Below are 57,173 nucleotides of genomic sequence, written 5' to 3'. Positions count from 1 at the left end.
GACCCGAAAACTGCAAGAAGCGGGCATTCGTGTAAAAGCAGACTTGAGAAATGAGAAGATTGGCTTTAAAATTCGCGAACACACTTTACGACGTGTTCCCTATATGCTGGTTTGTGGCGACAAAGAGGTCGAGGCAGGAAAAGTTGCTGTCCGTACTCGTCGCGGTAAAGACCTGGGGAGCTTGGACGTCAGTGAAGTCATCAGTAAGCTGCAACAAGAGATTCGCAGCCGTAGTCTTCATCAATTGGAGGTATAAGTATTAAAGGCGGAAAACGAGTTCAACCGGCGCGTCCTAATCGCATCAACAGAGAGATTCGCGCACATGAGGTACGCCTGTCAGGCGTCGAAGGCGAACAGCTGGGCATCGTAAGTCTAAATGAAGCATTAGAAAAAGCCGAAGAAGCAGGTGTTGATTTAGTTGAAATCAGTCCGAACGCCGAGCCGCCGGTTTGCCGAATTATGGATTACGGCAAGTTCCTTTATGAGAAGAGTAAGGCCACAAAGGAACAGAAGAAAAAACAAAAAGTTATTCAGGTCAAGGAAATCAAATTCCGACCTGGTACCGATGATGGCGACTATCAGGTCAAACTACGCAACCTGATTCGCTTTCTTGAAGATGGTGACAAAGCCAAAATCACACTGCGTTTCCGTGGTCGTGAAATGGCGCACCAACAGATTGGTATCGAAGTGCTTAACCGCGTTCGTGACGATCTGAGTGAACTGGCAGTTGTCGAATCCTTCCCATCGAAGATCGAAGGCCGTCAGATGATCATGGTGCTAGCACCGAAGAAGAAACAGTAAGGCATTCAAGTAGCAAGACCGTACAACCTTTGTGTTGTACGGCTTTGTTCGCCTTATCTGATTCGTTTTATTAACAATGCGAAGTGGAAATAACAATGCCAAAGATTAAAACAGTACGTGGCGCCGCTAAACGCTTTAAAAAAACCGCAAGTGGTGGTTTTAAGCGTAAGCATGCTAACCTGCGTCATATTCTGACCAAAAAGTCAACTAAGCGTAAACGTCACCTGCGTCCAAAAGGTCTGGTCTCCAAAGGGGATCTGGGTCTTGTTATCGCATGTCTGCCGTACGCATAAGTAACCTTTTTTTAATTCAGAATAAGACTTTAGGAGAGAGCATATGGCTCGCGTAAAACGTGGTGTAGTTGCCCGTGCACGTCACAAGAAAATATTGAAACAAGCGAAAGGTTACTACGGTGCCCGTTCGCGTGTTTATCGTGTTGCCTTCCAGGCAGTAATCAAAGCTGGTCAATACGCTTACCGCGACCGTCGTCAACGTAAACGTCAATTCCGCCAGCTGTGGATTGCACGTATCAATGCGGCAGCTCGTCAAAACGGCTTGTCTTACAGCAAATTCATCAACGGCCTGAAAAAAGCTTCTGTTGAAATTGACCGTAAGATTCTGGCTGATATCGCAGTATTCGATAAGTTAGCGTTCAGCGCGCTGGTCGAAAAAGCGAAAGCAGCACTGGCGTAAGTCAGTTGAGAGAGGGAGCTTTGGCTCCCTCTTTTCGTCGAGCTCTACACGTTTAGTTTTTATTATTTATAAGACAAAGGTAACGCAAGTATGAACGCTGCTATTTTCCGTTTCTTTTTTTACTTTAGCGCCTGAATTCAGGGGGCTTTGCGCGTAAGAAGAGAAACGAAAAGTAGCGCTTAAGCCTCCCCATAGGGAGGCTTTTTTGTTTACAATAATCGGTTTTTACTCTTGTTTTTAGTAACATTTATCGTTTTGAGTAAAACGACATTCTTCAATCATGACCGTTGGCCACATAGGCAGAAAAAGAGGAACACAATGCCACATCTCGCAGAGCTGGTTGCCAAAGCCAGAACAGCTATAGAAGAGGCTCAGGACGTTGCCGCACTAGAAAATGTGCGTGTCGAATATCTGGGTAAAAAAGGTCACTTAACCCTTCAGATGACCTCGCTGCGCGAGTTGCCGGCTGAAGAACGCCCTGCGGCTGGTGCTGTCATTAACCAGGCTAAACAAGACGTTCAGGACGCGCTGAATGCCCGTAAGCAAATGCTGGAGTCCGCTGAGCTAAATGCGCGTCTGGCACAAGAAACCATCGATGTCTCTCTGCCGGGCCGCACCATTGAAAATGGTGGTCTGCATCCGGTGACGCGTACCATCGATCGCATCGAAACCTTTTTCGGCGAGCTGGGTTTTTCAGTCGTAACCGGGCCAGAAATCGAAGACGACTATCACAACTTTGATGCGCTGAATATTCCAGGGCATCACCCTGCGCGTGCTGACCACGACACGTTCTGGTTTGATGCAACACGTCTGCTGCGTACACAGACTTCAGGCGTTCAGATTCGTACCATGGAAAAGCAGCAACCGCCTATCCGTATCATCGCGCCGGGCCGTGTTTATCGTAACGATTACGATCAGACCCACACGCCGATGTTCCATCAGATGGAAGGGTTGATCGTCGATAAAGACATCAGCTTCACCAACCTGAAAGGCACGTTGCATGATTTCCTGCGTAATTTCTTTGAGGAAGATTTACAGGTTCGCTTCCGCCCGTCTTATTTCCCGTTTACCGAACCGTCTGCTGAAGTGGATGTGATGGGTAAAAACGGTAAATGGCTGGAAGTCCTGGGCTGCGGCATGGTGCACCCGAATGTCCTGCGTAATGTTGGTATCGACCCAGAAGTGTATTCCGGCTTCGCGTTCGGTATGGGCATGGAGCGTCTGACGATGCTGCGCTATGGCGTAACCGATCTGCGTGCATTCTTCGAAAACGATCTGCGTTTCCTCAAACAGTTTAAGTAAGGCGGGTATACATCATGAAATTCAGTGAACTCTGGTTACGCGAGTGGGTAAACCCGGCAGTTGACAGTGAAGTGTTATCTGAACAGATCACAATGGCAGGGTTGGAAGTGGATGGCGTTGAGCCTGTTGCTGGCGCATTCCACGGCGTGGTTGTTGGTGAAGTGGTTGAATGTGGGCAGCACCCGAATGCAGACAAACTGCGTGTGACGAAAGTCAATGTAGGCGGTGATCGCCTGCTGGACATCGTCTGTGGTGCGCCGAACTGCCGTCAAGGCCTGAAAGTGGCGGTGGCGACGGTGGGAGCCGTATTGCCGGGCGATTTTAAAATCAAAGCCGCCAAGCTGCGTGGCGAGCCGTCTGAAGGCATGCTGTGCTCATTTTCCGAGTTGGGCATTTCCGACGATCACGATGGCATCATCGAGCTGCCAGTAGATGCGCCGATTGGCACAGATATTCGTGAGTACCTGAAGCTGGATGACAACGCGATTGAAATCAGCGTGACGCCGAACCGTGCAGATTGCCTCGGTATCATCGGTGTGGCGCGCGATGTCGCCGTGTTGAATCAACTGGCGTTGAATGAACCGACTATTGAGCCTGTTGCCGCGACGATTCAGGATACTTTCCCGATTCAGGTCGATGCGCCACAGGCATGCCCGCGTTACTTAGGTCGTGTGGTGAAAGGCATCAACGTTAAGGCGGCAACGCCGCTGTGGATGCGTGAAAAACTGCGTCGTTGCGGTATTCGTTCTATCGATCCAGTGGTTGACGTGACTAACTACGTTCTGCTGGAACTCGGTCAACCAATGCACGCGTTCGATCTTGACCGTCTCAGCGGCGGCATTATCGTGCGTATGGCGACAGAAGGCGAAACGCTGACGTTGCTGGATGGTAATGAAGCGAAGCTGAATGCGGATACGCTGGTTATCGCTGACCAGCAGAATGCGCTGGCGATGGGCGGTATCTTTGGCGGCGAGCATTCTGGCGTCAATGAAGAGACACAAAACGTTCTGCTGGAATGCGCTTATTTCAATCCGCTGTCGATTACTGGACGCGCCCGTCGTCACGGTTTGCACACTGATGCGTCTCACCGCTACGAGCGTGGTGTCGATCCAGCGTTACAGCACAAAGCCATTGAACGCGCGACTCGTCTGCTGATCGATATCTGTGGTGGTGAAGCGGGTCCGGTGGTTGATGTGACTAGCGAGGCAGACTTGCCGACGCGCGCAACGATTACGCTGCGCCGTGAAAAGCTGGATCGTCTGATTGGCCATGTGATTGCGGATGAGCAGGTGAGCGATATCCTGCAACGTCTGGGCTGTAACGTCGCGAAAACCGATGCAGGTTGGCAGGCGACGGCTCCGAGTTGGCGCTTCGACATGGAAATTGAAGAGGATCTGGTTGAAGAAGTCGCGCGTATTTACGGCTATAACAACATTCCGAATATTCCGACTCAAGCTCCGTTGATTATGACCTCGCATCGCGAAGCGTCACTGTCATTGAAGCGTGTGAAGACATTATTAGTCGATCACGGGTATCAAGAAGCAATTACTTACAGTTTTGTTGACCCGAAAATTCAGGGGTTAATCCACCCTAATGAAGCGTCGCTGAGCCTGCCGAGCCCGATTTCCGCAGAGATGTCGGTGATGCGTTTATCGCTGTGGAGTGGCTTGCTGAGTGCTGCGGTGTATAACCAAAACCGTCAACAAAGCCGCCTGCGCCTGTTTGAAAGCGGTCTCCGTTTTGTACCGGACACCAGTGCTGACCTGGGTATTCGTCAGGATCTGATGCTGGCGGGTGTGATTACCGGCACCCGTTATGAAGAGCATTGGGATCTGGCGCGTCAGGCTGTTGACTTCTATGATTTAAAAGGCGATTTGGAAGCGGTGCTGGCATTGACGGGCAAGCTGCCTGAGGTTGAGTTCAAGGCCGAAAATAATCCGGCATTGCATCCAGGACAAAGTGCTGCTATTTATCTGTGCGGAGAACGCATTGGATTTATTGGCGTTATTCACCCAGAATTGGAACGCAAGTTGGATCTTAACGGGCGCACCGTGGTGTTCGAATTGTTGTGGGATAAGGTCGCAGACCGCGTATTGCCTGAAGCGAGCGAGATTTCCCGCTTCCCGGCGAACCGTCGCGATATCGCCGTTGTGGTTGCTGAAAATGTCCCTGCGGGCGATATTTTGGCCGAGTGTAAGAAAGTTGGCGCAAATCAGTTAGTTGGCGTAAACTTATTCGACGTGTACCGAGGGAAGGGCGTAGCTGAAGGTTATAAGAGTCTGGCTATCAGTCTGACCCTGCAAGATACCACGCGTACACTGGCAGAAGAGGAAATTGCCGCTACCGTTGCAGAATGCGTAGCGGCATTAAAACAGCGATTCCAAGCATCCTTGAGGGATTGAACCTATGGCGCTTACTAAAGCTGAAATGTCAGAATACCTGTTTGAGAAGCTCGGGCTGAGCAAACGGGATGCCAAAGAGCTAGTCGAGCTGTTTTTTGAAGAAGTTCGTCGCGCTTTGGAAAATGGCGAGCAGGTCAAGTTGTCAGGTTTTGGCAATTTTGATTTGCGAGACAAGAACCAACGTCCGGGACGTAACCCAAAAACTGGCGAAGATATTCCAATTACGGCGCGCCGTGTGGTCACGTTCCGTCCGGGGCAAAAGCTAAAAAGCAGGGTAGAGAACGCCTCTCCCAAAGAGTAACAGTGTCACCCAAAAAGGCCGCGCAAGCGGCCTTTTCCTATCTTATTCGTCTTCACATGATCTATTTCAACGTCGCGTCGGTATCCGCTGGTGCCGTATGCTGTGAGGCTAAACGCGTTGCCCGCCCGGTTGACACTTTTGGTGCGGTCTCTTTTTTCGGATAGTCCGGCACTGGCCGATGATCGTCAATTAAATGGCGTATTGCCAAAATCGGGTGACGTAACAACATCCGTGGCCCCGACCAGCGCATAATCGCTTTTATCGCCTCACGTCTGGCGGGTTGATAGCAGTGAATGGGGCAATGCTTACACGCGGGTTTATCTTCACCGAACTGGCAGCGTTCCAGACGCTTGATGGCGTAATTGAATAAGTCTTTATACTGCGTGTTATCGTCGGTTTCAGGATGATGCTTTTCATACAGCTCGATCATCAATCCGACGGTACGGATCTCCCGCTGTCGGTATTTTCCCAAGGGTTTTCTCGCCATGTGCGTCATGTCCTGATGAAATCACAATAGATGTATTTTAAATGCAATTTATTGCAAGGGAAACCTCTGAAGTCACATCTATGTGGCAAAGCAGAGAGAAAAAGGCGAGGAGAACCCTCGCCGAGGGAGATAGCAATCAGGCCTGACCGAACTGCGCCTGATGTAATCTGGCATAGATACCACTTTGATCCAGCAGTACCTGATGGCTGCCTTGCTCAATGATGCTGCCGTTATCCACCACCACAATGCGTCCGGCATTCTGTATGGTTGCCAGTCTGTGGGCGATGATCAACGTGGTACGTCCTGCGGAAAGCTCGCTGAGCGACTGCTGTATCGCCTGCTCCGTCGCGGTATCCAGTGCGGACGTTGCTTCGTCCAGAATCAAGATCGGCGGGTTTTTCAGGAAGATTCGCGCGATCGATAAACGCTGCTTTTGACCACCCGATAGCTTAACGCCGCGCTCGCCGACCACAGTATCCAGTCCGTCAGGCAGATTTTCGATCAGCTCATCTAACCGTGCACGGCGTGCGGCTTCCATGATTTCTTCATCGCTGGCATCAAGCTTGCCGTAAGCGATATTTTCCCGAATGGTGCCGCCGAACAGGAAGACATCTTGTTGTACGATGCCGATTTGACTGCGTAGTGACGCCTGCGTCATCTGGCGGATATCCATGCCGTCAATGGTGATGGCTCCGCTGGTCAAATCGTAGAAGCGTGGAAGGAGGGAACAAAGTGTAGTTTTGCCCGCACCGGATGGGCCGACAAACGCCACGGTTTCCCCTGCGCGAATCGACAGGTCGATATTACGCAGAATCGGACGATCGGCAGAATAACCAAAGCTCACCTGATTAAAGCGGATATCGCCTTTCAGCGGCCCTGCATCGTGCGCATCGGGGGCGTCGGCAATCTCAGGAACGGTGTCGATCAGTTGAGTAAAGCGTTTGAATCCCGCAATCCCTTTGGGATAGCTCTCCAGCACCGAGGTAATTTTGGCGACCGGTCTGAAGAAAACCTCAATCAGCAACAGGAAGCCGATAAAACCGCCGTAGCTGAGTTCGCCCTGAATGACATACCAAATACCGGCCAGCATCACGATAAGCTGTATCAGGCGTGTGCTGAGGTAGCTGAGCGTCATGCTGGCGGTCATGATGCGATAGGCCTGCAACTTGGTACGACGGTAGTTTTCGTTGTCGTGGGAGAACAGTTTCTTCTCATGATCTTCATTGGCAAAGGCCTTAACGACGCGAATACCACCCACGCTCTCTTCAATTCGGGCGTTGAAGTTGCCAACCTGACCGAATAGCTGACGCCAGGTCTCTGTCATGCGCGCGCCGTAACGGCTGACGAGATACGTCATGAACGGCACGATAATAATCGTCAGCAGCGCCAGATTCAGGTGAACCGTCGCCATCAGGATGAACGCACCAATAAACGTCATGATCGCGAGGAAGAGGTCTTCCGGGCCGTGGTGGGCAATTTCCCCGACTTCTTCCAGATCTTTGGTGACGTGGGTGATGATATGGCCGGTCTTCATATTGTCGTAGTAACGGAACGGCAAATTTTGCAGATGCTCAAATGCCTGCCGCCGCATATCGGTTTCAATACCCACGCCCAACGCATGTCCCCAATAGTTGACGATGGCCATCAGCGCGGTATTCAGCAGGTACACCGCCAATAGCGCCACTGACGCCAACAGGATCAGCGACCAGTCCTGAGCGGGTAATAGTTTATCGATGAACGCTTTAATCGCCATCGGAAACCCTAATTCAAGCAGGCCAGCGATAATGGCACAGCCGAAATCGAGGACGAACAACCCTTTGTAAGGGGAATAGTAGGAAAAGAAACGCCTTAACATGTGTGACTATTTTTTAGGTAACGAAATGTGGGGATGACTATAACAGGTTAGCGTGAAGAATGTGACCGCGAGCAGATTGGGGGTTTTGTTGGTCAGGAAATCCAGACGAAAACCGTGGGGACGGTTGGGGATCAACTTGTCGGCGTACGCGTCGCATACCAGCAGAGCAGTGAACCTGCCGTGACCATTGCGACGCCTTGCCAGAATGACATGGCAGGCGTGATATTGAGCCAGAGCGCAGCCAATAGAGTGGAAAGCACGGGCGTGAAATAAGAGGCGGTTGCCAGTAAAGTCAGATTGCCATGCTGAATACCAGCATTCCAGGCGGAATAGGCCAATGCGGTTGATGCGCCCATAAAGAGCAGTTGCAGCGAACTCGGCAAGGTTAATGAAATCGCACTTTCGCCACTGAAGGAATACTGCGTCCAGAGTATGAGGGCGGTGATGAGAAAAAACAGCGAGACGCCGCTTTTTCCTTGCCCATAACGCTTAGTGATATTGCAGTAGAGCGCCCAGGTCAAGGCCGCAGAAAACGCAAGACTGTAGGCCAGCGGGTTAGCAAGAACGTTGTTCCACAGCAGTTCTGGTGTCCAGTCGCTTTCTCCTTTCATAATCCACACGATGCCACCCAGCGCGAGCGCGAGACCGGGCCAGAGCAGGAAACGGCTTTTCTGCTGATTGATAAAAAGAGAAAAAAGAATGGTCAAGCTGGGCCACAAGTAGTTAATCATCCCTATTTCTATCGCCTGCATACGGCTATCTGCCAGCCCGATGGACAGCGACAGAAATATCTCGTAGCAGACAAACATCGCACCGCCTGCGAATAAATAGATTCTGGGCAGCGTTTTAATGCAGGGAAGACCATAAAAGGCCAAGAGACATAGCGTGCTGGTGGAATAAATCATCGCGGCGCCGCCGATGGGGCCGAGCGCTTCTGTCAGGCTACGGATAAGCCCGACGGATGTGCTCCATAAAACGATCGCCAGTAGGCCCGTGAGCGTGGCGCGCTGTGGCGTCATATTTATACCCGGTTATAAGGTCTGTGCAGAAAAAACCAAAAACAAACCGGACGCCGTTATCCACGTCCGGTTTGCTCATCACGATGGCTTATCGCCAGAAGTCATCAAAAACAGTAATCGGCGGGCGACGCTTGTGTTCGGTTTTGCGATACCAGTTTTCGATAATGGCCGCATCGTTAGACTCGATCTGCTTACCTTCCAGATAGTCGTCGATCTGTTCATAGGTGACACCCAGCGCGACTTCATCCGGGAGGGACGGACGGTTTTCTTCCAGATCGGCGGTGGGGGCTTTGGTATAAAGATGAGAAGGGCAGCCAAGTTCGTGCAATAGCGCTTTACCCTGACGCTTATTCAGTCGGAAAATCGGGTTGATATCGGTACCGCCATCACCGTATTTGGTGAAAAAGCCCGTTACCGCCTCTGCGGCATGATCGGTGCCGACGACAAGCCCAGCATTCATGCCTGCGATGCTGTACTGCGCTTTCATGCGTTCTCTGGCTTTCTCGTTACCTTTGACAAAATCGGAAAGCTCTACGCCAATGGCACGTAATGTGGCTTCACTGGCTTCGATAGCAGGTTTGATGTTGACGGTTAATACGCGGTCTGGTTGGATGAAGGCGATGGCATCCTGACAGTCGGCTTCATCCGCCTGCACGCCGTAAGGCAAGCGCACGGCGATGAACTGATAGCGAGAATTTCCGGTTTCGTTGCGTAATTCCGTGATAGCCATCTGGCACAGTTTGCCGGTCAGCGTAGAATCCTGACCACCGCTGATGCCCAAAACTAACGACGTAACGAACGGGTGAGCATTCAGATAATTCTTTAAAAAATCAACGCTAACACGGATTTCCTGTGCTGGGTTGATGCTGCTTTTCACTCCCAACGCAGTGATAATGTCGTTTTGTAATGACATGCCATCCTCTCCTGAACTTATTGATACTGCAAAAGAATTATTACGATACCCTGAGTGTAAAACGAATTGGCGTGAAGAAAAAGAACAAGCTGTCAGGTAGTCATTTTCCCTATAGATAACCCGTTTTCGACTATCGGCCAATATGTTACATCCCTGCGTTATGATTTGAAAAAGTGGTCGCTGCCGACTAGCCTTAGGGTGACCCATTAATAATGAGGTGATGAGATGAAGAATAACAGATTACTGGTATGTATTGCGGCAGTTGGTGCTGTCATGCTGGCGGGATGTTCGGCTTATAACAAAGCAGAAAGCTATGTCAATGAGCCTGTTGTGAAAGATGTGAAAGTGGGAATGACGAAGCAGCAGGTTCATCAACTTGCAGGTAGCGGAGTGGAAAAACGACTGGTGAATGCCAAAGGCACCTGTAGCGATTATCTGCTGAAGAACCGTGATGGTACTGCGCAGAACTATTTCGTGAGCTACAACGACACGGGGCATGTTCTCAATAAAGGCTTCCAGAGCTGTCAGGCTTACGATACTAACCCGCAGCGCTAACTAGCCCGATGGCACGGTATCGTTGTTAGAAATGCGTCATAAAAAAACGCCGACAGCATCAGCCGTCGGCGTTTTCTTTTGTACAGCAAGCGTGACTTAGCGGTGCGTCAACTCAGCGTCATCCTGTGCGTTGAAAACCGTTTTGTCCGTCTGCTTCATCAACTGGCTGGTGACGGTGCCTGCCGTCATTGATCCGCTGACGTTAAGCGCGGTACGGCCCATATCGATAAGCGGCTCAATAGAGATGAGCAGCGCGACAAGCGTCACCGGCAGCCCCATCGCGGGCAGAACGATTAATGCGGCAAAGGTGGCACCACCGCCGACACCGGCGACGCCAGCAGAACTGATGGTGACGATACCGACCAGCGTTGCGATCCAGACAGGATCCAGCGGGTTGATGCCGACTGTTGGCGCGACCATCACGGCCAGCATCGCTGGGTAGAGCCCCGCACAGCCGTTCTGACCGATTGTCGTGCCAAAAGACGCGGCAAAGCTGGCGATAGATTGCGGTACGCCAATGCGGCGCGTTTGCGCCTCAATGCTGAGTGGAATGGTCGCCGCGCTGGAACGGCTGGTAAACGCGAACGTCAGTACCGGCCACACTTTGCGATAAAAACGTGCCGGATTGATGCCTGTGAAAGACAGAATCAGCGCATGAACGCCGAACATAATCGCCAGCCCCAGATAGGAGGCGACAACGAAGCTGCCCAACTTGAGGATGTCTTGCAGGTTAGAGCTGGCGACCATTTTGGTCATCAGCGCCATAACACCATAAGGCGTTAATTTCATTACCAGACGAACAAGCTTCATCACCCAGGATTGCAGTGTATCAATGGCGGTTAAAACGCGTTCGCCTTTGACGGCGTCATCTTTCAACAGCTGTAGCGCAGCTACACCAAGGAAGGCTGCAAAGACAACGACGCTGATGATAGACGTCGGATTCGCGCCGGTCAGCTCAGCAAACGGATTTTTAGGGATGAAGGACAGGATAAGCTGAGGCACGTTAAGGTCAGCGACTTTACCTGCATAGTTGCTTTCAATTGCTGTTAATCGCGCGGTTTCCTGCGCACCTTGCACCAATCCGGTAGCCGTCAGGCCAAACAGGTTAGTTACAAATACGCCGACCAACGCAGAAATCAGCGTGGTGATCAGTAGAGTAGACAGCGTCAATACGCTGATTTTCCCTAATGACGAGGCGTTATGCAGTTTGGCAACGGAATTGAGGATGGAGATAAAGACCAGCGGCATGACGATCATCTGCAACAGCTGCACATAGCCATTACCTACGATGTTAAACCATGAGATGGACTGCTTAACGACCGGGTTGTCGCCACCATAAATCAGATGCAGTGCCAGGCCAAATAGCACCCCGACAACCAACCCCAGCAACACTTTCTTGGCCAGACTCCAGGATGGGTTACGGCTGGCATAACCTAATCCGAGCAGTAATACGACAAATAGCAGAATATTTATGAGTAGCGGAAAATTCATCCGGCTTTGCTCCCTATCAGTGAGTCGTGCCACGCTGCCTACGATCTCGCGCGGTAACGTAGATCGGTGGAGGTAGCGTGATTTTTTGCGATGAAAAATAACAAACGCGCACAGGATAGCAGGTCTTTTTCCATCATGTTACAGAGATATGTCTATACCCGTCATACTTCAAGTTGCATGTACGTTGGCTACGCTCACTCACCCGAATCACTTACCTGAGTAAGCTCATCGGGATTCCTTCTCTTGCCGCCTTCCTGCAACTCGAATTATTTAGGGTATTACGCCAGGTAACGTGGTTATTTCACGTATTGGAAGAGGTAAGTTTGCGCTGACTGTAAAAAGCGAAATGACTGCTCATAGGTGCAGCAATCCAGATTCTTTTGTGGCTGATACAGCGAAAAGCCGATACAGGCAAGACACAGAAAGCGTTCCAATTGATTGCCTTTTTGGCTGTTTAAAATCGGCAAGCGGAAACGCCAGCGACAGGGCCAGAGTAGAGGAACGCCAGAGGGTGTCAGCATATCTGCGAGAATGTGGCTCAGATAACCGACGATCATGGCATGGTAGGCATCGGTCGGAATCGGCCAGTCTGGCGGCAGACGCGTCTGAATAAAGAAAATACCGGCGGCGATAGCAAGGAGGCTGTGCGTAAACCCACGGTGACCAAAGAGGCGGGCAATTGGCGAAGAAAGCCACTTCAGGCGCTGCCCGAGGACGGATTTGGGGTGATCAATATCGGGCAGCAGCGCGGTAAGGAGTGCACCGGGAATAATGTGCCACCAGTCTCCGGTAGCCAGCGCTGGCGATAGCTCAACTTTCTTAGCCAGAATTGCGCAGGCAACAGAAAACAGCAGGTGTCCTTCCGCAGTCATGAAACTTCTCAAATAAAACTGTTATTTTATACAGTATAAAAGATTATCTCTGCCTGCGGAAGCGGTGACGGCGTAATGATTTATTTCGGCTGTTCGTTACTTACCGGTAAAACACGCAGCCAATTGTCCAGCAACTGAGGCCAGGCCGCGGCGGGAAGCCCTTTGGTGCCGCGCAGGCCGAAGCCGTGTTTCCCTTTCTCGAAGAGATGCATTTCGACGGGAATCTGTTTTTCCCGCAGCGCGCTGAACATCACCAGACTGTTATCAACCGACACTGACGGATCGTCAACGGCATGCACCAGAAACGTGGGCGGTGTCTGAGCGGTAACCTGCTTCTCTGGAGAATAACGCAGCACCTGCGCTTCCGTTGGCTGTTCGCCGATTAACTGTTTTCGAGAGCCTGCGTGTGCAATATCTGCCTGCATCGAAATAACAGGGTACATCAGCACCATGAAGTCAGGGCGTGCGCTTACGCTGTCAATGGCATCCATCGCGGGGTAAACGGACTGGGCGAACCGGGTTCCAAGGCTGGCAGCAACATGACCACCGGCGGAGAATCCCATAATACCGATGCGCTGTGGGTTAATGTGCCATTTCTCGGCGTTGGCTCTTAGGGTTCTGATGGCTCGCTGGGCATCGGCTAACGGGGCGTCAGCACCTTCTTTATGACCTTCACCGGGCATGCGATAGGTCATCACGAAAAGGGTATAGCCCTGTTGATTAAAGAACGGTGCCAGATCGCTGCCTTCCTTATCCAACACGACGCGCTGATAAGAACCACCTGGCGTAATGAGTAACGCCATACCATTGGGCTTCTCTGCCGGATAAACGGTAATTTCGGGACTGCGAATCCCGGTTGCTGCCCGATCGGGAAGAGAGGGATCTTTGCTACGCTCGACCACTTGCGGCTGTACCGTTGAAGAAGCGGCACCTGGCGCTTCGCCATGTGGCCAGACAGGAAAAACAGGTTGGGCGTAACTTAATCCATTTACAGACATCATAATGGCCCCGGCAAGCAGAGAACGAACAATCATGATAGATCACCTGACAAAGGGAAGAAGGGGGAAAATCGTTGGGCGATGGTAAAAAATAGGGTAGCCATCACATCGGAGAAAAAATGACTACCCTGAACCGCAAACTTTAATAAAGAAATAACATTCATACACGAAGAGGGTAAATCAGACACAGCAATTCCAACAGCTAAAACGCATGTAGCTAAATTACATTTAACGACACCACATGTAACAACGAAACGTAACTAACCTGCTAATCTACGACGGACATCATAATAAAGGGATGCTAAAGCTGAGTGAATCAATTAACAATAACATCCCTTTTGCCAACTAATAACGCTTATTTAAATAACAAGGCCGCTATTAGAAGCTGTATTGCACACCAACACGGTAACGAGTTTGACGCTCGTCGGTGTTTTTATCACCGACAACGTTACCGACAGCCATATAAGGTTTCCAGTTTTTATCTAACTTATAAGCCAGTTTGACATCATGTTCGATTTTCCAGTTTTCTTTGTCTGCTTGAAAACCACTCGGTCCTGCTTTGTTAGCTTTTTTGTAGTCCAGTTCGTAATCAATCTGGTAATCTTTCAGGAATTTATAACTAACAACTGCAGTCAGGTTGTAACCAGTTTCTTGAGTATAGTTGCTGGCACCTGTTTTATTCGTATTTCCGCTTTTTCTTAAATAGTAAGGACGGTAGCGGAGAGAGGTTGACAGATCGTCAGTAATATTCACTTTACCGCGCAGATAAGGGCGGTAGTTGTTGGAGTCAGAGCTTGAATCTAAAGAGAAACCTGGCTCCAGAGAAAAGGTTTTGTTGAAATTGTACACATAGCTGGCAACCACTTCGGTGCCGTTACTAACAGTTTCATTAAATGGTTTATTTGGTGTGTTATCTGAACCAGACTGCTTCCATTTAGCTTCAGCAGATAAACCGAAACCATTGGCGAAACGGTGAGACATTGAAAGACGATCTTTATGGTCGTTTTTGACGGTGTCTTGCATTTCATGACGGTAATCGATCGTTACAGCCATTGCATTCACACTAATTAATGACGTAACAGCCAGAGCTAGTAATTTAAATTTCATTGTTATATTCCCTATTGGTTAGGATATCTCTAATAAAAAACACGCATTATGCTTTTTGGGACAAGTTCTATTCTATTTATTATTAAATTACGTTCTGTGATCGAGATCGGTTTGGGTAACAAAAAGTAAAATGGGGTTTCAAATTGTGAGGGAGATCGAATTGAATATAGGAGTTGTTTTAATTTAAATGAAAAATCCCTGCCGTCGGTGCGGCAGGGATGAATTACAGCTTAAATCGGGTACGACATTACTTCATTGCGCGTTTCAGAATACGTTCTGATTGACGCTGGAAGTATTTCGCTGCGTCTTCCACAGATTTCTGACCGTAATCGATAGACTGGATGGTATCACCAAACAGAGAAACGATTTGCGGGTCGTCGAAATAAGGGGAAACGGCAACGTCATGTGGCAGAGACAGCGCCAGTTTCAACCCTGCAACGGCTGGAGCATCATCTTTAATGACGCCATCAGCAGTCAACTGAGCTACAGCGGCTTTACTCAACGGCACACCACGTTCCAGACCCAGAGCCTGAGCACCTTCTTTGCTGTTCAGCAGGAAGTTGATCAACTGAGCCGATTCTTTAGGATGCTTGGTTGACTTACCGATAGACAGCATCTGTGCTGGTTTGAAGAACAAGCCAGCATCTTTCGCACCAGGCAGCATCGGATAGTTACCCAATGCCAGTTTTGCTGGTGGTTGCAGGTTGTCAGAGTACTTGGTAATGGTGGAGTTCCACATGTAAGTACCAGACCACTCGCCGTTGATCCATGGCTTCATCTCATACATGTTGCTCTTGCCGAAAGAGGCATAGTATTTCGCATCAGGCATGACATGGCCGTCGATCAGTTTCTTATACATGCCAAAGAATTCAACCCATTGCGCATCGGTGTAGGCGAATTTTTGACTTTTTACATCAATAGCAGGGATGTTGTATTTCTGAACCATGTAAGAGTTCAGCAGTGCCAGAGAATCCTGGTGTTCCAACACGATAGGGTAGTATTGGTCGCCCAGTTTTTCTTTGAACACTTTACCGGCGTTCAGCAGCTCGTCCCACGTTTTCGGATATTCCAGACCCGCTTTTTGCCAGCTTTCGGTGTTGAAGTAGAACACGCGAGCAGTAACGGAAATTGGAATGCCGTTCAGTTTCCCTTCGACCGTGGTGCTTTGCAGCTCTTTCGGATCGAACTGTGCCAGATCCAGAGTATCTTTCACTTTGTTCAGGTCATAAAAACCAGTACCGTTTTTAGAGAAAATCGGTAGCCAGTTCCAGTTAGTCTGCATCACATCTGGCTCGGTGTTACCGGCAATCTGTGTAGTCAGACGAGACAGGTGACCATCCCATCCGGTGTATTCCGCTTTCACCGTGATGTTCGGATGCTGTTTATGGAACTCTTCAATGGCTTTGAGCGTCTGCTGGTGACGGCTGTTGCCGCCCCACCAGGACATTCTCAATTCAACATTATCAGCGGCGAAAGAAGGCATTGCCACTAATGCCAGAGATGAAACTATTAACGTGTGTAGGATCGCTTTTTTCATCGGTTACTACTCCTGTTAAAGAGAGATATTTTTTTCTGTTTTTGCATCAAAAATATGGCATTTTTCCATATCGAACTGGAAATACACCGGACGATGCAGGCCCTTCTCGATAATCAGCCGACCTTCGTCATAAGGAATGCGGCTGGTTAATTCAAAGCCATCGACTTTAATGTACATAAAGAATTCGTGACCCATGTTTTCTACGCGAACCAGCTCCCCTTGTGAGTGGCTGCCTTCAAATGGCGTATCTGACACGGAAACATAGTCTGGGCGAACACCGAAGAAGACGTCTTGTCCTACATAGCTGCGGACTTTGTCTTGCTTCCGGCTGTTTAACACCAGCGCGTTATTACCCACCACAACGCCAATCTGACCGTCTTTCTCGACCAGTTTGCACGGTTTAATGTTCATTTCTGGTGAGCCAATGAAACCAGCAACGAACATGTTGACAGGGAAGTGGTATAGGTTATCCGGCGTATCGACCTGCATGATATGACCGAGTTTCATCACGCAGATACGGTCGCCCATGGTCATTGCTTCAGTCTGATCGTGGGTAACATAGACCGTTGTTGCTGCTTTACCGCTTTTCTTCAACTGCTTATGCAGGTCAGAAATACGGATACGCATCGAAGCACGCAGTTTCGCATCCAGGTTAGACAATGGTTCGTCAAACAGGAACACATCTGGCTTTTTAACGATGGCGCGGCCTACGGCTACACGCTGTGCCTGACCACCAGACAGCTGGCGCGGCAGACGATCCATCAGTTCTTCCAACTCCAGAATTTTGGACGCTTCAGCGACCTGCGCTTCAATTTGCTCTTTAGGCAGTTTGCTCAGCTTCAGGCCAAACGCCAGATTCTCTTTTACCGTCATGTGAGGGTAGAGGGCATAGTTCTGGAACACCATGGCAATCCCACGCTCTTTTGGCGCCAGATTGTTAACAACGCGTTCACCGATGCGAACTTCACCGCCACTAATGGTTTCCAGACCGGCCAGCATACGCAGCGTGGTGGATTTCGCACAGCCAGACGGGCCGACGATAACCATGAATTCACCGTCTTTAATGGTCAGGTCGATGCCGTGAACCGCTTTGAAACCGTTGGTGTATACTTTTTCCAACTTTTTGAAAATAACTTCAGCCATGATAAATCCTCTATTAACCTTTAATTCCGCTGCTGGTCACGCCTTGTACGAAGTAACGCTGTGCCAGGAAGAAAACAATAATGGATGGCAGAATGGAGATGCTGGACATTGCCAGAATTTCATTCCACGGAGCGCCTTCAGTAACGTCGATAGACATTTTCAGCGCCAGCGCAATCGGATACTTATCCACGCTATAGACATAAATCAGCGGACCGATGAAGTCGTTCATTGACCACATGAACTGGAACAGCGCAACAGAGATGATGGCTGGTTTCAAAATCGGCACGACCACATACCACAGCACCTGGAAGGAGTTACAGCCATCAATCTGGGCAGCTTCTTCCATATCACGTGGCACACCACGCAGGAACTGGATCAGCATGAACACAAAGAACCCTTGTGTTGCAAACGCCAGCGGTAAATACAGTGGTAGATAGCTGTTCAGCATGCCCATTTCACGAAACATGAGGTACTGCGGAATCAACAGTACGGTGCTTGGCAGCAGCATGGTGGTGATCAGCGTAGCAAACCAGAAGTTCTTCCACGGAATGTCAAAGCGAGCGAAGCCATAAGCCACAATCACCGAGGAAATAACGGTCAGAACCACTTTCGGAATCACATACTGGAACGTGTTAATCATGTAGTGACCGAAATTGTATTCCGTACCGGTTTTCCAACCGTTAACGAAACCGTCCCAGGTGGCGTGTTCTGGCCACAGACCCAACGTGGTGAAGATCTCATGGTTCGGTTTGAACGATGCTGAGAACATCCACGCTAGTGGATAAAGCATCAGCAAGCCAACGAACAGCAGAACCACGTAACGGATAGCGGCACTGATTTTTTCTTTACGCAGCGTGCGGCGTACTTCTGCAGCAGCAATTTCTTGTGCTGTCGTCAGGTTTGAATGCATGTCAGCCATTTTTTCCTCCTTTATCAGCGGAGTAGAACACCCAGTATTTCGACGACTTAAAGGAGATAGACGCAAATACCGCAACAACCAGGAACAGAACCCATGCCAAGGCCGCACCGTAGCCCATATCAAAATACTTGAACGCCGTATCGTAGATATAGAGCGAGAACAGGTAGGTGTAGTGCGTTGGACCGCCGCCAGTAATGACGTAAGGTGCCGTAAACTCCTGGAATGCCTGAGTGGTCTGCATGATAAAGTTAAAGAAAATAACTGGCGTAATCAGCGGTACCGTTACTTTCAGGAACATTTGCCATTTAGATGCACCGTCGATCATAGCCGCTTCATACTGAGATTGCGGAACGTTCTGCAATGCAGCCAGGAAGATAACCATGGCGGAACCGAACTGCCATACGCGCAACAGCGTTACCGACATCAGTGCCAGCGACGGCTCGCCCAGCCAGTTGATGGCGTCAAAGCCAAACACGCCGAGGAAGCTGTTTAACAAGCCATCGATAGCGAACAGAGCACGCCACAGAACGGCGATTGCCACGCTGCTACCCAGAATAGAAGGCACATAGTAAGCAGTACGGAAGAAACCGATACCACGTAATTTGAAATTAAGTACAAACGCAATTAACAATGCGAAGATTAATTTCAATGGAATGGTCAGAAATACATAGGCAAAGGTGACGCCCATGGATTTCCAAAAGAGATCATCTTCCAGGAACATACGGTGATAGTTTTCTAGCCCCGTAAATTCAGGCGGATTGATCAAATCATACTCAGTAAAACTGAGGATAAATGACGAAACAAAGGGGAAAGCGGTAAAAACTATCAGCCCTATAATATAGGGGGAGATATAGGCTAACCCCAGCATTCTGTTTTCATTCATAATGCTTACCTATTGATTAATTGTGAACCATTAAAAAAAACATAAAATTAAGCTGTTAATAACTCTGGATAAATTAATTCCACGTCATAAACAATTCTATTTTCCCCATTAACGTGAAAATCCCCGTGAACATATCCACCTTGTGTCAGATACTGCGGGATATCGTTTAATTTGTTGCGACAAGCGGCAACGAAAGTCAGTAAAGCCAGCGGATAGGTATCATCCAGACGAACATAACGATGCTGTGCGGAGCGAACGAACAAACCACGATGGAAATGTTGTTCAAACAGAACGCCAGCCAACTGTGCGGCGTAATGTGCCCAGGATTCTGATTGTTTGTGATCGGCCAGTTCGATAACGGTTAACAAAAGTACCGGGCTGGCGATGTGCTGAATCTCTTCTTTGTTCAGCCGTGTCAGCATGGTGTTAACTAGAGCATACAGGTCCTCATCGCCGCTCAGACGATAAGCACGAACCAGCGGTAATAAATAATCACCTTCTAATGCAAACGGTTTTAATTCCGTACCCGCTTTACCATAATAGCCATCGCGTTTAAAACGGTAGCCCGTCATGTCCTGGCCGTTGTTCCACATCGGGCGCAGTGTATTGCTGGTGACATCGTAGGCGTACTGATAGTAATTTTTTAACCCTGAAATAACCCAGTTCAGCATTTCTGCATCAGGCTGCGTGCGGAGAATATCCAACATTGCCAGTGGGTTATCAATCAGCAGTGGGCGCATATCGCGGAACAGCACATTGGCTTCACGCGCGATTTCACCGAACTCTGGGCCAAACTGGCGTTGAGCACGATCGCCAAACCAGGACTGCGTCTGGTTATCGTCTTCCGGCACCGGCTGGCGCTGCTGTGGTGAACTGAACTGATACACAGGCATACCAGTTTCTGGGTTGCGGGCCAAAACGTATTGGCGATAAAGATGCTTACCCCAGGCCGCGGCGTGACTATCGCCCGTATATTCTGCGTATTTGAATGCGGCATAAATCAGGTCTGTGCCAGCATTAACAAAAGTTAACCCCTTCGTTAATGGCAGAACAGGCCACTGTGCCGGATCGACGACATCATGGCGGGCATGCAGGAAAACATTTGGATCGCGTTTTTTGCTGTAATCACCATGACGACCCAGATCCAGTGAATCCCAGTCTTCAACGTGTGCGTTCCAGAAACCCTGAAAGAAATTCAGCGTCTTTTCCGCATTAACACGGTGCAACAACGCGTAATAGGGCAGGTGGTGTTTTAATTCATGCACCTGAGCTTTGGATTCTGGCCCTTCGCCTGCCAGCGTATCCAAGTTAATAAAGCGGTGGCCGCCCCAGAAGAACAGGCCGCTATTATCATCAACGAAATGATCCAGGAAATATTCGCTTTGTGCGATAGCGTGTTGCTGGTAACTCTCATTACCTGTAACGACGCTCATGGCGCATAGCGTTCTTAGCCAATTTTGCTGGCTGGCAAAATTAGAAATAGGTGCGCTATGCCCATCTGGGAATTGCCACATCGCAGGTGCATAATTTTCCACATCAAAACCGTCAGCCAATAGTAACGTCGGCTGACTTTGGCTGCGGCCTTTATCCTGAACGCAGGCAATGTGGCTATCGAGTGCTGCAACCCATTCGTCGAGCTGCGATTTCCTGCTGGTGTATAAGCTTTCAAAAATACTCATGGAGTACCTTCTTATGGAACCGTGTGAACAGTTCCTTATAAATAGAAACACTGTTTTGATTGATTATATTGCGCTATTAACCTTGCCGTCATGCACGCAATATCGAAAGTGTGATCAAAGTCGGAACGTTGTTTTGATTTTTTTTAAGAAAGGATTTTGGCAGGAGAAAGAATCATTAAAAACGAAATAACAACTTGAAAAACAAATAAAAAGCACAACCGAAATTGTGCTTTTTATCGTAGGTTGGCGAAATGCCGCTAAGAAAGATTTCCCTTAGCGAGCCAGCCAGCCACCATCAACGGCAATCGTGTAACCATTGATGTAATCAGATGCGCTGGATGCCAGGAAGACGGATGGGCCCATCAGATCCTGTGGCAAACCCCAACGGCCAGCTGGGATACGATCCAGAATTTCTTTGCTGCGTTCTTCATCGGCGCGCAGTTGCTGGGTATTGTTGGTAGCCATATACCCCGGAGCAATTGCGTTGACGTTGATACCGTGTTTTGCCCACTCGTTCGCCATCAGACGGGTTACGCCCATAACGGCGCTTTTTGATGCGGTATAAGAAGGTACACGGATACCACCCTGGAAGGACAGCATAGAAGCGATGTTGATGATCTTACCGCCTTTACCTTGCTTGATGAACTGGCGAGCAACGGTCTGAGACATAAAGAAAACGCTCTTAATGTTCAGGTTCATTACGTCGTCCCAGTTTTTCTCACTGAAATCGATCGCATCTTCACGACGGATGATACCGGCGTTGTTAACCAGAATGTCAACGTGGCCAAATTCAGCAACGGCTTTCTCTACCAGCTCTGCATGACCAGAGACATTGCTCATGTCGGCAGTCAGGCTCAGGAAACGACGTCCCAGTGCGGTGACTTTTTCGATAGTGTCTTTCGGTTCAACGATGTTGACGCCGACGATATCACAACCTGCTTGTGCCAGACCGATAGCCATGCCTTGACCCAAACCCGTATCACAACCCGTGATCAGAGCAACTTTACCTTGCAAATCAAAAGAATTTAAAATCATATCTGTAATCTCTCTATAAGCGACAAAATACTTAGTCGTTAGCTGTTACTGTAGGGAACACCGGTAATTCCGGTCGAAAGCGATTAACGTAACTCGCTAACCTTGACGTGATCCATGTCACCGAAAACGTGATTCTCGCCAACCATGCCCCAGATAAAGGTGTAGCGTCTGGTGCCAACACCGGAATGCATCGACCAGATCGGTGCAATCACCGTCCGCTCGTTTTTTATTCGCTATGATGGGCTTCCTGCTGCTAACCCACCATGTGGAAAACTGCCGTTTCATTACTTACTGTTTCTGGTGAAAGCGCCGGGCGAAACAGATGATGTCGCGTGGCAGTGACAACGTCACCTATTCCTCAACCTGCCCGGTTCTTTCTTGTTATGCGGGATGATAGTTTGGATGGGATGTGAATTCAATAAAAATGAAATAATGTTTTATTTATTTCTTGAGGGCCGTCATGGTTTTGCTTATTTTATGTTTCTTCTGGTACTGATGTGGCTAAAATGTCGCAATCCATAATCATACCCTTGTTGTCGTGCACGGTTTGTTGACGCAATCGAAGGTATGGGCAATAAAAGCGTTAGAGGAGAGATGACGATGAGAAGATACTTTATTGATGATGAAACGCCGTGGGAAGAGCTGGGCGGTGGCATTAAACGTAAAATCATGACCTGGAGCGATGAGCTGATGATGGTTTACGTGCACTTTGATAAAGGTGCGATTGGTACGCCGCACTTCCATGAGATTCACGATCAGATTGCTTATGTTGCCGCTGGCAGCTTTGAAGTCGTGATCGAAGGTGAGAAACGTATCCTGAAAACGGGCGATGCTTATCTGGCAGTGAAAAACGAGATGCACGGTGTGGTCTCGCTGGAAGACGGCAGCGTCCTGATCGATGCTTTCTCGCCTAAGCGAGCGGATTTCCTGTAATGCTTCAAAGCGTGGTCAGCCAGTAGACTGGCCACGCTTTCGTCATATCCCACGATGTCTGCTTTTCTCTTCTTTTACTTCTACTTCTACTTCTTTATTCCTAATTCCTAGATTAAATGTTCAGTAGTCAGCTGATTCAGGGAATCCAGCTTATAGTCTGCCAGCGCCCAGCGAGCGTCATCGCGAAATTCAGCCTGTGGAATAACGATTGAACGCATGCGTGCCGCTTTGGTTGCGATCATGCCGTTCACTGAATCTTCCAGCGTCACACAGTGTGTCGGAGGAACGCCGAGTCCGTTTGCTGCATTCAAATAGACCTCAGGATGAGGCTTGCTATACGGCAGTGTCTCGGCTGACATTAGGACATCAAAGTAGTGTTCCAGATTAAACATGCGCAGCACCTGCTGCTGCATGCGGAGCGGCGAAGCGGAAGCCAGTCCAATTTTGAGATCCTGTTCACGACACAGTTGCAGCGCATGTTCGACGCCGGGCAGGAGGGGACGCTGTTCGGCTACGAGTTCAATCGCGCGATCGATAATACGGCGGACAACCTCGTCTCGGGCAGGTGTCGCCCAGGGAGAACGCTGATACCAGAGTTCGACCACCATATCGATGCGTAAACCCAAAGTATCTTTCATGGATTCTCGTAGTGAAATGTCTACGCCAAGCGAGGCGATAACCTCCAGTTCGGCCTTGTCCCACAACGGTTCTGAATCAATCAGCAGCCCATCCATATCGAAAATCGCCGCTCGTATAGAAGAATCAAAGGACATACCACTGGCTCCGTCAGCAAAGGAAAAGGAAATTTACTGATAAACTATACCCTAATAAGTCGAGTTGCAGGGTACGACTCTGGCTATGCGGGAGATAAAGTGTTGACTGCGCGTAAAGTTACAGTAGGCTACCCGTCGTACTAAAACGATATATTACCGATGTTGCGTCGCTAAGAAGGGGTTCTCATGACGTATCAACAGGCTGGCCGAATTGCCGTCGTTAAACGCATTGCCGGATGGATCCTTTTTATCCCCGCGTTGCTTTCAACCTTCGTCTCGCTGGCTAATTATCTCTACGCTTATACCCAGAAAAAACAGGGTATTGATGCTGTTCTTCTGGATTTTGTGCACCTGATGGTCGACATGGTGCGCTTTAATACGCCTTTCCTGAATATTTTTTGGTACAACTCGCCAGTACCAGATTTTACGCGTTTTTTCAGTGGGGCGACGCTGATGTTTTGGCTGATCTACATCCTGATTTTTATTGGCCTGGCTTTACAGGTTTCGGGAGCCCGGATGTCTCGTCAGGCGAAAGCTATTAAGGAAGGCATTGAAGATCAACTGATTCTTGAAAAGATGAAAGGTGATGGTGGGAACACGCGTGAGACGCTGGAATCACGTGTTATTGTTCCTGGACACACGATTTTTGTGCAATTCTTTCCGCTTTATATCCTGCCGGTGATTATCGCGGGTATTGGCTATCTGGTGTTCCGTTTATTAGGGCTGCCAGTCTGATTAACGATCTGGCGCAGCCGTTGCGCCAGACGCGGTATTTTTCTCACCTTAGATCAAGCTCCTCATATCAGCGCAACCATTTCGCCTTAGATTAAAAGCTGCCGCTCAATGAGCTGTTGCGCTTCAACAATATGTTTGCCGCCGAAAAGATTGGCGCGGTTAAGCAGATAATAAATCTGGTAAATGGGCTGGCGATCGATAAAGCCTTTATCCAACGGCCACACGCTCTGGTAACCATCATAAATCTGTGGCGGCAGGGCTGGGTAGCGCGGCAGCATCGCTAAATCACATTCTCTGTCTCCCCAATAGCAGGCCGGATCGAACAGATAAGCACCATCCTGACTATCCGCGCAATTATCTGGCCATAGGTCACCGTGCAAGAGCGACGGCTGGGGTTGATGTCCTGCCAGACGTTCCTCAACGCGGGCGATTAGCGTTTCAATATGACCAAAATGCATCCCTTTTTCTGCTGCCAGCTGTAACTGCCAGCCAATACGCTGTTCGGCAAAAAAGGTCGCCCAGCGCCGTTGCCAACTGTTTGGCTGAGGCGTTGTTGAGAGGTCGTTATCGAAATCCAGTCCAAATTGTGGCTGATCGCTCCATTGATGCAGGCGTGCTAACTGTTCACCCAGGCACCAGGCGCTGTGCGCATCCAACGGTTTGACGGGCAGATATTGCAGAAGCAGGAAGCTGTGATCGCGTGAACTACCGACACCATAGACGGCGGGTACACGCACCGTATTGCTGCGGCTCAGCAAGTGAAGTTGATCGGCTTCAGCAGTGAATTTGGCCAGCATTTCACGACTATCGCATTTTACGAAAATGTCATGCTCGCCGTAGCGGACATACCAGGCTGGATGTATTTCACCGCCGGATAATTCGTGACGCTCCTGAATATCCGCAGTACCGTGATGTTCTTCCAAAAGTCGGCTGATAGCTTGCCACATAAGGTCATCCTCCCGTTGATGTTGCCCGATACGATGCTGTTCACTGGGGTGATTTGTTCACGGTAACCTATTGAGCACAATAAAAATGGAATCTATCGCACAGTGATAACCGATAGGCCGAGATAACGAGAAACAAGTATAGTCGGAATTAAAAATAGCGGAGTTAGGACGACGCTCATCCGGTAGATAAGGCAATGAAATAGCGTATTAATGACGTAACCGACGGCTGTTTTCCGGTTACGTCATGCTAAAAAACTGAGATCGAGGGGATTACAACGCGTCGGTGACGGCCTGAGATGCCGCCTGACGACGTTGTTTAAGCTGGTGGTAAGTCAGCGCCAGCGTGAAGAACAGTGCCTGAACGATCACAATGCAAGGGCCGGTTGCGCCATCAATATAGAAACTGATCAGGGTGCCGGCAATACAGGAAATGACGGAAACCAGCGTGGCAACAAGCACCATGCGCTCAAAACGTTTACAGACCATGAAGGCAATAATGCCCGGCGCAATCAGCATCGCGATCACCAGAATAACGCCGACGGCCTGTAAGGATGCAACAATCGTCATCGCCAGCAGGCTCAGCAATCCGTAGTGCAGTAGCTTGACGGGCAGGCCGATAACGCGGGCATGATTGGGATCGAAGCAGTACAGCATAAAATCTCGGCGCTTTAACAAGATGATGGCCAGCGTCACCCCAGCGATCAGTAAGATTTGCGTCAGCTCTTGCTGAGTGATGCCCAGCACGTTACCAAACAGAATATGGTTCAGGTGCTGATCGGTATCGATGCGCGCAAACATGACGAGCCCCAGCGCAAACATGCCGGAAAAGATGATCCCCATGACCGTGTCTTCTTTAACCCGACTGTGTTCTTTTACGTATCCCGTCGCTACCGCACAAAAAATACCGGAAACGAAAGCCCCGATAACTAACGGAATCCCCAGTAAAAACGCGACAACGATGCCGGGCAGCACGGCATGGGAAATGGCATCACCCATTAGCGACCAGCCTTTCAGCACCAGATAACACGACAGCACCGCGCAGACCGTACCGGTGACGACGGCAGCGAGTAACGCACGCTGCATGAACGGGTAGGACAGGGGATCGATGAGCCAGCTAATGAGCGTCATAATGCATCTCCTGATTGATCGCGTAACCGCAGGCGGCGCGATGCCAGCAACCCATGCTTGGGTGCAAAGACAAACGCCAACAGGAAGATGACGGTTTGCAACGTGACAATCACACCGCCGGTTGCACCATCAAGGAAGAAGCTCAGGTAAGCCCCGACCGCGCTGGTGATCGCGCCCAGTGCAATAGAAATCACAACCAGACGACCAAATCGATCGGTGAGCAGGTAAGCCGTGGCACCCGGTGTAATCACCATCGCGATCACCAAAATCGCTCCGACGGTTTGCAACGCCGCGACCGTACAGGCACTCAGTAGCGTAAAGAAAAGAATTTTCAGCTTCAGCGGGGAAAGGCCAATTGAGCGGGCATGGTTCTCATCAAAGAACACGGCCAGTAGATCTTTCCACAGCAGGCAGAGAATCACGAACGTTACGCCGATGATGATTTCAACTTGCAGAATATCTTCGTCGGCAATGCCCAAAATATTGCCAAAAATGATGGATTGCACGTTAACCGATGTCGGGTTGAGCGAAATAATCAGCAGGCCTACAGCGAAAAACGTTGAGAAAATAAAGCCGATAATTGCATCTTCACGCAATCGGGTAATGTGGCGGATGAGCGTCATTGCCAGCGCAGCAAGCATGCCGGTAAAAAATGCGCCAGCCGCGTAGGGTAGACCCAGTGCATAGGCTCCTGCGACACCGGGGACGACGGAGTGGGAGAGTGCATCGCCCATCAGCGACCAACCTTTCAACATCAGGTACGCTGAAAGAAAAGCACACACACCACCGACAATCGCGCTGACCCAGATCGCCTTGACCATGTAGTTATAGCTGAATGGCTGCAACAGGATATCGATCATCAGGACTTTTTTTCCTCTGGTACAGCGCGTGATGCAGGAGGATCGCTCTTGGTCGACCCATAGAACACAGCCGGACGTTCATCGTCCGTTAATACTGTCACCGAGCGGACATCGTCATCATCATGAAGATGAGATCCCCGAGGTTGATGTGTCGCAGAACACCACCGAACGTTTTCTCCAAATTGCTTTGGGTAAAGGTACTGTGCGTCGGTCCTGCGGCTAAAACGGTGCGATTGACCAAAATAACGTTGTCGCAAAACTCAGGAACGCTACCGAGGTTATGGGTCGCCACCAGAATCAAATGCCCTTCATCGCGCAAGGTGCGAAGCAGGTCGATAATGGCGTTCTCCGTTTTAACGTCTACGCCGGTGAAAGGCTCATCCAGCAACAACACGCTGCCTTGTTGAGCCAGAGCCCGCGCCAGAAAGACACGCTTTTTCTGTCCGCCGGACAATTCACCGATCTGGCGATGTTGCAGCGACGATAGTCCGACGCGCTCCAGAGACTCCGCCACAATAGCGCGGTCCTGTTTACTGGGAATACGCAGGAAATTCATCCTCCCGTAGCGTCCCATCATGACCACGTCGGAAACCAGAACGGGGAAATTCCAGTCCACGTCTTCTGTTTGTGGAACATAAGCAATCAGATTCTGTTTCAGTGCCTGGTAGATCGGTTGCTGGTTGAGCAGTACCTGCCCTGAGGTTGGCTTGACCAACCCCATGATGCTTTTGAACAACGTCGATTTTCCACTGCCATTTACGCCAACCAAGGCGCAAATTGTACCGCCAGTCAGGGAAAAAGCGGCATGGCGAATAGCCTGATGCCCATTGCTGTAAGTAACCGAAACATCATTGACTTCTAATGACTGTACGGCTCGATCACTACTCATTGATTAAATCCTTTAGCGATGGTTTCCACCGTCACTTTCAACAGGTCGATATAGGTCGGCACGGGGCCTTTTTCTGTAGACAGCGAATCAACATACAGTACGCCGCCATATTTCGCCCCCGTTTCTTTACTGACCTGTTTTGCTGGCTTATCGGAAACGGTGCTTTCGCTGAATACGACAGGGATAGCCTTCTCACGCACGGTATCAATAACCCGACGCACCTGCTGCGGTGAACCTTGTTCGTCGGCATTGATTGGCCAGAGATAGACTTCATTGAACTGATAATCCTTTGCCAGATAGCTGAATGCCCCTTCGCTGGTGACTAGCCAGCGTTGCTGTTCTGGGATACGAGCAAGACGCTCACGCAGTGGCGTGTCGAGAGCCTTAATTTTTTCCGCATAGGCTTTGGCGTTACGGTTATATGTCTCGGCATTGGCCGGATCGGCTTGCACCAGACCTTTGCGGATATTTTCGATATAGATTAATGCATTGGAGGGCGACATCCAGGCATGTGGGTTCGGGTTGCCATTATAGGCACCTTCGCGGATCGGAAGCGGCGTGATGCCTTCCGTCACCACAACAGCTGGCACATTTTTCACGTTCTCGAAAAAGCGCGTAAACCAACGTTCGAGATTCATGCCGTTCCACAGCACTAACTGTGCGGACTGTGCTTTAACAATATCACGCGGGGTCGGTTGATAATCATGAATTTCCGCACCGGGTTTGGTAATGGACTCAACCGTCGCGGCATCGCCTGCAATATTCTGTGCGATATCCTGAATGATGGTAAAGGTCGTGATGACTTTAAGTTTTTCAGCCGCCTGAGCGGAGGTGCTGGCTAAAAGTAGTAAAGCGCATGGCAGTGCCATACGGCGGAACAGGGCTGGTAAATGAGCGTGAAAGCCAATCATGTGGATATCCTTACAAACCGTGAAAGAGTTATTTGAGAATAATTATCAATATCATTTAAGTCAAGAGGCAGAAAAGGGCGTGGAGTGAATATTGGAAGGTGTCTCATGACACAAGAAATCACTGTTTTCAGGCATGTAGCACGCGCTTGCGCGGGTAAGGAACGCATCATGCTCCTTTGATAACAGAAATGTTGCTTTAATTTAATGAATCGTACTTAAGGTTACAAAGAAAGTCTAACGGTAACGGTAGTGAACTGTCGCGCAACTATACATAGCTATACGTATGGTGAAATTTACGCCAAAAGAAGAGAAAAATCTGATGCATCCTTAAGAAAATACCGACGACTGCCGATAAACCATAAAGAATGTGGGAGATGTCTCTATTTTATACAAAAGGATTGTAGGTAATATGAGCACAAAATCAGAACGACGTTGGAAGTTGGCAAGTTTAGTTTTATTGGTTTTTCTGGTGGCATTATTAGTGCTGCTGGTTCAAAACAGTTAATTCTTAACGTGACAAAATGTTAGATTATAAATAATTTCTATTATGTAATGTATTAATGCAACATATACAGATAGCATAAAAATGACAATCGATTTTAAACATTGATATAAGCGTGATTACTGATGGTCACGCTTGTTGTTAATGGTCAATATTCTTTCATAACAGAATCACAATTATAGTTTTTTGTTATGATTGCCGATGTCTCTGTGCCAGAAATGCGATGGTTGTCGCGTATTTTTTTGCATAATAGAATCTGAAGTGTGCTTATTGTGCAGTGTCAGAGGTCGCCTGTGAATATAGGTGTCAGCGAGCGTTATCGTGTATTAATGAATCAGGGATGACATGAATTTGTGCGGCATGTCCACGACTGGCAAAAAAGGCCTTGCCATCGTTTGCATAGTGTGTAATAACCCTTCTGGGTAAAACGAGGTACAGTTCTGTATATGAATGGCATTTTCAGTAAAGAAGACTTAAATACAACCTTTAGTGTTGCATACTGCTTCTCTGCCGATCCTTATCTTAGTGCCTCAAGCAGTAACGACTTTGGTTTGTCTGTATAACGCCTTTTTGGCGGTTTAAACAATTAAAGGAAATATTTGAAATGGCAAAGATTAAAGGTCAGGTTAAGTGGTTCAACGAGTCTAAAGGCTTTGGTTTCATCACTCCTGCTGACGGCAGCAAAGATGTATTCGTACACTTCTCTGCAATTCAAGGCAACGGCTTCAAAACTCTGGCTGAAGGCCAGAACGTAGAATTCGAAATTCAGGATGGCCAGAAAGGTCCTTCTGCAGTAAACGTCACTGCGCTGTAATTTTACAGCTCTGTTGCAAAACCCGCCATGGTGCGGGTTTTTTGTTGTCTGCGTTTTATCTGAATCTGTGATGCAATGAAGACGTTATTAATGAGGAAAATGTGCCGATGAGTTATCAGTGTCCGCTATGCCAGTTACCTCTGGAGCGACACCCGCGGCAATGGACGTGTGGTAAACATAGCTTTGACTGTGCGAAAGAAGGGTACGTTAACCTGTTGCCAGTACAGTTTAAGCGTTCAAAACAGCCTGGTGATAGTGCTGAAATGATGCAGGCGCGTCGCAGCTTTCTGGAAGCGGGTCACTATCAACCGCTCCGCGACGCCGTGGCGCAGCACGTTGATCGTATTGTGGCGGATGACGCTGCGGCGCTGCTGGATATCGGCTGTGGCGAAGGGTATTACACCGCCGAACTGGCCCAGCGTCTCACATCGTGTAGAACGATGACGATATACGGGCTGGATGTTTCCAAAGCGGCGATTCAGCGCGCGGCAAAACGGTATGATAACGTTGAGTTTTGCGTCGCCTCCAGCCAGCGGTTGCCTTTTCAAGATCGCTCTCTTGATACTGTGGTAAAAATTTATGCGCCGTGTAATGACGCGGAATTGCAGCGCACCGTTAAGGTTGGCGGTTGGGTGGTGACAGTATCTCCGGGGCCACGACACCTTTATCAACTGAAAGCGGAAGTCTACGATGAGGTGTTATTACACCCGAGCAAAGATGATGTGCTCGCAGGTTTTCAGCTTATGGATCAGCAAACGCTCGCGTATCCGATGCAGTTATCTGGGAATGAAGCTGCGGCGCTATTGCAAATGACGCCCTTTGCCTGGCGAGCAACGCCAGACGTTAGCGAGCGACTGCAGGCAACTGCCGCGTTTAGTTGTGAAACGGACTTTATTATCCGCTTGCATCAGCGTGTTGACAGCGGTGCGGCAGCGTAATCGAGAAGAATAAGAACGGGCAGCACGATAGTCGGGCTGCCCGTTGATGTAAGTCTGAAGTATGATGGGTATATCAGGCGGCGTAGCCGAGGTGTTCATACAGGATATTGCAGCCGATGCCAATCAGAACCAACCCACCCATTACTTCTGCTTTTTTGCCGAGAATCGGGCCAATATAGCGGCCAATCATCATCCCGAGCGTAACCATAATCATGGTGGCACAGCCTATCACCATCGCAGTATGGAAAATGTTGACCTGAAGGAAGGCCAAGCCGACACCAATTGCCATGGCATCTAGGCTGGTGGCAACTGCGGTACAAACTAGCAGTGCCAGACTATGGTTTTTGACTTTTTCGCAGCGGCAGTCTGAAGAACCTTTGAGTCCCTCAACGATCATGCGACCACCCAGAATCAGTAACAGTGTAAAGGCAACCCAGTGATCCCATTCGAGAATATATTGGCTGGCAAAAAAACCGAGTGCCCAGCCGATGAGAGGGGTGATAGCTTCGATAACACCAAAGATGAGGCCAGTGCGAATGGCATCTCGGAAACGGGGATTATGTAGTACAGCACCTTTGCCGATTGACGCGGCGAAGGCATCCATTGACATACCAAATGCTAGGATAAGTGTTGCTGACATATTCATTGTAAAATAGCCTCGGCTGGACGATTAACCATATACACGCAGATCATCCCCAACCCGAATGACGATCTTACGTGTCTATGGTCTCGCCTGCCAAGCACGCTTGGCCGCCCGCACCACGTCTATGCTCCGATGATAGGAGATAAAACGAGTATGTTGATACGAGCATTTCTGATGAATTATTGTGAATGTTAATTAATCAGAAATCGGCTACTCCCCAATGACGGCGCAACCTTACCATATTATTTATGGTGCAAACAACACTAAAAGTTTTACGTGTTAATAATGCAATTGATAATTATTTTCATTTGATTGCCGAGATAGAATGATCGTACAAAATAACGACAAGGTTAATGGGGTTAAAATACCATCTAAAGAGAAGGTGTATAGTCGTGGTTATTTGAAATAATTAGTCAGATAAATTTACCTTATTGATTCTCAATCATAAAATTATATATTTTCTCTAAATCATCCAGCTGTGTAACCTGTATCAATAAACGGCGTCTTTCTAGTTCGATGACTAAAACACCATCCTCAGATAAATTCATATTTTTAATTCTTGTATAAGGAATGAATATATTTGCATAAAAGAAACCGGTTGATTTAAAAACCAGTTTGGGCCGGCGAATATAGGCCAGATAGCACGCCATGAAGGCCAGCGAAATCAAAAGGTAGGTGGTGATAATAGCACCGTTACTCATCACATTTTGATAAATAAGAATCCCCACTAGGCCGATGAAAATCAGCGTATCGAGCCGGTTAATCCGCTTCAGCGGGACGAGGAGCTGTGTTTTCCCTTTGAGTTTGTCCATGATGAACTCATCATAGATGGCATAAGCCAGTGCTAACGCAATCAACACAACCAGCGTGATGTCTGTCATTGTCATCCGTATTACCTTTGTCCGTCATAAAAAATGGCCGGGCGTATTGGCACCCGGCCATTGAATATTACACGCCGAGCAGGCCGATCCAGTATCCAAAGATACCAATGGCGAAGAAGCCCATAATCAGCCACAGCGCATTTACCTTGCGCCGTAACAGCCACATACAGCCAAACGTCAGGAGTAGGGGAACGAGCCCCGGCATAAGCTGATCAAGGATGGATTGAACGGTGGTTACTGTGGTTTCCCCGTTCTGGTTTGTTACCGTCGACACCACCATCGGTATGTTGACGTGAGTCCATTTATTGACCAATGCCCCCATGACGAATAAGCCGAGGATAGAAGCCGCTTCGGTCATTTTTTGCAGGAAACCGCCGCCCATATCACTGACGATATCGATCCCCTTACGGTAGCCGTAGGCGACACCATAGTAACGTACCAGCAGGCGAACCAGGTTAAACAGCACGAAGAAGAGGACGGGCCCCAGCAGGCTACCGCTCATGGCAATCCCTGCGCCTAGCGCAGCAAATACCGGACGAGCGGTACCCCAGAATATTGGGTCGCCGACGCCAGCCAGTGGCCCCATCAGCCCGACTTTCAGACCGTTTATTGCCGCATCGTCAATGGGAGCGCCGTTAGCACGTTGTTCTTCCATTGCCATCGTTACGCCGAGTATCGGAGCGGCAACAAAAGGCTGCGTATTGAAGAACTCCAAATGGCGCTTGATCGCTTGTTTACGCTCTTCCGAATTTTCAGGATAAAGACGGCGAATCACCGGTACCATGGAAAAACAGAAGCCGAGTGCCTGCATACGTTCAAAGTTCCAGGAGCCTTGAAACAGGTTGGAACGGATAAACACCGCGCGGATGTCGCTGTCAGTGAGTTTTTTGACATTCGTATTTTCGACCATTTTTCTCACTCCTGTTAATCCAGTTCGTTATCAAGACCGTTATTGCCTGAGGTGACAGACTGGCCTTGAACCTTGTTATATTTCGGGCTGAGTTGGATATACAGCACCGCCATCACAATACCGATTACGCCCAGCGCCACCAGGTTAAACTCGGTGAAGGCGGCGGTAACGAAGCCAAGATAGAAGAACGGCATCAGGTAACCCGCGCGCATCATGTTGATGACCATTGCGTAACCGACGACGACGATCATCCCACCGGCGATATTCAGGCCATTAGTGACGACGTCTGGTATAGAGTTCAGCAGTGCGTGAACGGCGTCGGTCCCAACGGAAACGGCAACGATCACCGCAGGAATCGCGATACGCATGGCCTGAAGCAGTAGGGCAGAAACGTGAATCCAACTGATAGCTGTTAGATTACCTCGCTCTGCCGCGCTGTCTGCCGCATGCTGGAACGCAACCGTGATGGTACGAACAATGATGGTTAAGACTTGCCCAGCGGCTGCGAGCGGAATTGCCAGAGCAATCCCTGCGCCGATCCCCTGACCGCCGGCGATAACCAGAATGGTTGAGATAATGGACGCCAGTGCCGCATCCGGTGCTACGGCCGCACCGATGTTCATCCAGCCTAATGCGATCATTTCCAGCGTACCGCCGATAATAATCCCGGTTTTTAAATCACCTAATACAGCACCAATCAGCGTACAGGCGACGAGTGGACGGTGGAACTGGAATTCATCAAGAATCGAACCCATCCCCGAAACACACGCGACGAGAAATATCAGCACAATTTGAAGTGTGGTAATCTCCATCGTACTTCTCCTATAAAATGTGTCTGAGTAAAAATAAATCGCCATCCCGTTGATTTTCTATTTGGACATAAATACCTATATTGAAAATCGCCAGGTCTATAAAGCTATTATTGATGGTGACAGTAGCGTTAATACCCTTCGTAGTACGATAGGGTTCAACGCGGCATTTTGTTAATCAAGTCCATCATTTTAATTCGGGAATCGGTTGATACTTTCCGAACCTCCAATTCAATACCGCGTTTATCTAATTCACGGAACGCCGCAATATCCTTCTCATCGATAGAGACAGCATTATTGACCTGCGTTTTCCCCTGTTTAAATGCCATCCCGCCAATATTGACCGAGGTGATGTTTACGCCATTTTCGATCAGCGTTAATACATCCGTTGGATTGGTGAACAGCAGCATCACGCGGTCGGCGGCATATTTCGGGTTGTCATAAACACGAACGGCTTTTGCCACATCCACGACGTGCGCGGTAACGCCCGGCGGCGCAACCTGAGTCAGCAACGTTTTACGCACGTGATCGGCGGCGACTTCATCGCTGACAACAATAATGCGTGAAACATTGGTTTCTTTCGTCCAGCGGGTGGCGACCTGACCATGGATCAGACGATCGTCGATACGTGCCAACCCAATCTTCATATGTTCGCCGGGTCCTGCCGGTGTGGGGATGGTGTTGGTTTTTGTTGGAGGGGGAGAAGAAGGGGACGCTGCTTTGGGGGCTTCTTGATGTTTTAGCGCTTTTACGCCATCTCTGCCAGCTTCCAAAGCAATAGAAACCAGATCGGAAAAGGACGGATTATCATCCCGAGCCATAAAAGTTTCCGCTAGCATGGGAATATTCACGCCGGCGATAACATCATGGTTTTCTTTGTCGGTGACGAGGCGGCTGGCGGCGTTGAATGGGCTGCCGCCCCAGGTATCAACGAGAAACAGCACGCCTTGTGATGTGTCTAACTGCGTGAGTTTTTCCTGATATTTTTCTATCAATGTTTCGGCGTTTTCTCCGGGAACGAAATCAATCCAGGCGACATTACTTTGCTCGCCAAGGATCATTTCCGCTGTCTTTAACAGCGGTCCCGCAGTGGCGCCGTGAGTGCATAACATGATTGCAATACTCACTTGCTACCTCCTCACGTTCACGATCAAAAAAGAGTCAATGTGTCAGGAAACTGGGTTAGCGTTATGGAAGTGAAAACGTTAACCGTCGCGGTATTAGTATGGCTGCAAGAAAAAATTTCACCGTGGATTCATGACATTCACTGTGTTCCTCCAGGTTGTCAGGCTAGAAATCGTGACTGACAGATTTATTTTACTTATCGAAAAAATAAATAGTGTGATGATGCTCTAATGCTGACCAGTTAAACCAAGGGCTAAAAGGGCGTGGAACGGGAAAATCTGGGCGCGTTATCAATACGAAACCGTCCGAAGAAATTCTTTGTGAAAATTGGTAACAACCTGTTAAAGTAAACGTCCCTTAAATTGCTTAGGAGCACTGGGCATCAGCCCTTCCCATGGACTGCCACCGACAAAATGTTCTCTGTTTTCCCGCTAATACTGGCGATTTTCTGTACTCAACTGGTCACTCAGGCCACATTCAGAATCTCTCTGATTCACACCAACTCTTTTTATTATTCAATACGGCTCATGCATTGATGTCGTCTGCTTGTTCATTTTCTGGAGTCTGACATGGAATTTTTGCTAGATCCTTCAATCTGGGCAGGCCTATTGACGCTGGTGGTACTTGAAATTGTTCTGGGTATCGACAATTTGGTGTTTATCGCCATTTTGGCGGATAAATTACCTCCCAAGCAGCGAGATAAAGCCCGCATTATCGGTTTAAGCCTGGCGCTGTTAATGCGTCTGGGGCTGTTGTCTTTGATTTCCTGGATGGTCACACTGACGCGTCCCCTGTTTAGCCTTGGCGATTTCAGCTTCTCGGGTCGTGACCTGATTTTGCTGTTCGGCGGTGTGTTCCTCTTGTTCAAAGCTACGATGGAGCTACATGAGCGGCTAGAGAATAAAACGCATGGTGGCAACGGCAATCGCGCCCACGCCAGTTTTTGGGCCGTGGTGGCGCAGATCGTCGTGCTGGACGCCGTGTTCTCGCTGGATGCCGTGATTACTGCGGTGGGAATGGTGGATCACCTGGGCGTCATGATGACGGCGGTAATCATTGCGATGGGCGTCATGCTGATTGCTTCTAAGCCGTTGACCCGATTCGTCAACAAACATCCAACGGTGGTGGTCCTGTGTCTCAGTTTCTTGCTGATGATTGGTTTGAGCCTGATGGCGGAAGGTCTTGGCTTCCACATTCCGAAAGGTTATCTGTACGCGGCGATTGGCTTCTCTATCCTGATTGAAATGTTTAATCAGATTGCCCGTCATAACTTTATGAAGCATCAGTCGCACCGTCCTTTGCGTGAGCGTACCGCCGAGGCCATTCTACGCCTGATGGGCTCACGGAAAAACACGGACGACGTGGATGCGGGTGAACCGCAGAAGAAACTCACAACAGAGGAATTCGCCGAAGAAGAGCGCAATATGATCAGCGGTGTGCTGACGTTAGCCTCGCGTTCGCTGCGCAGCGTGATGACGCCGCGTACTGAAATTTCCTGGGTGGATAGCGTAAGTTCTGTCGAACAGATCCGTATGCAGTTGCTGGACACGCCTCACAGCCTGTTCCCAATCTGTCGCGGCTCGCTGGATGAACTTATCGGCGTTGTTCGTGCCAAAGATCTGCTGGTGGCGTTGGAAACACAGACCGATGTGGAAAGCTTTGCGGCGGCTAACCCACCGATCGTCGTGCCGGAAACGCTGGATGTGATTAACCTGCTGCCCGTTCTGCGTCGTGCGAAAGGTAGCCTGGTCATCATTGCCAACGAATTTGGCGTGGTGCAAGGGTTGGTCACGCCGCTGGACGTGCTGGAAGCGATCGCGGGTGAATTCCCAGATGAAGACGAAACGCTGGATATCATCCCAGACGGCGAAGGCTGGCTGGTGAAAGGCGGAACGGATCTACATGCTCTGCAACAGGTTGTGGATAGCAGCGATCTGGTTGATCCGAAGGAGGAGTATGCTTCACTGGCCGGAATGCTGCTGGCAAACAGTGATGAGTTCCTGAAAGTCGGCGATACTATTGAATTGCACCGTCTGCGTTTCCATATTCTCGAAGTGTCCGAATACCGTATCGAATTGGTACGAGTGGAACGTATTGTGGATGAGGAAGACGCTGAAGACGCGTAATGAGGCCTGCGTAAGTAGTTTGTAAAATGAAGCCCCGCCAGTTTGGCGGGGCTTTTTCATAGATGGAATAAAGCAGAAGCAGGGTGATGACGTATCACGCTGCTTTCTAATTACAGAGTGTGTTAATCACACTGTACTTTGATCGCCAGTCCGCCCCGTGAGGTTTCGCGGTATTTGGCGTTCATGTCTTTCCCCGTCTCGTACATGGTTTCAATCACCTTATCCAGCGAGACGCGTGCTTCACTGGTACGGCGGGTCGCCATGCGGGCGGCATTAATCGCCTTAACGGAAGCAATGGCGTTACGCTCGATGCACGGGACCTGTACTTGACCCGCAACTGGATCGCAGGTTAAGCCCAGATTGTGTTCCATACCGATCTCGGCGGCGACGCAAACCTGTTCCGGGCTCGCGCCCATCAGCTCTGCCAATCCAGCGGCTGCCATAGAGCAGGCTACGCCAACTTCGCCCTGACAGCCCACTTCGGCACCGGAGATGGAGGCGTTCATTTTGTACAGAATGCCGACCGCGCCCGCCGCAAGGAAATAACGAATATAAATGGTCGGGCTAACCGGCTCGATGAAGTGGTCATAATAGGCGAGTACGGCTGGGACGATGCCGCATGCACCGTTCGTTGGTGCGGTGACCACACGGCCGCCAGCGGCGTTCTCTTCATTCACCGCCAGCGCGAACATATTGACCCAGTCCACTACGTTCATCGGGTCGTTGGACAGCTTATCGGAAGACACCAGCATACGACGCAGTGCAGATGCACGACGTGGCACGCGCAGCGGGCCGGGCAAGACGCCTTCGGTGTTCATGCCGCGATCGATACAGGCACGCATCGTCTGCCAGATATCGGCAAAGTAGGCGTCAATCTCCTGACGGCTGTGCAGCGCCAGCTCGTTACGCATCACCATCCCAGAAAGCGACAGGCCACTTTGTTTGCAGTGATCCAGCATCTCTTTGGCGGAATTGAACGTATAGGGAACGGATACGTCAGTGGTGGCATCTTTGCCAAAATTCTCCGCATCGACGATGAAACCGCCGCCGATGGAGTAATAGGTTTTGCTATAAATTTCTTTATTGTCGGCAAAGGCGGTGACAGTCATGCCGTTTTCGTGCAGCGGCAGATTTTCACTGCGGAAAACCATACCGCCTTCGCGCGGGAAATCTACCTCGTGCTGCCCGTTAGCCAGCAGCAGGCGTTCGCGTTGCTCAACATCGCGGATGAAACCGGGAATCGCATCAATATCCACGGTATCCGGCATGTTGCCCGCAAGACCCATGATGATGGCGATATCCGTATGGTGACCTTTACCCGTCAGCGACAGTGAGCCATACACATCGACGGCAATGCGCGTGGTTGCGGTCAGTCGATCCTGGCTGATCAATTCATCGACAAATTGCTTACCGGCTTTCATCGGTCCAACCGTATGAGAGCTAGAGGGGCCAATACCGATCTTAAACATGTCGAAAACGCTTATCACGCGAAACTCCTCAAAGACTCAGGGTCGTACCCACTCTTTATTATCTGGTCGCCAGCATCCAGTTCCTTCATCACAATCAGATAGTTATGTTGCGAATCATCTGATGATTTCGGTTCTGGCGAGACATGACTTGAATTGTAGTGGATATACACCCAAAAATTAGAATAAAACTCGTCAAATCGCGCTATTGTAGTGTGGAATATGTCGTGTGGCTTTCTTTTTCGCATGAAATAAACTTATGTCATCGCCTAATTTAACTTATCCTAAATACGACTTAAGTCATTGTAAATACTATGTCTGGATGCTTTTTGATCGCAAAGGCCGCTGAACGCGGCATTGAGCTTAGGGCCTGTCGGAAATCTGTAAGGCGAGCTGGTGGATGATAGCGGCGGTTAGTCCCCAGACAAACTGCTGCTGGTACCAGGAAAGATAAACGCGATGGCGCTGTTGCTTGCGCTCAATATCCAGCGGGTAATAGCGCGTTAGCGCGAAGGCCTCGTCCAACGGCATTTCAAACAGTTCGGCGACTTCGTCTTCATTTGGATGAAAGCGAGTCTGTGGGGCGATCAGCCCGACGACGGGTGTGACCTGAAAACCGCTTACGCTATCCAGCGGCGGTAATACGCCTAGCACCTGTACGTTTTCCGGTGGGATAGCCACTTCTTCTTGCGCTTCACGCAGCGCCGTTTCGATGATTGAACGATCTTCTTTATCAGCGGCCCCGCCGGGGAACGCCACTTGTCCAGCATGCTTACGTAGTTCGGCAGAACGTCGCGTCAATAACAACGTAGGCGTAGGGTGACAAATAATCGGCACCAGAACCGCAGCCTGACGCTGCTGGTGCACAGGCCGTAGCGATGGCGGAAGCTGTAACTGAAAGCGCATAATAAAGTCATTCAGCGCAAAAGCCGTTGGCGGCAAGGCGATCTCACTCATTGACTCAGTACCTGAATTGTCTGGGAACCATCTATACTCGTCATACTTCAAGCTGCATGTACGTTGACTACGCTACTCGCTCCACTTGCGTGGACCTCGCCCCGCTGGGGCCGCTGCAAGCAGCGTTCAAATCTGCCTCTGGCAGATTTGTCAGTCACCCGAATCACTTACTTATGTAAGCTCATCGGGATTCCCTCTCTTGCCGCCTTCACGCAACTCGAATTATTTAGGGTATAGCAGGGGAAGAATACGACCTACTTTATCAAACGTTTCCTGATATTCAGCCTGTTCCTGACTGTCGGCGACGATGCCGCCGCCCGCCCAGCAGTAGATTCTGCCGCGTTCGGTTAGTAACGTCCTGATGGTGATATTGGTATCCATAGTGCCGCACAGGCTGATATAGCCGATGCTGCCGCAGTAGGCATTGCGGCGCTGAGGCTCCAGCTCTTCAATAATCTGCATGGCGCGAATTTTGGGCGCGCCGGTAATCGATCCACCGGGGAAACAGGCGCGTAGCAGCGTGGTTGCAGGGCAATCTTCCGGTAGCTGTGCTTCAATTGTGCTGACCAGATGGTGCACTGCGGGGAAAGGTTCGACGACGAACAGTTCCGGCACACGAACGCTGCCCGGCACCGCGACACGACCGATATCGTTACGTAGGAGATCGACAATCATCAGGTTTTCTGAGCGATCTTTCTCCGAATTAGCGAGCCGCTCCGCCTGCTGTTTATCGGCATCCGAGTCTGCGAGGCGCGGTAGCGTGCCTTTAATCGGGCGCGTTTGGATGCGCTGATTTTCCAGCCAGAGAAAACGTTCCGGCGATACGCTGATGACGGTATTTTCCGGCAGGCGCAGGAAAGCGGAAAAGGGCGCTTTATTGCCTGCTGACAGTCGTAAAAATGCCTGCCATTCATCACCATCGTAAGCCGCGGAAAATCGCTGTGCCAGGTTGACCTGATAGCAGTCTCCTGCCAAAAGATAGCCCTGTATTTTGCGGAATTTTTCGCCGTACGCCTCGCGTGACATATTCGGCTGCCAACTACTGGTAAGGCTGAAATCGGCTTTTGGGGCGTTAACGGGCGGAGTCGCTAACCAGTCGAGCTTTGCCTGAAGGGAATGATGTACGATCAGCGTTAACGTCTGCCGATGGTGGTCGGCAACCAGCGCCCAGTCGTATAGACCCACCGCCATATCCGGCAGGTCGATGTCCCGTTCGGCCTGTGCGGGCAGCGTTTCAATCTGACGTCCCAGATCGTAGCCGAACAGGCCAAGTGCGCCTCCCTGAAAAGGGAAATCAGGATGTGTTTCCACGGGCAACGAGAGTGAATCAAGCTGCTCTTGCAATAAGGTAAACGGATCGCCCTCTACGGTTTTCGTGACGCTGTCACGTGTGATTTCTGTCTTGTCTCCGCGCGTGCAAAGCGTGACTCGCGGGTCAGCGACCATAATATCGAAACGGTTATGCGGATGATCGGCAAACCCGGAATGCAGCAACATCGCCCACGGTTGTTGAGAAAAAGGCGCAAAGCGCTCGAGCAGCACCGTTGGGTAGTAAGGCAGTGCGTGATAGATAACGGCGGAGCCCGTCGCTGTGGTTGAATCGCTTGCGTTAGGTACGTGAGTCGTATTGGCGGCAGTCATGTTTTTCGTGTTGTGTTCACTGTGTGGTTGTGTCGATAGCGTATCGATTTTCCTGCCCACAGCGTACCACAAAGCGGAAATGCTGGTGTATGCCGAAGCGGGCGTGCGATGATACAGGCGAATTTACCAACCAGGAAACTATCATGATTGCAGGTATGCCCGCGCTGACGCACAAGCAGCAACAAGATGCCGTAGAGCGTATTCAGGAATTAATGTCTGAGGGCATGAGCAGTGGACAGGCGATAGCACAGGTTGCGGCGGAGATCCGTCAGAATCATCAGGGTGGCAATGTCGCGGTGATGTTTGACGAAGATGATGACGCGTTTAATGACAGCGACGAAGAACACCATTTTGACGATGGAGAAGAGGAAGAAGAGCAATAACCACGCTTCCCCCTTATACCCGTCATACTTCAAGTTGCATGTGCGTTGGCTTCACTTAGTCACCCGAATCACTTACCTGAGTAAGCTCATCGGGATGAAATGAGAGACATCCTGTCTCTCACCGAAGGCCAGCCTTTGGCTGGACAAATTCGTTCCCGACAAATTTGTCCCTCGCTTGCCGCGTGATTCGGCCTTGTGTCCTCACCCCTTCGGGGTCAGCACAAGCGCTGTTCAAAACGCTAACGTTTTGTCCTGAAACTCGAATTATTTAGGGTATAAAAGTGGTGATGGCTTATACCGCCGCAATCGCTTTGATTTCGACTTTGAATTGCGGATGCATCAATTTAGCCTGCACGGTGCAGCGTACAGGCGCGCTACCCGCCACGACCCAAGCATCCCACGCGGCGTTCATCGCAGCAAAATCATCCGCATCGGCGAGAAAAATCGTCACGTCTAACAGCTTGCTCTTATCCGTTCCCGCCTGTTGTAGGATCGCATCTAACGCGCCCAGCGCGTTTTCCGTTTGCGCCTGTGCGTCGTCATCCAGATTTTCCGGTACGCTGGTGTAATAGAGCGTGTTGTTGTGGATGACGGCGTCTGACCAACGTGCTTCAGGATTAATTCGTGTGATCGCCATGAGGTGGGGTTCTCCATGTGGGGATAATTAAAATAGTGACATCAATCAATACCAGCCGCCAAGCCTAACACAGCAGGTTCCGGCACGCTTTCCTGATTTAGGGTGGTAGCGTCGGGTGACTCTTGGCATAATCAGCGCGATATTTTGCCACGGCCTGAAACGGTCAGCGGCTTACAAATTTACTCTAAATAATTCAAGTTTCAGGACAAAACGTTAGCGTTTTGAACAGCGCTTGCGCTGACCCCGAAGGGGTGAGGCCACAAGGCCGAATCACGCGGCAAGCGAGGGAATCCCGATGAGCTTACTCAGGTAAGTGATTCGGGTGACCGAGCGCAGCCAACGCACACGCAACTTGAAGTATGACGAGTAAAAGCATTCCCTTGAAAAAGAGAGCAGGCGTGACGAACGATCGTGTAATTGATGATTTTGCTAATGACGGCGTGCTGGCGAAAGCGATCACGGGCTTCAAGCCTCGTGAACCACAGCGACAGATGGCGCAGGCAGTCATGCGGGCCATCGACGATAAAACGGCGCTGGTGGTGGAAGCGGGAACTGGAACCGGTAAAACCTATGCTTACCTTGCGCCCGCCTTGCGTTCAGATAAAAAAGTCATCATTTCAACCGGTTCGAAAGCGCTACAGGATCAGCTCTATAGCCGCGATTTACCGACGATCGCGCAGGCGTTGAAGTACAAAGGCAAATTAGCGCTGCTGAAAGGTCGCTCGAACTACCTCTGTCTGGAACGGCTTGAACAGCAATCGCTGGGCGGCGGTGATTTACCCGGCGAAACGCTGAGCGAACTGGTTCGGCTGCGCGGCTGGTCGTCGGAAACGACGGAGGGCGATGTCACGACCTGTTCAGGCGTGGCAGAAGACAGCGCGATCTGGCCTTTAGTGACCAGTACCAACGATAACTGTCTGGGCAGCGACTGCCCGCATTATAAAGAGTGCTTCGTGGTGAAAGCACGGCGTAAAGCGATGGATGCCGATATCGTGGTGGTTAACCATCATCTCTATCTGGCCGATATGGTCGTGAAGGAGAGCGGTTTTGCCGAGCTGATCCCAGAAAGTGATGTCGTCATTTTCGATGAAGCCCACCAAATTCCCGATATCGCCAGCCAATATTTCGGCCAGCAGCTTTCCAGCCGCCAACTGCTGGATCTGGCGAAAGACATCATCATTGCTTACCGCACCGAAGTGCGTGACGCTTCTCAACTGCAAAAAAGTGCCGATCGCCTGACGCAAAGTACGCAGGATTTTCGGCTGGCGCTGGGCGATCCAGGGTTTCGCGGTAATCTGCGCGATGTGCTCGAACAGCCGTCGCTTCAGCGTGCGCTGGTGTTGCTGGATGATGCGCTGGAGCTGTGTTACGACGTTGCGAAACTGTCGCTTGGGCGTTCAGCGCTGCTGGATGCCGCCTTTGAGCGTGCCACGCTTTATCGCAACCGCCTAAAACGGTTGAAAGACGTGCAGCTACCGGGTTACAGCTACTGGTACGAATGTAATTCACGTCATTTTGTGTTGGCGCTGACGCCGTTGTCCGTCTCCGATCGCTTTCGTGAATTAATAAAAGAGAAGCCTGCGGCTTGGGTGTTTACCTCCGCGACCCTGTCGGTTAACGACCAACTCTTCCACTTCACCGATAGGCTGGGGCTGGATAACGCGAACACGCTCCTGTTACCCAGCCCGTTTGATTATGCCAATCAGGCGCTGCTCTGCGTCCCCCGTAATTTGCCGGAAACTAATCGTCCCGGTGCGGCAAAAAGGCTGGCGGCGATGTTGCAGCCGTTGATCGAGGCGAATCAGGGGCGCTGCTTTATGCTGTGTACCTCGCATCAGATGATGCGCGATTTGGCGGCCGAATTCCGCGCTACGCTGACGCTACCGGTGCTGTTGCAAGGAGAAACCGGCAAGGCCCAACTGTTGTCGCAGTTTGTGTCGGCGGGTAATGCCTTGCTGGTGGCGACCAGCAGCTTCTGGGAAGGCGTGGATGTGCGCGGCGATACGCTCTCCTGCGTCATTATCGATAAACTGCCGTTTACCTCGCCGGACGATCCGCTGCTCAAGGCGCGTATTGAAGACTGCCGCTTGCGCGGTGGGGAGCCTTTCGACGATGTGCAGGTTCCTGATGCGGTGATTACCCTGAAGCAAGGCGTCGGGCGACTCATCCGTGATGTCGACGATCGCGGTGTGATTGTGATTTGTGATAACCGGCTGGTGATGCGTCCGTATGGTGCCGTTTTCCTTAACAGCCTGCCGCCGACGCCGCGTACCCGCGATATTCGGCAGGCGATTAATTTCCTGACGCGTAACACATAATTCCCAATTGGCGGTTGCCGCATGGCCTGACCGATGGTGGGAAGGGCTGCGGCACGACAGGGGCTTATGCTATGATACGAGCCATTAAGATTTATTTATCCTGCCTGAGGTTGGCATGTCTACGCGAATTCTAGCGCTTGATACTGCAACGGAAGCCTGTTCCGTCGCACTCTGGAATGAAGGTGAAATTCATTCTCTGTTCGAAATTTGTCCCCGTGAACACACACAACGTATTCTGCCGATGGTTCAGCAGGTGCTGGCCGATAGCGGCCTGACGCTCAAGGATCTTGATGCGCTGGCCTTTGGTCAGGGGCCGGGAAGTTTTACCGGTGTGCGGATTGGTATAGGTATTGCCCAAGGACTGGCGTTGGGAGCGGATTTACCGCTGCTTGGTGTATCGTCATTGGCGACGATGGCGCAGGGGGCTTTCCGCTTAACGCAGGCAACGCACGTGCTGGCGGCCATTGATGCACGGATGGGAGAAGTGTACTGGGGCTGCTATCAGCGTGATGCTGACGGTAGCTGGCAGGGCGAGTCCGAGGAGGCCGTATTGAAACCTGAACAGGTGCAGGCGTTAACTGCCGCGCTGTCAGGTAAATGGGCCACGGTAGGAACCGGATGGGAAACCTATCCTGAGCTGGTGAACCATTCCTCGCTGGTGCTAGCAAAGGGCGACGTGCTGTTGCCGCAGGCGCAGGACATGTTGCCTCTGGCCTGTCAGCTATGGCTGGCAGGAAAAGCGGTCAGCGTCGAGAATGCGCAACCGCGCTACCTGCGCAATGAAGTGACTTGGAAAAAGCTGCCAGGACGCGACTAGTCAGAATGCACATTCGGCGTGAAGTATACCCGTCATAAACAGCAACTTATTCGATGCTGAGCAGTCTAACTATCAGATATCTGGTAGAGGGGGTTGTGCCATGTCCGTACAAATAAAGAGCGTACAAATAAAAAGCGTACAGATGAAGCGTGTGCATCTGAATCAGAAAAAAGCACGTCTCGGTATGGTGGTTGTGACAGCGCTGCTGCTTTCAGGCTGTGTCACGGTGCCGGATGCCATTAAAAGCATGTCGCCAACGCCGCAGGACGATTTGGTGCGTGTGATGAATGCGCCGCAGATTTATGTCGGTCAGGAATCACGCTTTGGTGGGCGGGTGGTCAGCATCCGCAATGACGCAAATAAAACGCGTCTGGAAATTGCCAGCATGCCGCTGGATAGCGGTGCGAAACCTCTGTTGGATAGGCCGTCAGAAGGGCGTTTTATTGCCTATGTGAATCGCTTTCTGGAACCTGTCGATTTTAAAGACCAATTGGTCACCGTTGTCGGACCGATTGTCGGCACCGAACAGGGCGCTATCGGGGATAAACCCTATCGTTATGTCGTGATCGATGCGCAGGGCTACAAGCGTTGGAATGTTGTGCAGCGCCTGATAACACCACCCGGCGGCTATGGCTATGGCCCGTGGGGATGGCGAGCGGGTTACGGCTATGGTTGGGGCCCAGGATGGGGATTTGACGGCGGTTGGCTCGGTCCGGCACGGATTGAGAATATCGTGACAGAATAAGAATAGGGCTATTTTACTTGTCATTTTGAACCTGGGCAGTGCTCGCACAAACGCAATTGCGTTTGAACGCCACGTGTGGTGGCCGCAGGGTGAGCGTAGCGAATAATCCTCACGTACTACGTGTACGCTCCGGTTTTTCCGCGCTGTCCGTGTCCAAACTGACTGCGCTAATAACGCCCTGTGGGGTAGGCTCTAAAATTATTTCGTTCAACGTAAAGAGATCAGGCGACGCAGGTTGCCTGATTTTTTTTTGAATAAAGAATAAATTAGTGATCGATCTCGCAACCTTAACATTGTTTATTAGCTAACTGGTAGGCTGAGTTAAAATAATGTTAATAACAATAAGCCTCTGAGGGCGACGACGATGCCACTAAAAAAATATCTCGGGAGTGACGTCTTGGAAAAAATTTGGTTATCACGCTATCCGGCGGATGTGCCGGCGGAAATCGATCCGGACCGCTATTCGTCGTTGATTGAAATGTTTGAAAATGGCGTGAGGCGTTATGCCGATCGCCCTGCGTTTATCAACATGGGTGAGGTGATGACGTTTCGTAAGCTGGAGGAGCGGAGTCGGGCATTTGCGGCCTACCTACAAAACCAGCTTAAATTGCAGAAAGGCGATCGCGTGGCGTTGATGATGCCCAATTTGCTGCAATATCCCGTGGCGCTGTTTGGCGTGTTGCGTGCGGGTATGGTGGTTGTCAACGTTAACCCACTGTATACGCCACGGGAACTGGAACACCAGCTAAAAGACAGCGGCGCCAGCACGATTGTTATCGTGTCTAACTTCGCGCATACGCTGGAAAAAGTCGTTCATAACACGGCGGTGAAGCACGTTATCCTGACTCGCATGGGTGACCAGCTATCCACAGCAAAAGGCACGCTGGTTAACTTCGTAGTAAAATACATTAAGCGGCTAGTGCCCAAGTATCATCTGCCGGATGCGATATCGTTTCGTCGTGTTTTGCAGGAAGGGCGACGCCAGCAGTATGTTCGGCCTGATATCATCAATAGCGATCTCGCCTTTCTGCAATATACCGGCGGCACGACGGGTGTAGCTAAGGGCGCCATGCTCACGCACCGCAATATGCAAGCGAATTTGGCACAGTGCCTTGCGGCCTATGGCCCAGTATTGAGGGAAGGAAATGAATGGGTGGTAACGGCATTGCCGCTGTACCATATTTTTGCGTTGACGGCTAACTGCCTGCTGTTCTTTGAGTTGGGCGGACAAAATCTGCTGATCACCAATCCCCGGGATATTCCCGCGGTAGTAAAAGAACTGAAACAGTATCCTTTTACTGCGATTACGGGCGTCAATACGCTGTTTAATGCGTTGTTAAATAATAAAGAGTTTCATGAGCTCGATTTCTCGACACTGCGATTGTCCGTTGGAGGCGGTGCGTCGGTGCAACGGGCGGTAGCGGAACGCTGGGAGAAGTTAACGGGTAAACATCTGCTTGAGGGATATGGGTTAACAGAAAGTTCCCCCTTGGTGGCCGTGAACCCTTATGATCTCAAACATTACAGCGGCAGCATCGGGCTGCCGGTGGCATCAACGGATGTCAGAATCATTGACGACAACGGTAACGATGTTGGACCGGGTGAGTCGGGTGAACTGTGGGTGCGCGGGCCACAGGTGATGTTAGGCTACTGGCAGCAGCCTGCCGCGACGGACGATGTGTTAAAAGACGGCTGGCTGGCAACGGGTGACATTGTCACTTCTGACGATGAGGGATTCCTGCGTGTCATCGATCGTAAGAAAGACATGATTCTGGTTTCTGGCTTCAACGTCTATCCGACGGAAATTGAAGATGTTATCAGCCGCCATCCTAAGGTATCTGAGTCGGCGGTGATTGGGGTGGAGAATGAGGTCTCCGGTGAGGCAGTCAAAGCCTTTGTAGTCAGGCGTGACAACTCGTTAACGAAAGAGGAACTCATTACGCACTGCCGCCGCAATCTCACGGGCTATAAAGTGCCGAAAGAGATCGAATTCCGTGACGATTTGCCGAAATCTAACGTTGGGAAAATCCTGCGTCGCGAATTACGTGACGAGAAGAAAGCGAAGAATGACGCTGCCGCCTGACGATTTTCCGCGAAAAACGACTGCCAGAGAGAGGCAGGACGCGATATGATGTTTTCACGCCGGTTTATCCGGCGTTCTTTTTTATGGCGAATAACCTATGGGCCGTCGCTCACAACGTTAAAAATGTCCGCCGGGAATTTTTACGGCGATACGGATTTGACCCAGAACCGTAAAGTAAAAACAACCAAGAGAATGACGTTTTGAATTATCAGTTGATCACTTCCGACATCGGGTTACAACAGGTTTGCTCCCAGGCGCAACGCTTTCCGCAGGTGGCATTGGACACGGAGTTCGTCAGAACCCGCACGTATTATCCGCAATTAGGGTTGATTCAATTGTATGACGGCGAACAGCTTTCACTCATCGACCCGTTAACGATTACCGATTGGGCCCCTTTTCAAGCGTTACTGCGTGATGAACAGGTCACTAAATTCCTGCATGCGGGCAGCGAAGATCTGGAAGTGTTTCTCAATGCGTTTGGAACGCTACCGACGCCTTTCATTGATACACAGATTCTGGCCGCATTTTTAGGCAAGCCGCTCTCGTATGGTTTTGCTGCGCTGGTGGCTGACTACATGGGCGTGACGCTGGATAAAAGCGAGTCGAGAACGGACTGGCTTGCTCGTCCGCTGAGCGAAAAACAGTGTGATTATGCCGCTGCCGATGTGTTCTATCTGTTGCCAATGGCCATTCGATTAGTGGCAGATACGGAAGCAGCAGGGTGGATGAACGCCGCGCTGGATGAATGTCTCCTGCTGTGTCAGCGTAAACAGGATATCCTGGCACCAGCGCTGGCCTATCGCGAATTTGGCAACGCCTGGCAACTGCGTGGCCGAAATCTAGCTTGCCTTCAGCGTCTGGCTGAGTGGCGTTTGCGTAAAGCGCGTGAGCGAGACAGCGCGGTGAATTTTGTCGTACGTGAAGAGAACCTCTTGCAGGTGGCACGTTGTCTGCCGACGTCGCTGGGTGAACTGAGCTCGCTGGGGCTGAGCGGTCCGGAAATTCGCTACCACGGCAAAATGCTGCTGGACTGTGTTGCACAGACGGACGGTATTACTGATGCGGATTGCCCACCGCCGGTGATTAATTTGATCGACTACCCTGGCTATAAAAAAGCGTTTAAAGATATCAAAGCGCTAGTGCAGCGCGTGAGCGAACAGAGTGGATTATCCGCCGAGCTATTGGCCTCACGTCGCCAAATTAATCGTCTGCTGAACTGGCACTGGAAATTAAGTGGGCAAGATGCGGGGATGCCGGAAATGTTGTCTGGCTGGCGCGGCCAGTTATATGGCGATGAACTGCGTGAAATTGTGCAGGGCTATTAATCACCAGTAAACACGTCTTATCAATACGCCTTATTTGCTGTGATGATGCCATCATGAAACAAGCAGCAAATAGGGTGATAAGAATACGGTGAAAAAAATAAAATAAGAAATAAAAAGACTGGCTAAATATACAGTCTGTTGTGGAATGAAACGCACTTAATTTGATGTATGACGGGAATAGATATCCCCTACGTAAAAGCAGGGGATACTACAGCAGAAAAATCATTTAGGCGTTTCTTCCGCTTCCGGTAAGGTAACGTTCAACTCAAGCACGGAAATATCATCTCCTTTTTGCTCAAGCTGAACCGTCACCATCTCAGGATCAATCTGTACATATCTACAGATAACCTCAAGAATGTCTCGCTTTAATTGCGGCAGATAATGGGGCTCGCTATCTCCCCGGCGTCGCTCCGCGACAATAATTTGCAGCCGTTCCTTAGCAATATTGGCTGTCGTTTTTTTGCGGGACAGAAAGAAGTCCAGTAAAGCCATAATTTATCCCCCAAAAAGTCGTTTAAGAAAACCCTTCTTCTCTTCTTCAACAAAACGGAAAGGACGCTCTTCACCAAGCAGACGTTCAACGGTGTCCGCGTAGGCTTTACCTGCATCGGCTTCCGCATCCAGAATGACGGGTTCGCCCTGATTAGAGGCGCGGAGCACGGATTGGTCTTCCGGGATCACGCCAACCAGCGGAATCCGCAGGATCTCAAGAACGTCTTCCATACTCAACATGTCGCCACGGCTCACCCGGCCTGGGTTGTAGCGCGTCAACAGCAGATGCTCTTTGATCGGATCTTCAGAACGCTCTGCACGACGTGATTTCGAAGACAGAATGCCTAGAATACGGTCAGAGTCGCGAACGGAAGAGACTTCCGGGTTGGTGGTGATAATCGCTTCGTCAGCGAAATAGAGCGCCATCAATGCACCGGTTTCAATCCCAGCGGGTGAATCACACACGATAAAATCGAATTCCATGTCACCCAGATCGTTGAGCACTTTCTCTACGCCTTCATGCGTTAGCGCATCTTTATCACGCGTTTGTGATGCTGGCAGAATGTAGAGATTATCCGTTCTCTTATCTTTGATCAGCGCTTGATTCAGCGTGGCATCACCCTGAATAACGTTGACGAAGTCATACACCACGCGACGCTCACATCCCATGATCAGATCGAGGTTACGCAGACCAATGTCAAAATCGATGACAACCGTCTTTTTTCCTTTCTGGGCTAAACCGGTAGCAATGGCCGCGCTTGATGTGGTCTTGCCAACGCCCCCTTTACCCGATGTAACAACAATGATGCGTGCCATAAATGTTTCCTTGGGAGATTCTAGTCTAGAGGTTTTATCGTTAAAACATTGTCCAGCTGGTGCAGATTGATCCGTGCTGGCTGCCCAAAATACGCTTCAGGAATCTGATCGCTCAGCCAGTAACGGCCAGCAATCGAAACCAGTTCTGCGGCCAGATGCGTACAGAATATCTGGCTCTGAACATCGCCAGAAACGCCTGCGAGGGCTCGGCCGCGCATCATGCCGTAAATATGAATATTGCCATCGGCAATCACCTCAGCACCCGCGCTCACGCTGCTTGTGACGATTAAGTCACAGTTCCGGGCGTAAATCTGTTGGCCGGAACGAACGGGGGTGTTGATGACTTTCGTTTTCACCGCAGCAGGAACGGCGGCGACGGGCTCGACGACCCGGCGTTGTGCCTTACCTTCGCTCAGAAGGGGAAGCCCCGCCTGCGCAATGATTTTCTTTAATACATCGTCAGTGCATCCGCTGACGCCAACGACATGCAGGCCGGTTGACGAAATGGCCTGCTGTAATTTTATCCAGTCGGTTTCCGCTGTTAATGCAGCAACATTAATCACAACGGGGGCATTTTTCAGGAAAGCAGGCGCTTGCTCTATTTTTTCCTGTAGTGCCTGGTAAATTACCTCGGGTTGGGAATCATGCAAATGAACAACCGATAAGGTAAAGCTGCTGCCTTTTAGCTCTATTGGCGTTTGTGACATCTATCCTGACTCAGTTTCAGCATCTTTTAATCCCTAGAGTAACATTTAAGGCATGATATTCCAGAGCGCTGTAAGCATGTTATAGTCACAATTATATACAGGCAAGATGGCATTCCCATCAAATAGAGTAAAAAAAATGTTTTGTGTGATCTATCGAAGTACGAAACGCGATCAGACCTATCTTTACGTTGAAAAAAAAGACGATTTCTCACGCGTGCCGGAAGAATTAATGAAAAGTTTCGGCACACCGCAGTTAGCCATGATCTTACCGCTGGATGGGCGTAAAAAACTGGCGAATGCCGATATAGAAAAAGTGAAACTTGCGCTACAGGAACAGGGCTTTTATCTGCAAGTTCCTCCTCCGGTCGAAAGCTTATTAAACACGCCTGTATAAGTGTAAAAAAATAATACCAAGGCGTACTTTCAGATAAAGCCGCAAACATAATTTGGCGTGGAATATCTCAGCCGTTCGCATGATATTCCGCGCGATAAATATTCACTTTTTGAGTTTTACCCCGCCACAATTTAATTTTTTCCATTTTTGATGGGATAGGACTTCGTTTCCCCATCATGGGGGCCCCAGTCTTGTTCGCCTGAAATCTGTTGGGGTAACCCCCGTTGCGATGATATAACGATGGTTTTGCACCATTGTGTTCTTAATACACCCTAAATAATTCGGGTTGCAGGAAGGCGGCAAGAGAGGGAGTCTCGGTGAGCTTACTCAAGTAAGTGATTCGGGTGACTGACAAATCTGCCAGAGGCAGATTTGAACGCTGCTTGCAGCGGCCCCAGCGGGGCCGAGGTCCACGCAAGTGGAGCGAGTAGCGTAGCCAACACACATGCAGCTTGAAGTATGACGGGTATAGCTGTTTTCCTTTTGGGCGAGTTGTGCGCCATGAAGGCAGCGATAATCCAACAGACAGGGCAGGAGAATACCCATGTATCAACACAGAGACTGGCAGGGCGCGCTGCTTGATTTCCCAGTAAATAAGGTTGTTTGCGTAGGAAGTAACTACTCAGAACACATCAAAGAAATGGGAAATGCGACCCCGAGCGAACCCGTTTTATTCATTAAGCCTGAAACCGCACTGTGCGACTTACGCCAACCCGTTGCCATTCCCAAAAATCTGGGTTCGGTTCACCATGAAGTTGAACTGGCTGTGCTGATCGGTACGCCGCTCAAGCAGGCGAATGAAGAGCGCGTCGCTCGGGCGATTGCGGGCTATGGTGTGGCGCTGGATCTGACGCTGCGTGATTTGCAGTCCGACTTTAAAAAGGCGGGGCAGCCGTGGGAGAAAGCCAAAGCGTTTGACGGTTCCTGCCCGATCTCCGGTTTTATTCCGGTTGCCGAGTTTGGCGATCCGCAGCAAACCGATCTGGGTGTAAAAGTGAATGATGAAGTGCGCCAGCAGGGCAACACGCGTGATATGATTACGCCGATTCTGCCGCTGATTGCCTACATGAGCCGTTTCTTTACGCTGCGCGCGGGCGATATTATTTTGACGGGTACGCCAAAAGGGGTCGGTCCGATCCTGTCTGGCGATATGTTGACGATTACGGTGAATGACCGGACGTTGAGCACACGTATTATCTAATGCCCTGGCTGCCTGCGTTGAATGGCGGGCAGCAAAACTTTCCCGCCGCCCCAGCCAGAATCACGCATCTTTATCTACAACATTCACAACGCAACATAAGTTAACTGGAAGAAACATGACTGAACGCCCTTTTTGGCAGCAAAAAACGTTGTCTGAGATGTCTGACGATGAATGGGAGTCGCTGTGCGATGGCTGCGGTCAGTGCTGTTTGCATAAACTGATTGATGAGGATACGGAGGAGATCTACTTTACCAACGTCGCCTGTAATCAACTGAATATTAAAAGCTGCCAGTGCCGTAACTATGAGAAACGCTTCGAGTACGAGCCGGACTGCATCAAACTGACGCGCGAAAACCTGCTGACGTTTAACTGGCTGCCGGCGACCTGTGCATATCGCCTGATTCATGAACGTGAAGATTTACCACTGTGGCATCCGCTGGTCAGCGGCACTAAGACGGCGATGCACCGGGAGCGTATCTCCGTGCGCCATATTGCTGTACGTGAGAGTGAAGTGGTGGATTGGCAGGATCATATACTGAACAAACCCGAATGGGCGCGCTAGTTTCTGTACGGTGTGGGCGGTTGCTTGGTTAAAACTGTTTACTGGTTAAAACTGTTTACTGGTTAAAACTGTTTACTGGTTAAAACAAGAAGCCCCTCAGTCTGAATCACTCAGAAGAGGGGCTTTTTATCGGGGGGAGCGTCAGTGTTCATTAGTCATCCCATTTGGGGCTTAGGTACGCCGCCAGGAAGCTGAGAAAAAGAATGCCGCCCAATACGGCGATGAAGAGATTGATATTGCCTAACATAGTTGTTTCTCCTGAATAAATCAATTGCGATAAAAATACCTCATAGGGTGGAAAGTCATCGTTGACCTGCGGTAGGTACTATAGTCATAAGGGGCAGGTTAATGAAGAAAAAACGCTCAAAAAAGGGCTGGTGGTTTAAATATCGTTGAGGTAGAGAACGCCAGAGACGAATGTCAGAATCCAAGCGCCCATCTGTTTTTTGCCTTCCATTTCACATTTTTCTTGTTCATTGTGCGAATCATGCTGCCGTCTCCGGCACAAATCGCGACGTGTTGTATAATTTTAGAGCCACGTAACCAGCAGGAGGGAGAGCATGTGATTAACTTTGAGAAAATTATTCTTGAGTACAGCGAGCAGTACACCGACTTTGCTGCCTCCACCATTGCTTTTATGGAAAGTCAGTCAAAAAAGATCGATGCAGATGAAATATCACGAAGAATTCCGCAGGAAAAAAGGCCTTTTTTTAACGAACGATTAGGCCATTATCGCGATATCTACAGACCACAGCCGTGATGGTTGGCACAAGCCTGTGAAGCGTAGAAACAGTTACGAAAAGCCCGACATATCGTCGGGCTTTTCGGGTAATAATTAGCGGCTGAAGAGGTCGCGACGTTTAGGGCGGAAAGGCTGAGCGATCAATACCAGCACGGCAATCAACAGATAAGCGGCAAAGATGCCAAGCAACCATTGCGGCATGTCCATCGAAAGGAATTTCCACTGATGCACTGAGCAATCACCTGTTGCATTGAAAATGGCCGGAAGCCATTTGTCTAAAGGCAGCCATGACGGGAAGCTGACAAAGAAATCACAAATGTTAAACGGCGACGGATTTAACAACATATCCGTGTGTTTCCATGCCAGTCCGACCCCTTCATACGAACTGTATATCCATAGCGCGATGGCCGGATAACGCAATGCAGTTGATGGCGCGATGGCACCAACAATACCTGCTGCGAACACGCCCCACAGCGCACAACGCTGATAGATACACAGCACGCACGGGTTTAATAACATAACGTGCTGAAAATAGAGCGCGACCAATTCCAACGCTAAAGCAGTAAACGCCAGCAGCAGCCACGCACCACGCCCGCGTGAGCAACTATTAAGAAATCGCAACATAAAAATATTCCATGCTAAACATGATTAAAGCAGCAGTGTAAACCGTTCTGGCTTCACTGCCATCATTTCACTGTGCAAAACGTAACGATATGTTTATTTGATGTGTTTCTGTCATTCTGCGGCGGCGAAAATCGCATTGATAACGTCATCAATACCGAAATTATCGCAGCCGCGATTACTATACACGATCGTGATTATGAGTGACTGCCCGATATGATCAAATCTGGCAAAGAAATCCATTGTTTATTCATCAAAAAATCGGTGAACGGCACCAGCGTGAACTCAACGCAAAGTAGCCCGACCAGCGTCATGACAATGGTGTAAGGCAGTGCCATCACCACCATGCGTCCGTAAGACAGACGGATAAGCGGTGCCAGAGAGGACGTCAGCAAGAACAGAAACGCGGCTTGCCCATTCGGCGTGGCGACGGAAGGGAGGTTGGTGCCGGTATTGATCGCGACAGCGAGCAGTTCGAACTGGGGTAGTGAGATATGACCGTTTTCAAAGGCGTTGCGCGCTTCGTTAATATAAACCGAGCCAACGAAGACGTTATCTGATATTGATGATAGCAGGCCGTTGAACAGATAAAACTGCGTCAGCTGCGCACTTTCAGAAGATTGTAAAACGTAATGGATAATCGGTGAGAATAGCTGCTGGTCGATAATAACGGCGACGATAGCAAAGAAGACCGTCAGCAGCGCGGTAAACGGCATGGCATCCTGAAACGCTTTACCAATGGCATGTTCTTCCGTCACGCCGCAGAACGTCGTAACCATAATAATTACGGAAAGGCCAATCAACCCGACCTCAGCCAGATGAAACGCCAGTGCGACGATGAGCCAGACGCCAATCACCGCCTGTATGATTAAACGCGCTTTATCCTGCTGTGTGCGCTTTTCTGTCATGTCCCGATCGTAATCCTCAAGCACGCGACGCACGTTGTCTGGCAGATTGACGCCGTAGCCGAAGAGTTTAAAACGCTCGACCAGCACGCAGGTCAGGATACCGCAAATAAATACCGGGACGGTCACGGGTGACATGTGCAGGAAGAAACTGACGAAATCCCAGCCTGCGCTTTTCGCGATAATCAGGTTCTGAGGTTCGCCAACCATCGTCATTACGCCGCCCAGTGCCGTACCGACGCCTGCGTGCATCAGCAGGCTGCGTAAGAATGCCCGGAACTGCTCAAGCGTACGATGATGCTCCTCGCTGCTTAACGCGCTGTCATCGCTGATATCGGCTTCGTCTTCACCCTGTTGAGAGGCGAAGCGGTGGTAAATGCCATAAAACCCGATAGCAACGCTGATAACAACGGCAATCACGGTCAGCGCATCAAGGAATGCGGAA

At 50.0% G+C, this 57,173-nt stretch carries 58 protein-coding genes, 3 pseudogenes and 1 other annotated feature (2 of these 62 running past the window's edge); of the genes and pseudogenes, 25 read left to right on the top strand and 36 right to left on the bottom strand.

All coding sequences use genetic code 11. The annotated features are described in order from the left end of the window. From thrS to ihfA, 8 genes are all read left to right on the top strand, one after another. On the top strand, positions 1-256 hold the end of the coding sequence (gene thrS, locus EO763_RS11800; protein WP_044207761.1) for a threonine--tRNA ligase. Its footprint begins 1,673 nt before the window's first position; the window shows 256 of its 1,929 coding nt (coding positions 1,674-1,929); the start codon falls outside the window, past its left edge; the stop codon is at positions 254-256. A 2-nt stretch (positions 257-258) separates the two neighbouring features. Then, complete coding sequence (gene infC, locus EO763_RS11795) at positions 259-801, top strand: translation initiation factor IF-3 (RefSeq protein ID WP_071822580.1); 543 nt, start codon at positions 259-261, stop codon at positions 799-801. Between the two features lie 95 nt (positions 802-896). Next, positions 897-1,094, top strand: coding sequence for a 50S ribosomal protein L35 (gene rpmI / locus EO763_RS11790; protein WP_010275699.1), 198 nt, complete (start codon positions 897-899; stop codon positions 1,092-1,094). Positions 1,095-1,137: 43 nt separating this feature from the next. After that, positions 1,138-1,494: a 50S ribosomal protein L20 gene (gene rplT / locus EO763_RS11785; protein WP_005968887.1), complete on the top strand. Its 357-nt coding sequence runs from the start codon at positions 1,138-1,140 to the stop codon at positions 1,492-1,494. A gap of 85 nt (positions 1,495-1,579) precedes the next feature. After that, positions 1,580-1,704, top strand: a sequence feature (Phe leader region). Beyond that, the gene (pheM, locus tag EO763_RS11780; protein ID WP_106120997.1) at positions 1,585-1,629 is read left to right on the top strand and encodes a pheST operon leader peptide PheM; all 45 of its coding nucleotides are present in this window, start codon (positions 1,585-1,587) and stop codon (positions 1,627-1,629) included. Its footprint overlaps the feature before it by 45 nt. Positions 1,705-1,812: 108 nt before the next feature. After that, positions 1,813-2,796: a phenylalanine--tRNA ligase subunit alpha gene (gene pheS, locus EO763_RS11775; protein ID WP_039489639.1), complete on the top strand. Its 984-nt coding sequence runs from the start codon at positions 1,813-1,815 to the stop codon at positions 2,794-2,796. Between the two features lie 14 nt (positions 2,797-2,810). Next, positions 2,811-5,198 carry a phenylalanine--tRNA ligase subunit beta gene (gene pheT / locus EO763_RS11770; protein ID WP_161529052.1) on the top strand — a complete coding sequence of 796 codons (2,388 nt, stop codon included), beginning with the start codon at positions 2,811-2,813 and terminating at the stop codon, positions 5,196-5,198. Positions 5,199-5,202: 4 nt separating this feature from the next. Further along, positions 5,203-5,499 carry an integration host factor subunit alpha gene (gene ihfA, locus EO763_RS11765; RefSeq protein WP_009112984.1) on the top strand — a complete coding sequence of 99 codons (297 nt, stop codon included), beginning with the start codon at positions 5,203-5,205 and terminating at the stop codon, positions 5,497-5,499. A gap of 61 nt (positions 5,500-5,560) precedes the next feature. Here ihfA and EO763_RS11760 read toward each other — a convergent pair whose 3' ends face one another. The 4 genes from EO763_RS11760 to nadE form a co-directional block, all read right to left on the bottom strand. After that, positions 5,561-5,986: a nitrous oxide-stimulated promoter family protein gene (locus tag EO763_RS11760; protein WP_161529051.1), complete on the bottom strand. Its 426-nt coding sequence runs from the start codon at positions 5,984-5,986 to the stop codon at positions 5,561-5,563. Positions 5,987-6,122: 136 nt separating this feature from the next. Beyond that, entirely contained in the window at positions 6,123-7,841 is a 1,719-nt protein-coding gene (locus EO763_RS11755) for an ABC transporter ATP-binding protein (protein ID WP_161529050.1), read from the bottom strand. Positions 7,842-7,972: 131 nt separating this feature from the next. Further along, positions 7,973-8,860 (bottom strand): aromatic amino acid DMT transporter YddG, encoded by an 888-nt coding sequence (gene yddG, locus EO763_RS11750; protein ID WP_161529049.1) that lies wholly within the window; start codon positions 8,858-8,860, stop codon positions 7,973-7,975. 88 nt (positions 8,861-8,948) lie between these two features. After that, positions 8,949-9,773, bottom strand: a complete 825-nt coding sequence (gene nadE / locus EO763_RS11745; protein ID WP_103159914.1) for an ammonia-dependent NAD(+) synthetase — start codon at positions 9,771-9,773, stop codon at positions 8,949-8,951. A gap of 225 nt (positions 9,774-9,998) precedes the next feature. On the opposite strand from nadE, the gene osmE reads away from it, so the two are divergent. Continuing rightward, complete coding sequence (gene osmE, locus EO763_RS11740; protein WP_103157261.1) at positions 9,999-10,328, top strand: osmotically-inducible lipoprotein OsmE; 330 nt, start codon at positions 9,999-10,001, stop codon at positions 10,326-10,328. A gap of 96 nt (positions 10,329-10,424) precedes the next feature. Here osmE and EO763_RS11735 read toward each other — a convergent pair whose 3' ends face one another. The 11 genes and pseudogenes from EO763_RS11735 to EO763_RS23600 all read right to left on the bottom strand — a co-directional run. Then, positions 10,425-11,819 carry an L-cystine transporter gene (locus EO763_RS11735; RefSeq protein WP_039275127.1) on the bottom strand — a complete coding sequence of 465 codons (1,395 nt, stop codon included), beginning with the start codon at positions 11,817-11,819 and terminating at the stop codon, positions 10,425-10,427. 365 nt (positions 11,820-12,184) lie between these two features. Further along, positions 12,185-12,691, bottom strand: a pseudogene (locus tag EO763_RS11730) (metal-dependent hydrolase); the annotation flags it as partial. Between the two features lie 80 nt (positions 12,692-12,771). Beyond that, positions 12,772-13,725 (bottom strand): pectin acetylesterase PaeX, encoded by a 954-nt coding sequence (gene paeX, locus EO763_RS11725; RefSeq protein WP_161529048.1) that lies wholly within the window; start codon positions 13,723-13,725, stop codon positions 12,772-12,774. Positions 13,726-14,067: 342 nt separating this feature from the next. Continuing rightward, on the bottom strand, positions 14,068-14,796 hold the full coding sequence (locus EO763_RS11720) for an oligogalacturonate-specific porin KdgM family protein (protein ID WP_039472925.1): 729 nt from the start codon (positions 14,794-14,796) through the stop codon (positions 14,068-14,070). Between the two features lie 247 nt (positions 14,797-15,043). After that, positions 15,044-16,333 carry an ABC transporter substrate-binding protein gene (locus EO763_RS11715; RefSeq protein WP_103182977.1) on the bottom strand — a complete coding sequence of 430 codons (1,290 nt, stop codon included), beginning with the start codon at positions 16,331-16,333 and terminating at the stop codon, positions 15,044-15,046. 15 nt (positions 16,334-16,348) lie between these two features. Further along, positions 16,349-17,476: an ABC transporter ATP-binding protein gene (locus EO763_RS11710; protein WP_161529047.1), complete on the bottom strand. Its 1,128-nt coding sequence runs from the start codon at positions 17,474-17,476 to the stop codon at positions 16,349-16,351. Between the two features lie 13 nt (positions 17,477-17,489). Next, entirely contained in the window at positions 17,490-18,395 is a 906-nt protein-coding gene (locus EO763_RS11705) for a carbohydrate ABC transporter permease (protein ID WP_044207784.1), read from the bottom strand. Beyond that, on the bottom strand, positions 18,388-19,278 hold the full coding sequence (locus tag EO763_RS11700) for a carbohydrate ABC transporter permease (RefSeq protein ID WP_005968854.1): 891 nt from the start codon (positions 19,276-19,278) through the stop codon (positions 18,388-18,390). Before EO763_RS11700 ends, EO763_RS11705 begins: the two co-directional genes overlap by 8 nt. 47 nt (positions 19,279-19,325) lie before the next feature. After that, positions 19,326-20,957 carry a pectate disaccharide-lyase PelW gene (gene pelW, locus EO763_RS11695; RefSeq protein WP_161529046.1) on the bottom strand — a complete coding sequence of 544 codons (1,632 nt, stop codon included), beginning with the start codon at positions 20,955-20,957 and terminating at the stop codon, positions 19,326-19,328. Positions 20,958-21,230: 273 nt separating this feature from the next. After that, positions 21,231-21,992: a 2-dehydro-3-deoxy-D-gluconate 5-dehydrogenase KduD gene (kduD, locus tag EO763_RS11690; protein WP_010299965.1), complete on the bottom strand. Its 762-nt coding sequence runs from the start codon at positions 21,990-21,992 to the stop codon at positions 21,231-21,233. Between the two features lie 83 nt (positions 21,993-22,075). Continuing rightward, positions 22,076-22,284: pseudogene (locus tag EO763_RS23600) on the bottom strand (5-dehydro-4-deoxy-D-glucuronate isomerase); the annotation flags it as partial. A 308-nt stretch (positions 22,285-22,592) separates the two neighbouring features. Between EO763_RS23600 and EO763_RS11680 the strand changes: the two are divergent. After that, positions 22,593-22,925, top strand: a complete 333-nt coding sequence (locus tag EO763_RS11680) for a cupin domain-containing protein (protein ID WP_010275594.1) — start codon at positions 22,593-22,595, stop codon at positions 22,923-22,925. Between the two features lie 107 nt (positions 22,926-23,032). On the opposite strand, the gene hxpB is transcribed toward EO763_RS11680, so the two are convergent. Further along, a complete protein-coding gene (gene hxpB, locus EO763_RS11675; RefSeq protein WP_161529045.1) occupies positions 23,033-23,698 on the bottom strand; it encodes a hexitol phosphatase HxpB in 666 nt (221 codons plus the stop codon). A 186-nt stretch (positions 23,699-23,884) separates the two neighbouring features. Between hxpB and EO763_RS11670 the strand changes: the two genes are divergently transcribed. After that, positions 23,885-24,433: a YniB family protein gene (locus EO763_RS11670; protein ID WP_161529044.1), complete on the top strand. Its 549-nt coding sequence runs from the start codon at positions 23,885-23,887 to the stop codon at positions 24,431-24,433. A gap of 86 nt (positions 24,434-24,519) precedes the next feature. Here EO763_RS11670 and EO763_RS11665 read toward each other — a convergent pair whose 3' ends face one another. The 5 genes and pseudogenes from EO763_RS11665 to EO763_RS11645 form a co-directional block, all read right to left on the bottom strand. After that, complete coding sequence (locus EO763_RS11665; RefSeq protein ID WP_161529043.1) at positions 24,520-25,380, bottom strand: fructosamine kinase family protein; 861 nt, start codon at positions 25,378-25,380, stop codon at positions 24,520-24,522. 270 nt (positions 25,381-25,650) lie between these two features. Continuing rightward, complete coding sequence (locus EO763_RS11660; protein WP_010299954.1) at positions 25,651-26,508, bottom strand: metal ABC transporter permease; 858 nt, start codon at positions 26,506-26,508, stop codon at positions 25,651-25,653. Next, positions 26,505-27,368: a metal ABC transporter permease gene (locus EO763_RS11655; protein ID WP_161529042.1), complete on the bottom strand. Its 864-nt coding sequence runs from the start codon at positions 27,366-27,368 to the stop codon at positions 26,505-26,507. Before EO763_RS11655 ends, EO763_RS11660 begins: the two co-directional genes overlap by 4 nt. Continuing rightward, positions 27,368-28,257: pseudogene (locus EO763_RS11650) on the bottom strand (manganese/iron ABC transporter ATP-binding protein). The gene EO763_RS11655 and the pseudogene EO763_RS11650 overlap by 1 nt, the downstream one beginning before the upstream one ends. Further along, a complete protein-coding gene (locus EO763_RS11645) occupies positions 28,254-29,168 on the bottom strand; it encodes a metal ABC transporter substrate-binding protein (RefSeq protein WP_039358288.1) in 915 nt (304 codons plus the stop codon). The pseudogene EO763_RS11650 and the gene EO763_RS11645 overlap by 4 nt, the downstream one beginning before the upstream one ends. A 948-nt stretch (positions 29,169-30,116) precedes the next feature. Here EO763_RS11645 and EO763_RS11640 point away from each other — a divergent pair. From EO763_RS11640 to rlmA, 3 genes are all read left to right on the top strand, one after another. Next, positions 30,117-30,233, top strand: a complete 117-nt coding sequence (locus EO763_RS11640) for a DUF2627 domain-containing protein (RefSeq protein WP_103157401.1) — start codon at positions 30,117-30,119, stop codon at positions 30,231-30,233. Positions 30,234-30,274: 41 nt separating this feature from the next. Then, positions 30,275-30,484 carry a transcription antiterminator/RNA stability regulator CspE gene (gene cspE, locus EO763_RS11635; protein WP_005968829.1) on the top strand — a complete coding sequence of 70 codons (210 nt, stop codon included), beginning with the start codon at positions 30,275-30,277 and terminating at the stop codon, positions 30,482-30,484. A 107-nt stretch (positions 30,485-30,591) separates the two neighbouring features. Then, positions 30,592-31,422, top strand: a complete 831-nt coding sequence (gene rlmA, locus EO763_RS11630; protein WP_161529041.1) for a 23S rRNA (guanine(745)-N(1))-methyltransferase — start codon at positions 30,592-30,594, stop codon at positions 31,420-31,422. A 73-nt stretch (positions 31,423-31,495) separates the two neighbouring features. On the opposite strand, the gene mntP is transcribed toward rlmA, so the two are convergent. From mntP to manX, 5 genes are all read right to left on the bottom strand, one after another. Beyond that, the gene (gene mntP, locus EO763_RS11625; RefSeq protein WP_039489603.1) at positions 31,496-32,068 is read right to left on the bottom strand and encodes a manganese efflux pump MntP; all 573 of its coding nucleotides are present in this window, start codon (positions 32,066-32,068) and stop codon (positions 31,496-31,498) included. A 425-nt stretch (positions 32,069-32,493) separates the two neighbouring features. Beyond that, positions 32,494-32,952 (bottom strand): DUF986 family protein, encoded by a 459-nt coding sequence (locus tag EO763_RS11620; RefSeq protein ID WP_161529040.1) that lies wholly within the window; start codon positions 32,950-32,952, stop codon positions 32,494-32,496. 61 nt (positions 32,953-33,013) lie between these two features. Beyond that, positions 33,014-33,856, bottom strand: a complete 843-nt coding sequence (locus tag EO763_RS11615) for a PTS mannose transporter subunit IID (protein WP_010299943.1) — start codon at positions 33,854-33,856, stop codon at positions 33,014-33,016. A 14-nt stretch (positions 33,857-33,870) separates the two neighbouring features. After that, positions 33,871-34,668, bottom strand: a complete 798-nt coding sequence (locus tag EO763_RS11610) for a PTS mannose/fructose/sorbose transporter subunit IIC (protein WP_014699847.1) — start codon at positions 34,666-34,668, stop codon at positions 33,871-33,873. 155 nt (positions 34,669-34,823) lie between these two features. Continuing rightward, positions 34,824-35,792, bottom strand: coding sequence for a PTS mannose transporter subunit IIAB (gene manX, locus EO763_RS11605; RefSeq protein WP_161529039.1), 969 nt, complete (start codon positions 35,790-35,792; stop codon positions 34,824-34,826). 567 nt (positions 35,793-36,359) lie between these two features. Between manX and EO763_RS11600 the strand changes: the two genes are divergently transcribed. Further along, complete coding sequence (locus EO763_RS11600) at positions 36,360-37,916, top strand: TerC family protein (protein ID WP_161529038.1); 1,557 nt, start codon at positions 36,360-36,362, stop codon at positions 37,914-37,916. 122 nt (positions 37,917-38,038) lie between these two features. Here EO763_RS11600 and sdaA read toward each other — a convergent pair whose 3' ends face one another. From sdaA to pabB, 3 genes are all read right to left on the bottom strand, one after another. Further along, complete coding sequence (sdaA, locus tag EO763_RS11595) at positions 38,039-39,403, bottom strand: L-serine ammonia-lyase (protein ID WP_161529037.1); 1,365 nt, start codon at positions 39,401-39,403, stop codon at positions 38,039-38,041. Positions 39,404-39,745: 342 nt separating this feature from the next. After that, positions 39,746-40,339, bottom strand: a complete 594-nt coding sequence (locus EO763_RS11590; protein ID WP_161529036.1) for a CoA pyrophosphatase — start codon at positions 40,337-40,339, stop codon at positions 39,746-39,748. 222 nt (positions 40,340-40,561) lie between these two features. After that, positions 40,562-41,980: an aminodeoxychorismate synthase component 1 gene (pabB, locus tag EO763_RS11585; RefSeq protein ID WP_161529035.1), complete on the bottom strand. Its 1,419-nt coding sequence runs from the start codon at positions 41,978-41,980 to the stop codon at positions 40,562-40,564. A 143-nt stretch (positions 41,981-42,123) separates the two neighbouring features. On the opposite strand from pabB, the gene EO763_RS11580 reads away from it, so the two are divergent. Beyond that, on the top strand, positions 42,124-42,363 hold the full coding sequence (locus EO763_RS11580) for a YoaH family protein (protein ID WP_039544969.1): 240 nt from the start codon (positions 42,124-42,126) through the stop codon (positions 42,361-42,363). 292 nt (positions 42,364-42,655) lie between these two features. Here EO763_RS11580 and EO763_RS11575 read toward each other — a convergent pair whose 3' ends face one another. Continuing rightward, positions 42,656-43,000 carry a RidA family protein gene (locus EO763_RS11575; protein ID WP_039531433.1) on the bottom strand — a complete coding sequence of 115 codons (345 nt, stop codon included), beginning with the start codon at positions 42,998-43,000 and terminating at the stop codon, positions 42,656-42,658. 398 nt (positions 43,001-43,398) lie between these two features. Here EO763_RS11575 and yoaA point away from each other — a divergent pair, with 398 nt between their 5' ends. From yoaA to rnd, 5 genes are all read left to right on the top strand, one after another. Beyond that, a complete protein-coding gene (gene yoaA / locus EO763_RS11570) occupies positions 43,399-45,318 on the top strand; it encodes a DNA repair helicase YoaA (protein WP_233963136.1) in 1,920 nt (639 codons plus the stop codon). A gap of 115 nt (positions 45,319-45,433) precedes the next feature. Next, positions 45,434-46,135, top strand: coding sequence for a tRNA (adenosine(37)-N6)-threonylcarbamoyltransferase complex dimerization subunit type 1 TsaB (gene tsaB / locus EO763_RS11565; protein ID WP_161529033.1), 702 nt, complete (start codon positions 45,434-45,436; stop codon positions 46,133-46,135). Between the two features lie 100 nt (positions 46,136-46,235). After that, the gene (locus tag EO763_RS11560) at positions 46,236-46,880 is read left to right on the top strand and encodes a Slp family lipoprotein (protein ID WP_161529032.1); all 645 of its coding nucleotides are present in this window, start codon (positions 46,236-46,238) and stop codon (positions 46,878-46,880) included. A gap of 397 nt (positions 46,881-47,277) precedes the next feature. Beyond that, positions 47,278-48,963, top strand: coding sequence for a long-chain-fatty-acid--CoA ligase FadD (gene fadD, locus EO763_RS11555; RefSeq protein ID WP_161529031.1), 1,686 nt, complete (start codon positions 47,278-47,280; stop codon positions 48,961-48,963). Positions 48,964-49,163: 200 nt separating this feature from the next. After that, positions 49,164-50,288, top strand: coding sequence for a ribonuclease D (gene rnd, locus EO763_RS11550; RefSeq protein ID WP_161529030.1), 1,125 nt, complete (start codon positions 49,164-49,166; stop codon positions 50,286-50,288). 222 nt (positions 50,289-50,510) lie between these two features. Here the strand turns inward: rnd and minE are convergent, their stop codons facing one another. The 3 genes from minE to minC are packed head-to-tail and all read right to left on the bottom strand — an operon-like array spanning position 50,511 to position 52,303. Further along, on the bottom strand, positions 50,511-50,780 hold the full coding sequence (gene minE, locus EO763_RS11545; RefSeq protein WP_005968801.1) for a cell division topological specificity factor MinE: 270 nt from the start codon (positions 50,778-50,780) through the stop codon (positions 50,511-50,513). Positions 50,781-50,783: 3 nt separating this feature from the next. Continuing rightward, positions 50,784-51,596 carry a septum site-determining protein MinD gene (gene minD, locus EO763_RS11540; protein WP_010299911.1) on the bottom strand — a complete coding sequence of 271 codons (813 nt, stop codon included), beginning with the start codon at positions 51,594-51,596 and terminating at the stop codon, positions 50,784-50,786. 20 nt (positions 51,597-51,616) lie between these two features. Next, positions 51,617-52,303 (bottom strand): septum site-determining protein MinC, encoded by a 687-nt coding sequence (gene minC / locus EO763_RS11535; protein ID WP_161529029.1) that lies wholly within the window; start codon positions 52,301-52,303, stop codon positions 51,617-51,619. Between the two features lie 136 nt (positions 52,304-52,439). On the opposite strand from minC, the gene EO763_RS11530 reads away from it, so the two are divergent. The 3 genes from EO763_RS11530 (at position 52,440) to EO763_RS11520 (ending at position 54,460) form a co-directional block, all read left to right on the top strand. After that, positions 52,440-52,697, top strand: coding sequence for a YcgL domain-containing protein (locus tag EO763_RS11530; protein ID WP_039489588.1), 258 nt, complete (start codon positions 52,440-52,442; stop codon positions 52,695-52,697). A 544-nt stretch (positions 52,698-53,241) separates the two neighbouring features. Further along, complete coding sequence (locus EO763_RS11525; protein WP_010295272.1) at positions 53,242-53,898, top strand: fumarylacetoacetate hydrolase family protein; 657 nt, start codon at positions 53,242-53,244, stop codon at positions 53,896-53,898. Between the two features lie 115 nt (positions 53,899-54,013). Beyond that, positions 54,014-54,460 carry a YcgN family cysteine cluster protein gene (locus EO763_RS11520; protein WP_161529028.1) on the top strand — a complete coding sequence of 149 codons (447 nt, stop codon included), beginning with the start codon at positions 54,014-54,016 and terminating at the stop codon, positions 54,458-54,460. Positions 54,461-54,611: 151 nt separating this feature from the next. On the opposite strand, the gene mgtS is transcribed toward EO763_RS11520, so the two are convergent. Beyond that, entirely contained in the window at positions 54,612-54,707 is a 96-nt protein-coding gene (mgtS, locus tag EO763_RS11515) for a protein MgtS (protein WP_039300147.1), read from the bottom strand. 315 nt (positions 54,708-55,022) lie between these two features. Between mgtS and EO763_RS11510 the strand changes: the two genes are divergently transcribed. Next, positions 55,023-55,220, top strand: a complete 198-nt coding sequence (locus tag EO763_RS11510) for a DNA polymerase III subunit theta (RefSeq protein WP_161529027.1) — start codon at positions 55,023-55,025, stop codon at positions 55,218-55,220. 75 nt (positions 55,221-55,295) lie between these two features. Here EO763_RS11510 and dsbB read toward each other — a convergent pair whose 3' ends face one another. Both dsbB and nhaB read right to left on the bottom strand, forming a co-directional pair. Then, the gene (gene dsbB, locus EO763_RS11505) at positions 55,296-55,826 is read right to left on the bottom strand and encodes a disulfide bond formation protein DsbB (protein WP_161529026.1); all 531 of its coding nucleotides are present in this window, start codon (positions 55,824-55,826) and stop codon (positions 55,296-55,298) included. Positions 55,827-56,020: 194 nt separating this feature from the next. Continuing rightward, a protein-coding gene (gene nhaB / locus EO763_RS11500) for a sodium/proton antiporter NhaB (protein ID WP_161529025.1) crosses the window boundary here: on the bottom strand, positions 56,021-57,173 show its 3' portion. 428 nt of this gene lie beyond the right edge of the window; 1,153 of the gene's 1,581 nt are visible here — the last part of the coding sequence; the start codon falls outside the window, past its right edge; its stop codon occupies positions 56,021-56,023.

This window comes from Pectobacterium odoriferum (assembly GCF_009931295.1).
GTDB classification, from domain to species: Bacteria; Pseudomonadota; Gammaproteobacteria; order Enterobacterales; family Enterobacteriaceae; genus Pectobacterium; species Pectobacterium odoriferum.
This window is presented reverse-complemented; position numbering and strand designations above follow the sequence as displayed.

Excerpts from the sequence above, each read along its gene's own strand:
- rpmI (WP_010275699.1), top strand. The coding sequence starts at position 897 with ATGCCAAAGATTAAAACAGTACGTGGCGCCGCTAAACGCTTTAAAAAA.
- rplT (WP_005968887.1), top strand. The coding sequence starts at position 1,138 with ATGGCTCGCGTAAAACGTGGTGTAGTTGCCCGTGCACGTCACAAGAAA.
- pheS (WP_039489639.1), top strand. The coding sequence starts at position 1,813 with ATGCCACATCTCGCAGAGCTGGTTGCCAAAGCCAGAACAGCTATAGAA.
- pheT (WP_161529052.1), top strand. The coding sequence starts at position 2,811 with ATGAAATTCAGTGAACTCTGGTTACGCGAGTGGGTAAACCCGGCAGTT.
- ihfA (WP_009112984.1), top strand. The coding sequence starts at position 5,203 with ATGGCGCTTACTAAAGCTGAAATGTCAGAATACCTGTTTGAGAAGCTC.
- EO763_RS11760 (WP_161529051.1), bottom strand. The coding sequence starts at position 5,986 with ATGGCGAGAAAACCCTTGGGAAAATACCGACAGCGGGAGATCCGTACC.
- EO763_RS11755 (WP_161529050.1), bottom strand. The coding sequence starts at position 7,841 with ATGTTAAGGCGTTTCTTTTCCTACTATTCCCCTTACAAAGGGTTGTTC.
- yddG (WP_161529049.1), bottom strand. The coding sequence starts at position 8,860 with ATGACGCCACAGCGCGCCACGCTCACGGGCCTACTGGCGATCGTTTTA.
- nadE (WP_103159914.1), bottom strand. The coding sequence starts at position 9,773 with ATGTCATTACAAAACGACATTATCACTGCGTTGGGAGTGAAAAGCAGC.
- osmE (WP_103157261.1), top strand. The coding sequence starts at position 9,999 with ATGAAGAATAACAGATTACTGGTATGTATTGCGGCAGTTGGTGCTGTC.
- EO763_RS11735 (WP_039275127.1), bottom strand. The coding sequence starts at position 11,819 with ATGAATTTTCCGCTACTCATAAATATTCTGCTATTTGTCGTATTACTG.
- paeX (WP_161529048.1), bottom strand. The coding sequence starts at position 13,725 with ATGATTGTTCGTTCTCTGCTTGCCGGGGCCATTATGATGTCTGTAAAT.
- EO763_RS11720 (WP_039472925.1), bottom strand. The coding sequence starts at position 14,796 with ATGAAATTTAAATTACTAGCTCTGGCTGTTACGTCATTAATTAGTGTG.
- EO763_RS11715 (WP_103182977.1), bottom strand. The coding sequence starts at position 16,333 with ATGAAAAAAGCGATCCTACACACGTTAATAGTTTCATCTCTGGCATTA.
- EO763_RS11710 (WP_161529047.1), bottom strand. The coding sequence starts at position 17,476 with ATGGCTGAAGTTATTTTCAAAAAGTTGGAAAAAGTATACACCAACGGT.
- EO763_RS11705 (WP_044207784.1), bottom strand. The coding sequence starts at position 18,395 with ATGGCTGACATGCATTCAAACCTGACGACAGCACAAGAAATTGCTGCT.
- EO763_RS11700 (WP_005968854.1), bottom strand. The coding sequence starts at position 19,278 with ATGAATGAAAACAGAATGCTGGGGTTAGCCTATATCTCCCCCTATATT.
- pelW (WP_161529046.1), bottom strand. The coding sequence starts at position 20,957 with ATGAGTATTTTTGAAAGCTTATACACCAGCAGGAAATCGCAGCTCGAC.
- kduD (WP_010299965.1), bottom strand. The coding sequence starts at position 21,992 with ATGATTTTAAATTCTTTTGATTTGCAAGGTAAAGTTGCTCTGATCACG.
- EO763_RS11680 (WP_010275594.1), top strand. The coding sequence starts at position 22,593 with ATGAGAAGATACTTTATTGATGATGAAACGCCGTGGGAAGAGCTGGGC.
- hxpB (WP_161529045.1), bottom strand. The coding sequence starts at position 23,698 with ATGTCCTTTGATTCTTCTATACGAGCGGCGATTTTCGATATGGATGGG.
- EO763_RS11670 (WP_161529044.1), top strand. The coding sequence starts at position 23,885 with ATGACGTATCAACAGGCTGGCCGAATTGCCGTCGTTAAACGCATTGCC.
- EO763_RS11665 (WP_161529043.1), bottom strand. The coding sequence starts at position 25,380 with ATGTGGCAAGCTATCAGCCGACTTTTGGAAGAACATCACGGTACTGCG.
- EO763_RS11660 (WP_010299954.1), bottom strand. The coding sequence starts at position 26,508 with ATGACGCTCATTAGCTGGCTCATCGATCCCCTGTCCTACCCGTTCATG.
- EO763_RS11655 (WP_161529042.1), bottom strand. The coding sequence starts at position 27,368 with ATGATCGATATCCTGTTGCAGCCATTCAGCTATAACTACATGGTCAAG.
- EO763_RS11645 (WP_039358288.1), bottom strand. The coding sequence starts at position 29,168 with ATGATTGGCTTTCACGCTCATTTACCAGCCCTGTTCCGCCGTATGGCA.
- EO763_RS11640 (WP_103157401.1), top strand. The coding sequence starts at position 30,117 with ATGAATGGCATTTTCAGTAAAGAAGACTTAAATACAACCTTTAGTGTT.
- cspE (WP_005968829.1), top strand. The coding sequence starts at position 30,275 with ATGGCAAAGATTAAAGGTCAGGTTAAGTGGTTCAACGAGTCTAAAGGC.
- rlmA (WP_161529041.1), top strand. The coding sequence starts at position 30,592 with ATGAGTTATCAGTGTCCGCTATGCCAGTTACCTCTGGAGCGACACCCG.
- mntP (WP_039489603.1), bottom strand. The coding sequence starts at position 32,068 with ATGAATATGTCAGCAACACTTATCCTAGCATTTGGTATGTCAATGGAT.
- EO763_RS11620 (WP_161529040.1), bottom strand. The coding sequence starts at position 32,952 with ATGACAATGACAGACATCACGCTGGTTGTGTTGATTGCGTTAGCACTG.
- EO763_RS11615 (WP_010299943.1), bottom strand. The coding sequence starts at position 33,856 with ATGGTCGAAAATACGAATGTCAAAAAACTCACTGACAGCGACATCCGC.
- EO763_RS11610 (WP_014699847.1), bottom strand. The coding sequence starts at position 34,668 with ATGGAGATTACCACACTTCAAATTGTGCTGATATTTCTCGTCGCGTGT.
- EO763_RS11600 (WP_161529038.1), top strand. The coding sequence starts at position 36,360 with ATGGAATTTTTGCTAGATCCTTCAATCTGGGCAGGCCTATTGACGCTG.
- EO763_RS11590 (WP_161529036.1), bottom strand. The coding sequence starts at position 40,339 with ATGAGTGAGATCGCCTTGCCGCCAACGGCTTTTGCGCTGAATGACTTT.
- pabB (WP_161529035.1), bottom strand. The coding sequence starts at position 41,980 with ATGACTGCCGCCAATACGACTCACGTACCTAACGCAAGCGATTCAACC.
- EO763_RS11580 (WP_039544969.1), top strand. The coding sequence starts at position 42,124 with ATGATTGCAGGTATGCCCGCGCTGACGCACAAGCAGCAACAAGATGCC.
- EO763_RS11575 (WP_039531433.1), bottom strand. The coding sequence starts at position 43,000 with ATGGCGATCACACGAATTAATCCTGAAGCACGTTGGTCAGACGCCGTC.
- tsaB (WP_161529033.1), top strand. The coding sequence starts at position 45,434 with ATGTCTACGCGAATTCTAGCGCTTGATACTGCAACGGAAGCCTGTTCC.
- EO763_RS11560 (WP_161529032.1), top strand. The coding sequence starts at position 46,236 with ATGTCCGTACAAATAAAGAGCGTACAAATAAAAAGCGTACAGATGAAG.
- minE (WP_005968801.1), bottom strand. The coding sequence starts at position 50,780 with ATGGCTTTACTGGACTTCTTTCTGTCCCGCAAAAAAACGACAGCCAAT.
- minD (WP_010299911.1), bottom strand. The coding sequence starts at position 51,596 with ATGGCACGCATCATTGTTGTTACATCGGGTAAAGGGGGCGTTGGCAAG.
- minC (WP_161529029.1), bottom strand. The coding sequence starts at position 52,303 with ATGTCACAAACGCCAATAGAGCTAAAAGGCAGCAGCTTTACCTTATCG.
- EO763_RS11530 (WP_039489588.1), top strand. The coding sequence starts at position 52,440 with ATGTTTTGTGTGATCTATCGAAGTACGAAACGCGATCAGACCTATCTT.
- EO763_RS11525 (WP_010295272.1), top strand. The coding sequence starts at position 53,242 with ATGTATCAACACAGAGACTGGCAGGGCGCGCTGCTTGATTTCCCAGTA.
- EO763_RS11520 (WP_161529028.1), top strand. The coding sequence starts at position 54,014 with ATGACTGAACGCCCTTTTTGGCAGCAAAAAACGTTGTCTGAGATGTCT.
- mgtS (WP_039300147.1), bottom strand. The coding sequence starts at position 54,707 with ATGTTAGGCAATATCAATCTCTTCATCGCCGTATTGGGCGGCATTCTT.
- dsbB (WP_161529026.1), bottom strand. The coding sequence starts at position 55,826 with ATGTTGCGATTTCTTAATAGTTGCTCACGCGGGCGTGGTGCGTGGCTG.